The sequence below is a fragment of the Mesocryomonas lacus genome, assembly GCF_055730135.2.
Genome location: NZ_JBUZWE020000006.1, coordinates 113,800 through 171,470, shown reverse-complemented (window position 1 = coordinate 171,470; position 57,671 = coordinate 113,800). Strand labels below are relative to the sequence as shown.

Below are 57,671 nucleotides of genomic sequence, written 5' to 3'. Positions count from 1 at the left end.
TCGGCCGAGAGATAGCCGAGCTGCTCCTTGCGCGAGACCCAGCGGCCGGGGGCGATGTCCGGGTTGATCTCCCTGACGACGCCGTCGAACGGCGCGCGCACCGTCAGATCCGCGGTCCGCTCGGCGATGCCGACGGCCTTCGCCGAAAGGCTGGCGAGGCGACTGTCGTTCAGCGCCTTCTCCGACAGGTCCTCGGTGCTCGCGCCGATTCGCGCCAGTCGCCGCTCGGCGAGCGCGGTGCCGATCTCGGTCAGCCGGCGCTCTTGGTCCAGGGCGGGCGCGGCGAGCGTGAACAGGACGTCGCCCTGGCGGACCGCCTGACCCTCCCGCACCGCGACATGCTCGACCCGGCCGGGCTCGGCGGGATAGAGCCGGACGAAGCGGGCGGGTTCCAGGAGGGCGGGGGCGGTGACGCTTGCCGACAGCGGCAGCATGAACAGGAGCAGCGCGGCGGCGGCAAGGCCTGCGGAAAGGCGGGCCCGTGGGCTCGTCACGATATCGGCGCGCATCGCCCACCACTCCTTCAGTTCGGCATAGACGGGACGGGCGAGGAAGAACCAGATCTCGACCGCGAACATCGCGACGCCGAGGAGCTTGATGGTGAAGTGATAGACCAGCAGCGCGATGCCGACATAGAGGATCACGCGGTAGACGGTCGTCGCCACGGCATAGGCGAGGAGGATGGCGTCGAGCCTCGGCGGGAAGCTTTCGGCAGCGCCCCGGTCGACGCCGAGCACGAACTTCCGAAATCGCCAGCGCATGTGCTGGAACGCTCGCGGCTGCAGGTTCTCGACGCCGAGGAGGTCGGCGAACATGTAGTAGCCGTCGAAGCGCATGAACGGATTGACGTTGACGAGGAGGCTGAGGATCCAGCCCGTCGCCGCCAGCACGAACAGGGCGCTGCGCACCGCGCCGTCCGGCACGAACACCCAGAGGAAGAGCGCGATCGCCGCGACCGCCATCTCGACGGCGACGCCCGCGGCATCGATGCAGAAGCGCTGGGCCCGCGAGCGCAGCCGCCATGCCTCGGTGACGTCGGTATAGAGAAGCGGCATCATCAGCATCATCGCGACGCCGATGGTCGGAACGCGGCAGCCGAAACGATGCGCGGCATACGCATGTCCGAGCTCGTGCAGCGCCTTGATCAGCACCACGGCGAGGAGCGAGGTGGCTGCGCCCTCGAGCGTGAAGACGTGCGGAATGGAGCCGACGAAGGCATCCCATTGGCGCGAAACGAGGTAGAGGCCGGCCAGCCCGACGAAGGCGACGGCGGCGAGAAACCAGCGCGTGCAGAACACCGCGACAGAGGGCCAGGTCGCCCGCAGGAAGCGTTCCGGCCGGACCAGCGGAATCTTGAAGAAGAGGTAGTTGTGGACCACGCTCATCGCCAACGAATGGCGCTGGGTGGCGGCGGCATGCAGCGTCTTCCAGCCGGAGACCGGCTGCGCCAGGAGGTGCCGCGCATCGAGGAGACGCAGGACGGCCGCGACCTCGTCGGCCTCGATGCTGCGCCCGAAGCGCGTCTCGACCGCGGCGCGAAGTCCTTGCAGCGTGCGGCTGGCGTTCCACAGCGACAGCAGCTGGAAGATCTCGAAGGTGACGCGGAAGAACTTGCCGCGCAGCGGATCCTGGACGATCCAGACCGGCGCGCCGGAATAGCCGGCGCCGCCCCGCTGGATCGACAGGTCCTCGCGCAGCGCCGGCAGCGGCACGTCCGCCGGTGCATTTGGCGTCGCATATGGCGACGCATTCGGCGGCGCAAGGGCTGCCGCCGTCACAGCCCGATCCACTGCCGGATCGCGGCGATCGGCCGGCGGAACAGATAGTAGGCGAGCGGCACCGTCTGGCCGGCGACCTGGGCGGTCCCGTGCACGCCGAGGCGCATGGCGGGGCTGTCGCCCTCGACCGCGGCATAGCTGCGGTAGGCCAGCGTATTGTCCTCGATCCGACGGGCCTCGAACGAGACCGAGCGCAGCTGGGCCGCGACCGGGCGGAGGGGATCGGAATCGAGGAAGGCGCGCACCCTGGCGCCGACGCCGAGCGCGATGGCATCGGCGACCGGCACGTCGATCCTCAACTCCAGCCGGTTCGGGTCGGCGATCTCCATGATGCGCTCGCCGGTCGAGACCGGCCGCCCGATCCAGTCGCGCTTTTCAGTGTAGACGGCGATCCCTGCGGCGGGCGCGCGCACCGTGCTGCGCTCGAAGAGGTCGCGGGCGTAGTCGCGCTTGGCGGTGGCGAGCTCCAGCTCGGTGCGGGCGACGGCAAGGTCGGCCCGCATCTTGGCGTCGCCGATCGCGGCTTGGCTGATCCGCTTGAAGCCGGCAAGCGCCACGCCGACGTCGCGCTCGGCCACCGCCAGCTCGTTGCGCAGCACCGTGTCGGCCATGGTGAGGAGGATGTCGCCTTCCGCGACCGCCTGGTTCGGTTCGACGCGGATTTCGCGGATCACGCCGTCGAGCGGGGCGGCGACGATGCGCGGCCCGATCGCGGCGACCTCCGCGGGCGCAAGCACTGTCAGCGAGACCGGGAAAATCGCGAGGATCGCAAGGCCGAAAGCGGCGGCGGCGAGCGTCGGCCGTACCGCGATGCGCCGCTTCAGGCGGCGCGGCCCGGCGAGCGACGACCAGGCATGCGCATAGGTCTCGGCGAGGCGCGCCGTCACTAGATCGTCGGCCTCGTTCCAGGGGATCTCGCGGGCGAGCAGCATGCCGGCGAAGACGTGGCCGTCGCGCAAGCGGAACGGCAGCCAACGCAGATAGCGGAAGGGATAGCTGCTGGCTTCAACCGGATCGGCATCGCCATAGGCCGGCAAGGTGAACTCGCGGGGCTGGTCGAGCCCGACATCGGCGGCGAGCGCGTCGACGACGCTCTCGATCCAAAGGATGCGCAGGGCGTTGCGGTCGACCTGGCCGATCGAGGACACCGAGGCGATGCGAAAACCCGGCCCCCTCGCGGCGAGAACGAAGATCTGACGCGCGCGGGAGAGGCGCAGCGTCTCGTTGGCTGCGAGGAAGGCGAGTTCGGCGACCGTCGGGGCGCGCCGCGCCTCCGCCTCGATCTGCAGCAGCATCTCCAGCGGCTGGCGTCTTTCCGGCGCCGGGGCAGCAGTGGGCTGCCGCGCTGGAACGGCCGCGGTGATCCGGACCGGCTCAACCATGCGGCACGACGAAGCCCGCAGGGCCGCTCATGCCGGGCAGCACGCCCTCGGTGCCGCCGGTGAAGCGGCCGATGACCTTGACGGTCTGGCTGACGGGATCGACGACCGCGGCGATGCGCGCGACCTCCGCCTCGACCGGCGCCCCGGTCTCGTCGATCGCGAGCGTGAACCGCGTGCCTGGCGCCAGCCAGCGCAGCCAGGCCGCCGGCAGCAGCATGTCGATCTCGAGTTCCTCGACGCCGACGATCTGCATCATCGGCTCGGTGCGCACGGGAATCTCGTGCGCATGGGCGCGCAGCTGGCCGATGCGGCCGGCATAAGGCGCGCGGACCTCGCACTGCCCGAACTTGGCACGGTAGGCCTCGACGTCGGCCGCGGCCTGGGCAGCCTTCACCTCGGACAGCTGCACCTCGACGCGGCCGGCCGCCCGCGACTTGGCGAGGCGGAGGTTGTTCTCGAAGGTGATCTGTTCGCCCCGAAGCTTCGCCTCGGCCGACTTCAGCTCGGCGGCAAGACCCGCGCAGTCGAACCCGGCAAGGAGATCGCCCTTAGCGAAGGCCTCGCCCTCGCGCAGCGGCAGCACGGCGATCGGTGCGCCGAGATCGCTCGAGATCCACGCCTCGTTCACCGCCCGGACGATGCCGCGAAGGCTGGCATCATCGGCCCATGCGGGCGCGGCAGCGGACAGCGCGAGCGTCGCGGCTCCGGCAAGACAGATCAGCCGCTTCGGCAGGCGCATGGGAAATTCCAGTCTCGACAGTTCAGGCCTTTCTCCGAGGATCGGGCCGGTCTCGAATATCAGCGGGCAGGTGACGCTGAGGCATCGGGGGCTGCCGCGGCGACAAGCACCGCCAAGGCCGGGCCATCCGGATCCTCCGCTGCCGCGGAGACGGCACCGCGCAGCGCGGGCGCTTCGGATCCGGGTCCGAGCAGCGGCGGGGAAGCGGGCGGCGCCGCAGCTTCCGGCGGGCGCGACGGGACGCGAGGTCGGCGTGCGACGGCGCGCGGAGCAGGGCCCTCGGGCGGCGGTCCCGCGGCGGTGTCCGATACGGCCTCGGCCGCCGCCGATGGCGCGGCCTTGGCGGCGGTGAGCGCCGAAGCAGCAGGCACGATGGAAGCGGTGACCGTCGGATCCGGCACATCCGGCAGCGGCGATGGTGATCCGGCCTCGCGCTTTTGCGCCGGCGCGCTTCTGTCCGGAACCGAGCCGGTGATCGTCACGCTGCGTCCGGCGGCGGCGCGGACCTTCGGATCACCGAGCTTCTCGCCGCGCTCGAACCACATCGCCTGCAGCGCGGCAGAAATTTGCGCCACGCTCTGCGACGTGCTCATGCCGGGCGGGAAGGGATCGATGCCGAGCGAGGCATAGACGTTGGCATAGGCGTTCTGGAGATCGGCATAGACCATGTCCATCTCGGCGTCCGCCACCAGCGTGTTCATCTCCTCGCGGATCAGGATTTGATCCGAGGTCCGCTGCGCCTCGGTCTCGGAGCGGACCTGGCGGACGATCTTGTGCTGGACGGCGGCAAGGCCGCGGGCGGTGTCGTAGGATTTCTGCAGATGATCGTGGCGGATCAGGCTGACCTGGATCTGTGTCATGATCGCCATCGCCACCGAGAGCGATCGCTGCTGCAGGAGGTCCTCCTGCGCCGCGATCTTCTGCTTGGTGGACGGCATGGCCAGCAGCTTCATCAGGTTCCAGCTGACCTTGGCACCGTAGGAGACCCAGTCATTGGTCTGGATATAGCGGTTCGAATCGTAGTTCGGACCGGCATAGAGGTTAAAGCTCGGCAGCAGTTCGAGGATCGCGGCGTCGGCCTCGCGGTCGTTGACCCTGAGCTCGTAGGCGATCTCGCGCATTTCCGGGCGGTTGGTCGCAGCGATCGCGTAGAGCTTGGCGGTATCGCGCGGCAGACCGAGCGCCACCGGCCGCTGCGCGGGAACGTCGAGGCGAAACTCCGAGCCCGGCCGGATGTTGGCGAGGGCGGCGAGCTGGCTCTTGGCGACCTTCAGCTCGCCCTCGAGCTTCTCGATCTGCCGCTGCACCTGGATCAGCTCGCGCTCATAGGTGAGGGCGACGAGCGGCGAGGTTTCGTCGCCGCTGGCCAGCTTGCGGGTGTCGCGCAGCGCGCCCTGGACGCGTCCTTCGAGCGCGCGGAGGCGGTCGACCAGGCGCTCGTAGCTGGCGGCACGCCAGTAGGCGGTGCGCACGTCCTCGATGATCCGGTTGACCACCTTGCGTTTCTTTTCCTCCTGGATCAGCACGTCGTCCGCCGCTTGCTGGGCGCGGACGTAGGACAGGCCGAAGTCGAGGATGTTCCAGGTGAAGCCGAGATCGGCGCTGGCGATGCTGGGATCGCGCAGCGCGGCGGTGGAGGCGTCGGGCGTGTTGCGGCCGGCATAGCCTGAGCCGGCGACGAGGCCCGGCAGCATGCTGTAGCCCGACAGCCGCAGCTCGCGCATCTTCAGCGCCGAGGCCATGATCTCGACCTTCGCGTCCAGATTGTACTTCAGCGCGCGGGCCATGGCGTCATAGAGGCCGAGGCGGCCCGAGACGGGTTCCTGTAGCGCCGTAACATCGGCCAGCCGTGCCGTGGCGAAGGCATAGTGCTGGGCACTGCCGAACGGCTTTGGCTGGGTCGTGCAGCCGGCCAGCAGGCTGGCCAGCGAGATCAGGACGAGATGGCGCTGCACGAAATACCCCGTTGGTGTGCGGAAGCTCCTGACGAATGCTTGCCGTCGGAAACGCATCGTCCAGACCGCCGTATCCGGTCCATCCTATGCTTGGAGTGAAAGTATTCATCGATTTAACGATCGAAACTTAACTCAGGCTGACGGTAAGTTAGCCGATTACTAAAACCCCCTTTTCGCCTTGCGCTACTTATGGTTTCTGCTCGCATGGGATGCGTTCTGCGGTCGGCTCGATAGGCGGCGGAAGGGTGAGCATCGAACCGAAAGGCGGTCCTTGCGACCGACAGCGGAGAGTGTCCGATGGCAATCCGTCAATCCAAGCCAGCCCGTGCCACGCCGGAGCAGGCCAAGCCGACCCGTGCGACGCCGGAACAAGCCGCGGCCACGCCTTCCACGGGGGCTCGCTACGCCGCGATGTTCATGGAACTGGAGGCGCGGATCGCGTTCGACGGCGCCGGCGCGGAAACGGTGGAGAAGTCCCAGCAAGGCGCGCACGAGGGTGGCGCCCCGGCATCCGCCGACGCTGCGTCCGGCCACCACGACATAGCGGCGCTGTCGGCGGCGCTGGCGCTCGCCCATCCCGCCCCCGCCGTCGAAAGCGTGCACCGCGAAGCCTTGGCGGAGCGCACGCCGCAGGCGGCGGACACGGCGCCCGCCCGCGGCCCGGTAGAGATCGTCTTCGTCGATCCGACGGTCGAGGGCACCGACCAGCTCGTCGCGGGCATCAGCGGGAATTTCGAGGTGGTCGTGCTCGATGCCGGCCAGGACGGCGTCGCGCAGATCGCCGCGGCGCTCTCCGGACGCCGGGACGTTTCGGCTCTCCACATCATCTCGCACGGCAATGCCGGCACGCTCTCCCTCGGCACGGCGACGCTGGATTCGCTGTCGATGGCGGGCGAGCACGCGCAGGCGCTGAAGGAGATCGGCAAGAGCCTCTCCGCCGATGCCGACATCCTCGTCTACGGCTGCAATTTCGGCGAAGGCACGCGCGGCGCTGTCGCCACGGACCTGCTGGGCCGGCTGACCGGCGCCGATATCGCCGCCTCGACCGATTTGACGGGCGCTGCCGACCGACAGGGCAATTGGGTGCTGGAGCGCCAGACCGGACAGATCGAGAGCCGCGTGGCCATCGACGCGGCGACCCAGGCCGCCTTCGAGGCGACGCTCAACGCGTCCGCCAGCACCGGCAAGGGCGCTTTCGTCGTGGTGGTGGGCCGCACCTTCTACAGCGTCGACGCCACCACCGGAAAGGCAACCGCGATCTCGACGGCGCCGGGCACGATCGGCAGCATCGACGTGAGCAACACACTGAACTCGCTCGGCTCCGACCAGGCGAACGGCCTGATCTATTTCACCGATAGCGCTTCGCAGAACGCCAATCGGGGTCTTTTCGCCTACGACTACGTCAACAACAGCTACATCCTCATCGACGGTGATCTCACCGACAACGGTTCCGGCAGAAGCCTTGTTGTGGGCAGCAGCGGTCTGGGCAGCGGGGCAGCTGCCTTCGCCAACAACGCGCTCTTTCTCGGCGTCGAGAACGTCTCCGGCAATGACGACCAGATCTACCGCCTGACCTTCAGCGACAACGGCCGCACGCTCGCCGCGATCTCGACTTTCGGGGCGATCGTCGGCGGCGGCAACAACTGGGGCGATTTCGCGCTCGATCCCGCCAGGAACGCGCTTCTCAGCATCAGTGGGGGCGACGCCACGATTACCCGCTACGACCTTGCCTCGGGGGAAATCCTTAGTACCGTCACCGGCAGCAGCACGACCTTCCAGGGCGGCGGCGACGCGGAAGGCAACGCCTATCTCGTCGGGGCGTCCTTCCAGCAGATCGACCCGGTGACGGGGGCGCTGATCGGCTCGGCGATTACCATCACCACCAATGGCACCAATCCGCTCGGGGCGCCGTCCGACGCCACGACCTTCACGCCGCAGACCGGCATGATCGGCGACCGGGTGTTCGACGACAACAACCTCGACGGCGTGTTCGGCGCGGGGGATACCGGACTGTCCGGCGTCACGGTCCAACTGATCGACGACGTCAACGGCAATGGCACGGCGGATGCCGGGGAGCGGGTGCTGGCCACCGACACCACCGACGCCGCCGGACGCTACCTGTTCACCAGCGTCCTGCCGGGCGCCTACGTCGTCCGCATTTCCGATGCCGGCGGTGTCCTCGGCACCGCTCCGGCGACGACGGGCACCACGAAAGCCGTCACGATATCACGCGTCGGCGGCAGCGATCTCAGCGCCGACTTCGGCTACAACGCACGCCCGCCGCTGATCGATCTCGACGGCGGCACCCCGACCGCGATCGCGCTCACTGGGTCATCGAGCTCCCGCGACGTCGTTTCCGGCGGGACCTTTTCCGGCGCCTCGCCGAACATTGCGCTGTTCGGCAGTGCCGACAATGCCTTCTCCTGGAACTTCACGGTCGCCGCGCCCCTCGATGTCGCGGGCACGCGGGCCGTGCTCAATCTTTCGACCATCGAGCGCTCGTTCAAGATCGCGGTCAACGGCAGCGCGATCCATTCTGCCACCGACTTCCAGCTGGTTGCCGACTCGCGCTCCACCGGCGAGGTCCTGTTGCGCTTCGCCGACGGCGCGGAGGTCGCCAGCCCGCAACTCGCCAACACGAACCGGCTGCCGCGCGTCCAGGTGATCCTGACGCCGCAGGGCATCGAGTTCTGGGGCACCCGGACGACCAGTTCAACCGTGCTCGAGCGCTTGGTGCCGGACAGCGGCACCGTGACGTTGCCGGTCTTTGTGCAGGGCGGCAATACGATCGACTTCACCAATACCGGCGGAAATTACGCGAGCAGCGTGTCGGGGACGCTGACGGTCACCGCGCCTGACTTCGACTATGCGACGTCCTATTCCGAAAACGGCGCCAGCGTTTCGGTGGGTGGTCCCCAACTCAGCGTGTTCGATCCCGACAGCACCACGCTGGCCGCGGCGGTGGTGACGCTGACGAATGCGCAGGCCGGCGATCTCCTGGTCATCGACGGCGCGCTGCCGTCCGGCATCCGCGTCGCGACCGATACCAACGTCGCCGGCCGCATTGCCGTGACGCTCAGCGGCACGGCGAGCCGCGCCAGCTACGAGGCGGCGATCCGTCAGGTGCACTACCTCTCGACCTCGGACGCCCCGCCGACCGTCGCGCGAACCGTCACCGTCAATGTCAGCGACGGGGGCCTCCTCTCGAACACGGCGACGACGACGATCGCCGTGATGGCCGTGAACGATGCACCAGTAAATGGCCTCCCGGCTGGTTTCACCACCAGCGAAAACACCCGCCTGACGCTGAGTGGCCTGTCAATCTCGGATGCCGACGCGGCCTCGGGCGCCTTGACGGTGACCCTCGGCGTCGGGTCGGGGACACTGACGGCGGCGAGCGGCGGCGGCGTGACGGTCTCGGGTTCGGGTTCGGCGACGCTGACGCTGTCCGGCACGCTCTCCGGGCTCAATGCTTATCTGGCGGGCGCATCGGCGCCGGTCTTCGTGCCGGTGGCGAACGCGTCGGGCCCGGTCACGCTGACGATGACGACGCGCGACAACGGCAATACCGGCGTCGGCGGATCGCTCTCCGACACCGACACGACGACGATCACCGTCGCCGAGGTGAACGACGCCCCGGTGAACACGCTGCCGGCGGGCTATTCCGGCACCGAGGACAACAGCCTGACGCTGACCGGCCTGTCGATCTCCGACAGCGATGCCGGCTCGGGCGCGATGACGGTGACGCTCGCGGTCGCCTCGGGCAGCCTTGGCGCTGTCTCGGGCGGCGGTGTGGTGGTCTCGGGATCGGGGACGGGAACCCTCACGCTGTCGGGGACGCTTTCGAACCTCAACGCTTACCTCGCCAGTGCCGCGGCCCCGGTCTACGTGCCGGCGACCGACGTCAACGGCCCGGTCACGCTGACGATGACGACGAACGACGGCGGCAATACCGGTCCGGGCGGGGCGATGAGGGACGTTGACAGCGTTGCGATCACGCTGGCGGCGGTGAACGACGCGCCGGTGATCGACCTCGACACGACCGCTGCGGGCACCGGCACGGCGGTGGCCTATGCCGAGAACGGCGCCGGCGTCGCGGTGGTCAGCGCCAACCTGTCGGTCTCGGACGTCGACAACGCCAACTTGACCTCGGCCACGATCGTCATCGCCAACGCACAGGCGGGCGATCTCTTGGCGATCAGCGGAACGCTGCCGTCCGGCATCAGCGCCAGCTATGACGGCGCAACCGCGACGCTGACCTTGTCGGGGTCGGCGACGAAGGCGGACTATGCGGCGGCGCTCGCCCAGGTGCGGTACCTCTCCACCTCGGAGAACCCGTCGACGGTGCCGCGCAGCATCAACATCGCCGTCAGCGACGGCGCCCTCGGCTCGAACGTCGCGGTGGCGACGGTCAGCGTCACCACGGTGAACGACGCGCCGGTGGCCGGCGCCGACAGTTTCAGCACCGACGACAAGACCGCGGTGACCCTCGACGTCCTCGCCAACGACCGGGATGTCGACGGCGGCAGCTTGCGGGTGACCGAGGTCGACGGCACCCCGATCTCCGCGGGCGGTCCGGCCGTGTCGGTCACCGGGGGGCGCGTTGCGCTCAACGCCAACGGCACGCTGACCTTCACGCCGACGACGCCCTATAGCGGCAATCCGAGCTTCCGCTACACCGTGTCGGACGGGCAAGGCGGCACGGCGACGGGCACAGTCTCCGGCACGGTGTCGTCCGTCGAGACCGCGCCGGTTGCCGCCGACGACCGCATTGCCGCGACCGAGGACACGCCGGTGACCTTTGACGTGCGCCTCAACGACAGCGACCGCGACAACGATCCGCTCGCCGTCACGGCGATCGACGGGCAGAGCATCGTCGCTGGCGGATCGGCGGCGGTGTCCGGCGGCAGCATACGGCTGAACGCCGACGGGACGCTGACCTTCACGCCGACGGCCGACGTCAACGGCCCCGTGCGTTTCGGCTACACCATCTCGGACGGCCGCAGCGGCACGGCGAGTGCGACTGCGCTGATCGAGGTGGCGGCGGTGCAGGATGCGCCGCGTCTTGGCGCCGACAGCTTCTCGGCCAGCGAGGACGGAGCGGCCACGATCGCGGTCCTTGCCAACGACAGCGATCCCGACGGGGACGCGCTGACGATCACGGCGATCGACGGCACCGCCATCGCGGTGGGCGGGACAGTGGCAACGGCCGGCGGGACCGTCACCCTCAATGCCGACGGAACGCTTCGCTTCGTGCCGGCGGCCGACTTCAACGGACCGGTCTCGTTCTCCTACGCCGTGTCCGACGGGCAAGGAAACGTCTCGACGGCGAATGTGTCCGGCACGATCATCGCCGTCAACGACGCGCCTATGGCGCGCGCCGACAGCTTCGTCACGGCCGAGGACACCGCGGTCGTGATCGACGTCCTCGGCAATGACAGCGACGTCGATCGCGACGAGATCAGCGTGATCGAGATCAACGGCACCCGCATTGTGGCCGGCAACACGCTGGCGGTCGCGGGCGGCCGCGTGACGCTGAACGCCGACGGGACACTGACCTTCACGCCGGACGCTGACGTCAACGGGCCCGTCGGCTTCAGCTACACGATCTCCGACGGCAAGGGCGGCAGTGCGACGGCGAGCGTTTCTGGTTCGGTGACCGCGGTGAACGATGCGCCGGTGGTGCAGGCCGACAGCTTCACCACCGCGGAAGACACCGCGATTATCCTCACCCCTTTACAGAACGACGCCGATCCCGAGGGCGACGCCCTGGCCATCACCGCGATCGACGGCCAGTCGATCGGTATCGGCGGCACCGTCGCCGTCAGCAACGGCCACGGCACCGTCACGCTGAACGCCGACGGCAGCCTCACCTTCCGCCCGGCCGCGGATTACAACGGGCCGATCCGCTTCGACTATACGGTCTCCGACGGCAGCTTGAGCACCAGTGCGACGGTCAGCGGCACGGTGACGGCGGTCAACGACGCGCCGACCGCCGGCGATGCCAGCCTCTCGACCGCCGAGGACACCACCGTCAGCGGCCAACTGCCGGCGGCCATCGACGCCGATGGCGACACACCGATCTATGCTCTCGGCACGACCGCGCCCGCCTCGGGCACGGTGACGATTTCGCCCGGCGGCGCCTATACCTACACGCCGAAAGCCAACTTCAACGGCACCGACCGTTTCAGCTACAGCGTCAGCGACGCGCAGGGCGGCAGCCGCGAATACACCGTCGCCGTCACCGTCACCGCTGTGAACGACACGCCGACCAGCACGGCGATGCCCAACCGCCTGCGGCTGGACGGTGAAGCCGAGAGCTTCGACGTCTCACAGTATTTCACCGATGCCGATGGCGACCGGCTGACCTTTTCGCAGACCGGCTTGCCGGCCGGCCTTACGATCAGCGCCGGCGGACAGGTGAGCGGCACCATCGACCGCAGCGCCAGCCGCGGTGGTCCGAACGGCGATGGCGTCTACACCGTGACGATCACCGCGACAGACCCGAGCGGCGCCACGGTGACAGGCACCTACACGGCCGTGGTCACCAACCCGGCGCCGGTCGCCGTCGACGACGCGGCGGTGACGAGCGAAGACGTCCCCGTCTCGTTCAACGTCCTCGATGGGACCGCCAGCGGCGGCAGTGCCGACCGCGACCCGGATGGCGACCCGATCCGCCTGGTGTCGGCAAGTGCGGCGCACGGGACCGTGGCCTTCACGCCCGATGGCGCGATCACCTACACGCCGAACGCCAACTATACCGGCCGGGACACCATCACCTACGTCATCGCCGACGCCGATGGCGGCACGGCGACCGCGATGGTCGCCGTCACCGTCGTCTCGGTCAACGACCAGCCGATCGGCACCGGCATTCCCGATCGGACCCGCACCGACGGGCAGCCGGAAAATCTGGACGCGTCCGCCTTCTTCTCCGATCCCGACGGCGACACCTTGACCTACACGGCGAGCGGCTTGCCGGCAGGCCTCGCCATCGACCAGCAGACCGGCCTCATCTTCGGCACCATCGATGCCGGCGCGTCCGGTGCGACCGGCGTTCAGGTCTATGCCATCACCATCACCGCCCGGGATGGCCTGACCAATAGCGACGGCAGCCCATCGCAAGTGTCGGTCACCTTCAACTACACCGTCGTCAACATCCCGCCGGACGCGCGCGACGATAGCGCGACGACCGCCGAGGAGACCGCGGTCGACATCGACGTCCGCGACAACGACCGCGACGCTGACAACGACACGCTGACGATCGTCCGGGTCAACGGTGCCGCGCTGACCCTCGGCGGGCCGGCGGTGGCCACGCCGAACGGCACCGTGACGCTGGTGACGGACGCCAACGGTCGCGCCGTGCTGCGCTTCGTGCCGAAGCTCGACTTCACCGGCACGGAATCCTTCGACTACACCCTTGCCGACCCGAACGGCGGCGAGGATTCCGCGGCCGTGACGGTGAGGGTGACCGGCATTAACGATGCACCGCGGGTCACCGGTCCGGCGCCGGCGCTGACGGCCGTGGATGGCGAGAGGATCGACCGCAACCTCGCGCCGCTGTTTACCGACGTCGACGGCGACGTGCTGACGTTCACCGCGTCAAACCTTCCGGCGGGGCTTTCGCTGGATTCTGCGGGACGCCTCACCGGGACGGTCGATCGGGCGGCCAGCCAGGCGAATGGCGGGCTCTACCAGGTGGTGATCACCGCCACGGACCCCTCCGGGGCCTCCCAGACGCAATTCTTCCAGTGGACGGTCGCGAACCCGCCGCCGAGAGCCGTCAACAATGTGGCGACGACGGTCGAGGACAGCGCGGTCGACATCGCCGTCCTCGCCAACGATAGCGATCCCGACGGCGACCCGCTGACCGTGATTGCGGCCTCTGCCGCGCATGGCACCGTGACCTTCCAGAACGGGGTGATCAGCTACAGGCCGAACCCCGATTTCAACGGCACCGACACGATTTTCTACACCGTCTCGGACGATAATGGCGGGACCGCATCGGCCAGCGTGACGGTGACCGTCACGGCGGTCAATGACGCCCCGAGCGCCCGGCCGTTACTCGATCGAACCGACAGCACCAACGAGACGATCGCTTTCGAAGCCGGCAGCTTTTTCAGCGACGTTGACGGTGACGCGCTGACCTTCGCGGCGACCGGCCTGCCGCCGGGCCTTGCGTTTGACTCGGCTACCGGCAGGATCTCCGGAGTGCTCGATGTCACGGCGACGGTCGGCAACACTTACCGGACCAGCATCACGGCCGACGACGGGCGGGGTGGAACCGTGACCCGAAGCTTCGACTGGACGGTCGCTGCCACGACGCCCGAGGCGGTCGACGACAACAACACGGCCGGTGAAAACCAGCGGGTCTCGGGCAACGTCCTCACCAACGATCTCGCCAACGGCGGGGCGACGCTGAGCGTCACGGCCGTCGAGGGCGTTGGCAACCAGGTCGGTGCTGAAATCAGGGGATCGCACGGCGGCCGCTTCATCATCCGAGGCGATGGCAGCTACAGTTTCGATTCCGGCACCGACTTCGACGACCTGAAGGCGGGTGAGAGCCGGACGACGGTGGTGAGCTACGAGATCACCGATACCAACGGCACTAAAGATACCGCAACGCTGACCGTCACCGTTGGCGGCGCCAACGACACGCCGACGGCTTCCACGATCCCCGACCATCGCGGCCTCGACGGACAGTCGCTGACCGACAAGCCGGTGGACGTCTCCGTCTTCTTCCGCGATCCCGATGGCGACAGCCTGACCTTCGCCGCGACGGGCCTCCCGGATGGCCTCACGCTCGATGCCGCCGGCCGGATCACCGGCACGATCAGCGCCGATGCCAGCCTCGGGGGCCCGGCCCGTGACGGCGTCTACAGCATCACGATCACCGCCACCGACCCGGACGGACAGACGACGAGCGCCGTCCTGCGCTATAGCGTGACGAACCCGGCACCCGTGGCCGTCGACGACGCCGCCACGACCGCCGAGGACACGGCCGTCGTCATCAACGTTCTCGACGGCACAGCCGGCGGGAACGCCCGCGACAGCGACCCGGACGGCGACACGCTGACCCTCGTCTCCGCCTCCGCCGCCAACGGCACCGTGGTGATCGGGACGGGCGGCAGCCTGACCTACAGGCCGAACGCCGATTTCAACGGCGCCGACACCATCACCTACCGCATCTCCGACGGACAGGGCGGCTTTGCCACCGGCTTCGTCGCCGTCACGGTGACAGCGGTCAACGATGCTCCCGTGGAGACCCGGTTGCCCGCGCTCGTGCGCAATGATGGCGCGCCGGTCTCCTTCGACCTCTCCGGCTCGTTCCGCGACGTCGATGGCGACATGCTGACTTATGACGTCACGGGCCTGCCGCCGGGCCTCACCTTCAATCCCGCGACCGGTATCATTTCCGGCACCATCGCCGCCAATGCGTCCGGCGCGACCGGGTCGAAGGACTATCTGCTCGCGGTCACCGCGACCGACGGGCGAGGGGGCAGCGCATCCTTCTCCAGCATCCTGACCGTCACCAACATCGCCCCGGTGGCCGCGTTCGACACCCGGACGACCGCCGAGGATACCCCGCTCGACATCGACGTCCTCGCCAATGACAGCGATCCCGACGGCGATCCGATCGGCATCGTCAGCGTCAACGGCACGGCGATCACCCGGGGCGGCGGCCCGGTCGCGACCGCCCACGGCCAGGTCGAACTCGTCGACACGGCCGTTGGCGGGGTCCTGCGCACCGTCCTGCGCTATACGCCGAACGCCGACTTCAACGGCACCGACTCCTTCTCTTACGGCATCGCCGACGACAATGGCGGCACGGCCTCGGCCAGCATTACCGTCACCGTCGAGGCCGGCAACGACGCGCCGACCGCTGCCACCATCCCGGCGCGCAGCGGTGTCGACGGCGGCCTCGTCCGGTTTGAGCTCGCCAACGCCTTCAGCGATCCGGACGGCGACACGCTGACCTATTCGGCGACGGGCCTGCCAGACGGGCTGACGATCGATGCGGCAACCGGCGTCGTCTCCGGCCATCTGAAGGCGGACGCGAGCCAGGTCGGGCGCGGTGTCTACCGCGTGACGGTGACGGCGAGCGACGGCCAGCTCGGCGTCGATAGGACCTTCACCTACACGATCGCGAACCCCGCGCCGACCGCCGGAAACGACCGGGTGACGACGACGGAGGATACGCCCGTCAGCTTCGATCCGATCACCGGCGCGAACACTGTCGACGGCGTCGCGGATGTTGACCCCGATGGGGATCCGCTGACGATCACGGCGATCAACGGCGTGGCGATCGCGGACGGCGGCAGCGTGGTGCTGGCGCAAGGCACGATCACGCGGAGCGGCGCGAGCCAGTTGACATTCACGCCCAATCCCAACGCCAACGGCACCCAGTCCTTCGTCTACCAGATCTCCGACGGCCAGGGCGGGACCGCCGATGCGGTGGTGACGATCGCGATCGCAGCCGTTGGTGATGCCGCCTCGGTCGACCTCAACGGCCCGGCGGCCGGCGTCGACTATGCCGCCTCGTTCAACGAGGGCGACGCTCCGGTGCGCCCCGCGGATGCGGCCGCCGCCATCATCGACGCCGAGGACGACATCGTCGCGCTTCAGCTGATGGTGACCGGTGCCGGACGTGACGGCGCCGCCGAGATCATCCGCCTCGGCGGTTCCGTCGCGTTCGTCAGCGGCACCGCGGCCAGCGGCACCATCGTCGTCGGCGGCACCAACTTTGCCTTCCGCTACGACGGCGCGGGCGGGCTCGCCATCGCCAGCGCGGCGGGCGCCGGCACCGCCATGCCCGCGGCCGACCTGCAGGCGCTGATCGGCAGCCTGCGCTACGAGAACACCAGCGACAACCCGACAGCCGGCGTGCGCAGCTTCGCCTTCACCGCCACCGACAGCGCCGGCCTCGCCTCGCCGACGGCGACGACCAGCATCACCGTCGCGGGCGCCAACGACGCGCCCATCGCCCGCCCCGACACCGCCACGACCGACGCCAATACGCGGCTCGGCTTCGGCGGATCGCCGAGCCTCCTCGTCAACGACAGCGATCCCGAGGGCGACGTCCTGACAGTCAGTGCCGTCGGCGGGGCGTCCGCTGGGGTGGGTGCCGGGGTAACCGGCTCCAGCGGCGGCCAGTTCGTCATCCGCGCCGACGGCCGCTACAGCTTCGATCCCGGCGCCGACTTCAAGGATCTCCGAGCCGGCGAGACGCGGACGACGTCGGTGGTCTACACCGTCTCGGACGGCGCCGGCGGCATGGCCGAGGCGGTTCTCAGCGTCACCGTGACCGGCCTGAACGACGCGCCGGTCGGCGCCGACCTGTCCATCTCTCTCCAGGAGGACGGCTCCGCCTCCGGCACACTGCCGCTCGCCAGCGACGTCGACGGCGACGCGCTGCGCTATGCCGTGGCGGCCGCGCCGGCGCATGGCACCGTGTCGATATCGCTGAACGGCGACTATACCTACGTGCCGTCCGCCGACTTCAACGGCGCCGACAGCTTCACCTACACGGTCAGTGATGGGATTACGGCCGTCGTCTACACCGTCAGCGTCACGGTCGCGGCCGTCAACGACGGGCCGACCGGCCCTGCGACCGTGCCCGATCTCGCGCTGCAGGACGCGGCGCGAACGACGGTATCGCTCGCCGGCTACTTCAGTGACGCCGATGGCGACGCGCTCGTCTATACCGCGTCGAACCTCCCGGCCGGGCTGACGCTCGACCGCATGACGGGCGTCCTCTCCGGGACGGTCGATGCGGGCGCCAGCCAGCTTGGCGGCGGCCGCTATGCGGTCGTCATCCAGGCCACCGACGCTGCCGGGGCCTTCGCCACGGCGCGCTTCACGATCGTCGTCACCAATCCCCCGCCGATCGCCATCGATGACCGGGTGGCCACGAGCCAGGACAGCACCGTCTCGGGTTCGGTCCTCGCCGACAACGGCAGTGGCGCAGACCGCGATCCCGACGGCGATGCCTTGATGGTGTCGTCGGTCGCCGGCAGTGCCGCCGGTATGGGCGTTGCTGTCGCCGGGTCGGCCGGCGGCTCCTTCACGCTCAACGCGGACGGCACCTACCGCTTCGCGCCTGACACCGACTTCATCGGCCTCGGTGCGGGAGAGACCCGAGCCACCAGCATCCGCTACGCCATCAGCGACGGGCAAGGCGGCACGGCTGAGGCGGTGTTGACGGTGACGGTGACCGGCACCGACGACCCGCCGGTCGGCGCCGCAACGCGCTTCACGGCGACCGAGGACACGGCCTATGACGGGATGCTGCCCGTGGCGAGCGATCCCGACGGCGACCCCGTCGTTTACGGGATCGGCACCCCACCGGCGCATGGCGACCTGCAGGTCCGCGCCGATGGCACTTTCCGCTATACGCCGGCGGCCGACTATCACGGCCCAGACAGCTTCACCTACACCGTCACGTCCGGAGGGGTGACGGTGCCCTATACCGTCACGGTCGACGTCACCTCGGTGAACGACGTGCCGGTGGCGGCCGCCGATGACTTTACGGTTGCCGAGAACGGCACCACCACCTTCGCGGTGCTCGACAATGACAGGGATGCCGACGGCGATCGGCTGGCGGTGACCGAGATCGACGGCGTCGCCATTGCCGCCGGCCAGTCGCGTGCGGTGACAGGCGGTAGCGTCACGCTTGAACCGGACGGTAAGCTGACCTTCACCGCAACGCCCGGCTATAGCGGGCCCGCGCGCTTCAGCTACACGGTTTCGGACGGCCCCAGCCGCGCGATCGGCACCGTCTCGGGCGCCGTCACGGCAGTGAACGACGCCCCGGTGAACACGCTGCCGGCGACGTTCAATGCCGTCGAGGACACCCCGCTGCGGCTAACGGGCCTGTCCGTCGCGGATGCCGACGCCGGCAGCAACCCGATCAGCGTCACGCTCGACGTCAGCCTAGGTACGCTCATCGCGACGGGCGCTGGCGGCGTCCGGGTCGGCGGATCGGGAACGGCGCACCTGACGCTGACCGGCACGCTTGCGTCGATCAACGGCTTCCTCGCCGGGGCGAACGCGCCGGTCTATGCTCCGGCCGAGGACGCGACGGGAACGGTGCGGCTGACGATGACGACGGACGACGGCGGCAATGCCGGCGCCGGCGGTGCGCAATCGGCAAGTTCTGTCGCCGACATCCTGATCGAGGCCCGCAACGACCTGCCGACGGCGAGCGATGTCAGCCTGACGACCAAGGTCGGGCAACCGGTGTCTGGCGCGATCCTTGGCCGGGACGTCGACGGCGATGGGCTGACCTACAGGCTGGTCGCCCAGCCGCCCGGCGGAACCGTCCGTCTCGACCCCGACGGGCGCTTCAGCTTTACCCCGGCGCCGAACTTTTCCGGACAGGCTCGCTTCGAGGTCGCCCTAGACGACGGCCAAGGGGGCACCGCGACCGTGCGGTTCGTCGTCGATGTCACCCGGCCGAACGAGGCGCCGGTGGGCAGCGACGTCTCGGCGGCGACCCGCGAGGACGAGCCGCTGACCGGCCGGCTGCCGGTGGCCGTGGACGCCGAAGGCGCGCCGCTGACCTATGCGCTCGCGGGCGACGCGGCAAACGGCCGTGCGGTGGTGCGCGCCGATGGCAGCTACACCTATACGCCGAACGCCGACTTCAACGGCTCCGACAGCTTCACCTATTCGGTCAGCGACGGGACTACGGCCGTCGTCTACACCGTCACCGTGTCGGTCGCGGCGGTAAACGATGCGCCGGTCGTGACCTCGCCGACCCGCCTGTCGGCGATCGAGGACCGGCCGCTGAGCGGTGCCATCCTGGCACGCGACGTTGACGGCGATCCGGTGACGTTCACCCTTGCCGCGGCGCCGGCGCACGGCAGCGTCGTCGTCAACGCCGACGGGACCTTCACCTACACGCCGGCGGCCGACTTCAACGGCGGCGACAGCTTTGCCGTCGCGGTCTCCGACGGGCGGGGCGGGACGCGGATCGAGACGTTCAGCGTCTCGGTCGCCGACGTGCCGGACCTGCCGGTGACCGGCGCCGACAGCTTCACCGTGCCGGAGGACGGTACCGTGACGCTTGACGTGACCGGCAACGACCGCGACCCCGACGGTACCGGGCTGACGGTCACCGAGATCGACGGCCGGCCGATTGCGGTCGGCGCGCCGGTCCGGATCGCGTCGGGCGCGGTTGCCCTGAACCCGGACGGAACGCTGAGCTTCACACCGTCGCCGAACTACAACGGTCCCGCGGGCTTCAGTTATAGCGTCCGCAACGCAGCCGGCCTTACCAGCACCGGCAGCGTCGGCGGGGCAGTGGCCGCCGTCAACGATGCGCCAGTGCTGCCGCCGCTGCGCATCGATTCAGTAACGGGCGGCCCGACCACGGGAACGCTCGGCGGGTTTGATCCCGATGGCGATCCGCTTGTCTACACCGTCACGCAGGCGCCGCGGAACGGTACGCTGACGCTGACGACGGACGGCCGCTACAGCTACGTGCCGACGCCTGGCTATACCGGTTCTGACAGTTTCAGCTTTTCGGTCAGCGATGGCACGGCGACGGTGACGGGCAGCGCGACCATCGGCGTTCGCCCCGGCCGCACCGAACCGGTGACGGTCGATATCGACGTTCCCGCGCCCGGACCGGATGCGAACGCCTCATCGAGGACGATCGGTCGGCCGGTTCGCTCGGTCGATGCCGACGGCGAGGTGCTGGTGGCGGTCGGCAGCCTAGGCAGCATCGATGCGGGGCCTGTCGGCCAGCGCTCGCTCGACAACGCGATCGACGCGATGCAGGACCTCAACGGCCTTGCCGGGATGCCGGCGGACGAGCTGATCGCCCGCACGGTGCGGGCCCAGACCGACTGGCGCGAGACCGGAGGCCGCCTCGAGGGCTTCAGCGCGGCGCCTTTCCTCGGCGGGTCCGATATCGGGCAGCTGCTGTCGCAACGGGACGGCACCTCCTTCATCGTCGACACCACGATCAACGAGGGCGTCCTCTACGTGATGGTGGCCGCAAGCGAGACGCGCGAGGGCGCGCGGATCGGACATGAAACGCGGGTGACGCTGGCGGACGGGCGCGCGCTGCCGGCCTGGCTGTCGTCGCAGAACGGGGGCGTCATCTTCGGCTACCCACCGGCAGGCCTCGAGACGATCGCATTGAAAGTCCAGTCGGTGGACGTGAACGGGGCCGTGTCGCAGAGCGTCATCACCATCGACGTGCGCAGCGGGGCGGTGACCGAGAACCTCCGGGGCGACGAAGCGGCGGCGGCGGGCGCCGCCCTGTTCTCGCAGCAGCTGAGGGCCGAGCTTGCCGATATCGGCGAGGGCATTGTCGACCTCTACAACGCGCTCCGCTTCTAGAGCATCCCGCGATTGGTTGGACTTACCCAATCAAAGAAAAATGCTTTCAGTACAAAGAAGACAGAGCGCCGTGTGTCCCTTAGGGACGCACGGCGCTCTGTCGGACCGCATTCGACGGATTGTCGCGCCCCAAAGTGCGGCAGTCCAAGATGGAAAGCGCCTTGCCGGCGGCCTCAGTCCTCTCCGCGCAGATAGACCTCGACCGGGCCCTTCAGCTTCAGCGTCATCGGATTGCCGCGGCGGTCCTTGGCATTGCCGGCGGGAACGCGGATCCAGCCTTCGCTGACGCAGTATTCCTCGACATTGGTCTTCTCGACGCCCTTGAACCGGACGCCGATACCCATCGCCAGCAGTTCGGGATTGTGGAACGGGCTCGACGGATCGGCCGCAAGGCGGTCGGGCAAGGCGATGTCGGCCATCGGTGCCGCGTGCTCGGCCGTCTCGGTGGCTGGCGTCTCGGAGGTCTCGGCCTTGGGTGTGTCGGTCATGTCCAGCGTCTCATCTTTTCATGCGTTGCGCCGGAGATACAAGCTTGGCGGGGTTTCGCCAACACTTGTTGCAATACGCCTCGGCGCTCCATGCCCTGGCGCGCTCCCGGCAGCCGCTCACGCAGTCGTGCTTGACGGGAGAGTGTCCGCCTGCCTGAAGACCCTGCAGCGCCGAGCCGGAGGCACGGAAAGCCGGATCTTTCGACGCTTCCAATGCTTGTGCTGCAACGCGCAAGCGCTCAGGATTGGGAAAATTTGGACATGGAGCCGCCCATGAAACGGATCGTCGGATTGCTCTGCGCCTTGGCACTGGCGATGAGCGTGGGTGGGGTCCAGACAGCCGAAGCGCGGCTGAAGCTCGTCAAACCACGCGATTCAGGCTTTGCGCATGTCGACGGCATCTCGATGTTCTACCAGATCTACGGCAAGGGGCCGCCGATCCTGCTGATCCCCGGAGGCCTTGCCAGCGGAGACGTCTGGCGGCAGCAGATCGCGACGCTCTCGGCGCATCACCTCGTTATCGTCGCCGACAGCCGCGGGCAGGGCCGCTCGACGCGCGACAAGAAGCCGATCACCTATCACCTGATGGCGCGCGACTACCTAAAGCTCCTCGATCTCCTGAAGCTGCCGAAAGTATCGCTGGTCGGCTGGAGCGATGGCGGCATCATCGGCCTCGAAATCGCCATCCACCACCCCGACCGGCTGTCGGGAATGTTCATCCAGGCCGCCAACGTGACGCCCGACGGCGCCCTCGCCAACCGCAAGGCGATCGCGGAGGGCAAGGCTCTGCCGGCGCTCGGCCACTACGACAACATCGACGACGAAATCTTCGCGCTCTGGGCCAACGAGCCGAACTTCACGCTGGCGCAGCTGGCCTCGATCACCGTTCCGACGATGATCGTCATCGGCGACCACGACGAGGCGATCAGCCGCGAGCATACCGAGATGATCGCCAACGCCATTCCCGGTGCGCACTTCTTGCTGCTCCCGAATGTCGGCCACTCCGCCCCGCTGGAGGACCCGGTCGGCTACGCCGAGGCGGTGCTCGCCTTCGTCGACGCACCCGGCAGCGCCGCAAGCCGGCAGGCCGACGAGGCCGGCACGGTCCTGCAAGATTTCAAGGACCCGTCACCGGGCAAGGCTGGTCTGGCGGTTCGCGGCGGAGGGTGAGCGGAGGCGCGTTCCTTCAAACTGAGGCGTCAGCCCTCGCTTGCCTGACGCTCGGCCAGCGCCATCTTGCCTTCGTCGTCGGCGCTGCGCTGCAAGGTCGGCACCACGGCGGCGAAATGCTCGTCGAAGGAGTAGCCGGCGCCGCGGACGGTGCGGACGGGGTCGCGCTGGCGGCCGCGGTTGATCGCCTTGCGCAGGCGGCCGATGTGGACGTCGACGGTGCGCTCGTCGACATAGATGTCGCGGCCCCAGACGCCGTCGAGCAGCTGCTCGCGCGAAAACACCCGGCCGGGCGAGATCATGAAGAACTGCAGGAGCTTGAACTCGGTCGGTCCGAGCTTCAGCTCGCGGCCGTTGCGGTAGGCGCGGTGGTTGGCGCGGTCGAGCTTGATGTCGCCAGCGGTCAGATGGTCGGACAGCTTCTGTGGGTTGGAGCGCCAGAGGAGGCTGCGCACCCGGGCCATCAGCTCGGCCATCGAGAACGGCTTTACGAGATAGTCGTCGGCGCCCGTCGTCAGTCCCTGGATCCGCTGCTTCTCCTCGCCGCGGGCGGTGAGCATCAGGATCGGCAGGCGTTCCGTCGCCGGCCGGCCGCGTACCCGACGGCAGATCTCGACGCCGGAAATGCCAGGCAGCATCCAATCGAGGATGATGAGGTCGGGCGTCTGCTCCTTGAGCCGAAGATCGGCTTCGTCTCCATTGTCGATGACTTCGACGGTGTAGCCCTCGGCTTCGAGATTGTAGCGGAGGAGGACGCCCAGGGCCTCCTCGTCCTCGACGACGACGATGCGCGCGTTCATCTGCCTGTTCCTACATGTTTCCGGTCGACGGGCCGGAATCCTTCACGCCAACGGTCATCGACGGGGTGGTGTCACTCTTCGGCCGCTCGGATTCCATCTGCTCACCGGTCTTGATGTAGTAGATGGTCTCGGCAATGTTGGTGGCGTGGTCGCCGATGCGCTCAATGTTCTTGGCGCTGAAGAGGAGATGCGTGCAGGCGGTGATGTTGCGCGGATCTTCCATCATGTAGGTCAGCAACTCGCGGAAGATCGACGTGTACATGGCGTCGATTTCTTCATCCGCCTCGCGGATCGCCTGGGCGCGGACGTGGTCGCGGCTGGCATAGGCGTCGAGCACTTCCTTCAGCTGCTCGATGGCGAGCTCGGAGAGATGCTCGATGCCACGCACCAGCTTGATCGGCTGCTGGTGCTCGTGCACGGCGATGACGCGCTTGGCGATGTTCTTGCCGAGGTCGCCGATGCGCTCGAGGTCGCTGGAGATGCGGATCGCGCCGACGATCTCGCGCAGGTCCTGCGCCATCGGCTGGCGCTTGGCGATGGTCATGATGGCACGCTCGTCGAGCTCGCGCTGGGCGGCGTCGAGCATCAGGTCATCCGCAACGACCGACTGGGCAAGGCCCCAGTCGCTGTTGATGAGCGCGGCGACCGAGCGCTCGACCATGCGTTCCGCCTGGCCGCCCATCTCGGAAATGCGCCGGACGATGAACTTCAGTTCCTCGTCGTAGGACGTGACGATGTGCTCGTCCATGGTTCGTCTCCCTGTTCTCGTTGGGCGCAGCTGCCGTCGCGGGACTCTCGGGTCGCGGCCGGCGATGCGGATCATTGGATACGCCGGCCGCGCCCGTCTTGGGGCGCGGCCGGCTGGTTCAGCCGAAGCGGCCGGTGATGTAGTCCTGCGTGCGCTTGTCGTCCGGGTTCTGGAACATCTTCTCGGTCGGGCCGACCTCGGCGATGTTGCCGAGATGGAACATGGCGGTGACCTGGCTGACGCGGGCCGCCTGCTGCATCGAATGGGTGACGATGACGATCGTGTAGTTCTGCTTCAGCTCGTCGATCAGCTCCTCCACCTTGGCGGTGGCGATCGGGTCGAGGGCCGAGCAGGGCTCGTCCATCAGGATGACCTCGGGCGACACAGCGATCGCGCGGGCGATGCAAAGGCGCTGCTGCTGGCCGCCGGAGAGGCCGGTGCCGGCCTCGTCGAGCCGGTCCTTGACCTCTTCGTAAAGGCCGGCGCGGCGCAGGCTGGTGACGACGATCTCTTCCAGATCGGTCTTCGACTTGGCGAGGCCGTGGATGCGCGGGCCGTAGGAGACGTTCTCGAAGATCGACTTCGGGAACGGGTTCGGCTTCTGGAACACCATGCCGACGCGGGCCCGGAGCTCGACGACGTCGATGGCGGGGTTGTAGACGTTCTCGCCGTCGAGGGTGATGAGACCGCCGACCTTGCAGTGATCGATGGTGTCGTTCATCCGGTTGAGGCAGCGCAGGAAGGTCGACTTGCCGCAGCCCGACGGGCCGATCAGCGCGGTGACCTGGCGATCCTGGACGTCGAGGCTGACGCCATGCAGCGCCTGCTTGCCACCGTAATGGACGGTGACGTTCTCGCCCTTCATCTTGATCGGACGGTTTGAATGCACGGCGGGACCTTTATTGAGTGTCGCTTGAATATTTTCCATCATTTCTGTCCACCGTTCTACCAGCGACGCTCGAAGCGCCGCCGAAGGATGACGGCTGCAAGGTTCATTGCAGCCAGGAAAAGAAGCAGGATCATGATGGCGCCGGACGTGCGTTCCACGAAAGCACGTTCCGCCTCGTTCGCCCACATGTAGATTTGCACGGGCAAGGCGGTCGAGGCGGCCAGCGGCGAGGAAGGCACGTCTGCGACGAAGGCCACCATTCCGATGAGCAGCAGCGGCGCCGTCTCGCCGAGGGCGTGTGCTAGGCCGATGATCGTGCCGGTCAGGATGCCGGGAGCGGCCAGCGGCAGGACGTGCTGGAACACCATCTGCATCTTGGAGGCGCCAAGGCCGAGGGCCGCGGCGCGGATCGAGGGCGGCACCGCCTTGAGGGCTGCCCGCGTGGCGATGATGATCGTCGGCAAGGTCATCAGGCTGAGCACGAGGCCGCCGACCAGCGCGGCCGAGCGGGGCATGCCGAAATAGTTGATGAAGACCGCAAGGCCGAGCAGACCGTAGACGATCGAGGGCACCGCCGCGAGGTTGTTGATGTTGACCTCGATAAGGTCGGTCAGGCGGTTCTTCGGGGCAAATTCCTCGAGATAGATCGAGGCGGCGACGCCGATCGGCAGCGCCAGAGCGAGAACGATCAGCATCATGTAGGCCGAGCCGATCAGCGCGACGCCGACGCCCGAGGTTTCAGCGCGGCTCGAGCCGCCGAAGGTGAACAGGCCCCAGTTGAAGCGCTGCTCCAGCTGGCCGGCTTCCTCGAGCTGCTTGATCCAGCCGAGCTGGCGGTCGTTGATCGGCCGCCGGCTTTCCTCGACGGTGTTGTCGAACTGGCCCTTCACCGAGCTGTCGACCTTCGAGTCCGCGAACACCCAGAGGTCGCGGGTCTGGCCGATGATCGTGAGGTCGTTCATCACCTCGTTGCGCAGCTGGATGCGCACGCCTTGCGACACGAGGGCGGAGGCTTCCTTGACGGCGGCCTTGTCGTTCGGGTCGATCTTCAGCGCCGCGACGATGGCGTTCTGCGCCAGCCGCGGATAGTTGGCCATCATCAGGGCCTTGTCGTCCTTACCGCCGGTGTTCTTCGGGTCGACGATCGACTGTTCGAAGGTGATGGGCAGCCGGATCTCGGTCTGGAAGAACGCGGTATAGCCCTTGGAGACGACGCTCCAGAGCAGCAGCACCAGGAAGGCAAGACCGATCAGGATGGCGATGATGCCATAAGTCTTGAAGCGGCGCTCGGCGGCGTAGCGCTTCTTAATCCCGATGTCGCGACGGGGGGCGGCATGGCTTGGCGCGCGGGCGCCGTCGACGGTCGCGTCGGTCATTCGTACTGCTCCCGGTACTTACGGACGATGTAGAGGGCAAAGATGTTGAGGCAGAGCGTCACCGCGAAGAGGGTGAGGCCGAGCGCGAAGGCCACCAGCGTCTGCGGCGAGTTGAAGACGAGATCGCCGGTCAACTGGTTGACGATCTTAACGGTGACCGTGGTCATCGCCTCGAAAGGGTTGATGGTGAGGTTGGCGGCGACGCCCGCGGCCAGCACGACGATCATCGTCTCGCCGATGGCGCGGGAGGCGGTGAGCAGCAGCGCCGAGACGATGCCGGGCAGCGCCGCCGGCAGGATGACGCGTTTTACCGTCTCCGAGCGGGTGGCGCCGAGGCCGAGCGAGCCGTCCCGCAGGGATCCGGGGACGGCCGTGATGATGTCGTCGGACAGCGAGGACACGAAGGGGATCAGCATGATGCCCATCACCAGGCCCGCGGTGAGAATGCTCTGCGCCTGGATGAAGCTCGTATAGTCGCCGGTGACGAGACCGTGCAGCTGGCTCGACATGTCGCGTAGGAACGGTCCGACCGTGACGAGGGCGAAGAAGCCGTAGACGATGGTTGGGATGCCCGCGAGCACTTCGAGCAGCGGCTTGACCACCGAGCGAACGCTGGAGCTCGCATATTCCGCCATGTAGATCGCGGCGAACAGACCGATCGGCACGGCGAAGAGCATGGCGACGAAGGCGATGTAGAGCGTGCCGGCAAAGAGCGGGATCAGGCCGAACTGGCCTTCCTGGCCGCTGCCGCCGGCAAAGCGCGGGTCCCAGGTGGTGCCGAAGAAGAAGCTCTGCGGGCTGACGCGGGAGAAGAAGTCGGCCGCCTCGGAGAACATCGAGACGATGATGCCGACCGTGGTGAGGATGGCGATCGAGGAGCAGAGGATCAGGATCGAGCGGACGACGGTCTCGACCTGGTTGCGGGCGCGCAGGCGGACCGCGATCTTCGACAGGCCGTAGGCGGCACCCGCCAGCGCCATCGCCAGGACGAGGATGGTCGTCGCCAGCCGGGAATAGTCCTCGAGTTTGTTCTTCTCGACCGCTAGGGCGACCATGTAGTCCTCGGTCGAGGACGCGACGGCGATGCCGCGGCGCTGCAGCAGCGGGCGCAGCTCGGACACCGGCAGGCTCGAGGCAGCGGCTTGCTCGTCGGAGGGCAGCAGGCGCAGTCCGTTGCCGATGGCGCCGATCATCTCGTAGGCGAGATTCACGTTCGCGGGCGCGGCGCCGTCGGCGGCAGCGGTCGGCATGTGCGCGGAAAGATTACGGTTGATCGCGACGGGGGCGGCGATCAGGCAGATCAGGAGCGCGATGAGCGCCGCCACGACCGCCCAGCAGAACACGAACGAGCCGTGGTAGGCCGGCCGCGAGTGCATCTTCTGGCCGGGCTCGATCTGGAGCCCGCGGCTCTTCTTCTGCGCCAGAAAAGCGCCGATCGCCCCGATCAGGAAGACGATTACGACAATCGCAAAAATTGACACCGAATATCCCTATCTTCGCAAGGTTCAGGCGGGGCGATCGCCCTGAAGCGGCGGCAGCAAAAGGTGCGGGCACCCGGCGAGGCCGGGTACCCGCGGTCACTGCTTACATGGTCTTCCCGGCATCGAAGTCGGTGCGGTACGACTCGCGCTCGGCATCCGGCGCCGGCACGAGGCCGTACTGGGCCAATGGGCCGTCGGCACCGATCATCTGCTCGGAGAGGAAGAAGTCGGCATATTCCTTCAGGCCTGGGACGACGCCGATGTGCGCCTTCTTGACGTAGAAGAAGAGCGGGCGCGACACGGGGTACTTGCCGGTCGAGATGGTCTCGACGGTCGGCACGATGTCGTTGACGGTCGCGACCTTCAGCTTGTCCTGGTTCTGCTCGTAGAAGGCTAGGCCGAAGACGCCGACGCCCTGCTTGTTGGCGGCGATGCGGGCGAGGGTCTCGCTGTAGTCACCGTCGATGTCGATGGCAGCGCCGTCCTTGCGGACCGAGTGGCACTGTTCGCCAACGGCTTTCTCGTCCATGCCGGCAGCCTTGTAGGCCTCGGCGGCACCGGTCGACTTGCAGCCGGCGGCGAGCAGCTTCTCTTCGAAGACTTCGCGCGTGCCATGCTTCTCGCCGGGAATGTAGGCTTCGATCTTCCAGGCCGGAAGCGAGGCATCGACGTCGGCCCAGGTCTTGGCGGCGTTATCGACGACCTTGCCGTCGACGACGGTCTTGGCGGTCAGCGCCTTGAAGACCATGTCCGGGGTCAGCTTGAAGTCCGGGCCGGCCGCATCGGTCGCGAAGACGATGCCGTCATAGCCGAACTTGACTTCCTGGATGTCGGTCACGCCGTTCTTGACGCAGGTCTCCTTCTCGGAGTCCTTGATCGGACGCGAGGAGTTGGCGATGTCGATGGTGTCCGGGCCGACGCCCGAGCAGAACTGCTTCAGGCCAGCGCCCGAACCGCCGGACTCGACGACCGGGGTGCCGAAGTCGGGGAAGGTCTCGCCGAAGTTCTCGGCGACGATCTGGGCGTAGGGGAGAACGGTCGAGGAGCCGGCGATCTGGATCGGATCGGCGTTCTGGGCCATCGCAGGCAGCGCGAAGGCGAAGGAGGCGCTGAGCGCGAGGCTGGCGATCGTGCGAGAGGTCACGGGTGTGCTCCTTGAGGAGTTTCAACGACGAACCGGATGCGCAGCCGTTCTGGCGCTGCGGCTGCGGTTCGGCTTTCCTCTACAGGCGGGCGATGAAGCTAATGTGACAGTCGAATAATGCTGAAATGACTGTCCAAGGCTTTGACAAAATTGGCTTATTCCCGTCCGAGTCCGCTTTTGTGTCAGTTCGAAGTCGAGACCATGTAGCGGACTCAGGCCGCGATTTCGAAGGGGCGTGCTGACTCTTCGGCTTCCCCTGCGGAATCGTGCCCGCGCTGGCCCGGTCGCTCGGGGGCACGATCTTGCGTCACCGGCGCGGCGGCAAGAACGTGAGACGGAGTGGCGGTGGTCAGTTGACCTGCCGCTTCTCCAGTTTCCGCGCGAGCGTGCGGCGGTGCATTCCGAGGCGGCGCGCGGTCTCGGAGATGTTGAAGTCGGTCTCTGCCAGCACCTCGTGGATCCGCTCCCATTCCAGCGTCTTGATCGATGTCGGCCGGCCGGTCAGCGGCACGGCGGTATCGCCGGCGCCACGGCCGAAAGCGGCCTCGATGTCGTCGGTGTTCGAGGGCTTGGCGAGGTAGTGGCAGGCGCCGAGCTTGATCGCCTCGACGGCGGTCGCGATGCTGGCAAAACCGGTGAGCACGACGATCAGCATGTCGGGTTCGTGCTCGTGCAGCGCCTCCACGCAGGCAAGGCCCGAGGCGCCGGCGAGCTTCAGGTCGACCACCGCATAGCCGGGGGTCGCTTCCTCCAGCACCGAACGCAAGGCCGCAAGGTCCGGCGCGACGCGAACCGTGTAGCCGCGCCGCTCGAAGGAGCGCTTTAGCGTCTTGGCAAAGGCTTCGTCGTCGTCGACGACGACCAGCAGCTTTTCCGTCGTATCACCGTCCATCGATCGCCAAGGCCTCCAAGGGTAGCGCCAGGGAGACGATGGCGCCGCCCTCCGGCCGGTTGCGCGCATCGACGCTGCCGCCGAGCTTGCGCACGACATTGACCAGCAGGAACAGGCCGAGCCCGCCGCCGAGCCGGCCCTTGCTCGACTGGTAGGGTTTTCCGACCGTCGCCAGCATCTCGGCCGGAAAGCCGGGCCCATCGTCCTCGACGGCCAGAAGCAGTGTGTCGTCCTGCAGCGAGGCGGTCAGGCGCAGCCAACCCTCGCCGGCCTCGAAAGCGTTGTCGAGGATGTTGAACAGACCCTGGCGCAGCGTCGATTCCGCGACGATGGCGATGTCGTCGTCGATGCCGTTCTCGTAGGCCAGGCGGGCGAGCGGCTTGGTCGCCCGCCAGTCGTCGACGAGACCGTCGAGGAAGTCGAGAAGCGTCGTCGCCCCGGCCGACTCGCCGCGCGTCTCGCCGGCCGAGAGCAGGATGCTGGTGACGATCGTCTTGCAGCGCTGCACCTCGGCCTGCATGGCCGCGATTTCCTCGGAAAGCTCGGGGTCGTTGCCGAGCGCCGGCATGCGGCGCCAGTCGCCGAGGATGATGGAGAGCGTTGCCAGCGGCGTGCCGAGTTCATGCGCGGCCCCGGAGGCTAGAAGTCCCATCCGGACGATGTGGTCTTCCTCGGCGGCGCGCTGGCGCATGCCGGCAAGCCGGGCCTCGCGCTCGCTAAGATTGCGGTTGATCCGGGTGACGAAGACCGCGAGCAAGGCCGCATTGATCGCAAAACAGATCAGCATGCCGGTGATCTGCAGGCTCTCGACGCCGAGGCCCGGATGCGCGCCGAACTCCAGCGGCACGTAGAACAGAGTCAGGCCGGCAAAGCAGAGGATCGACAGGGCGACCAGCACCACCGTCGACCAGGCCTCGAGCAGCACCGCGCCGAGCGTGACCTGGAGGAGGTAGAGGAAGACGAAGGGATTGGATGCACCACCGCTGAGCGCCAGCTGCGCCGTCAGCGCCGCGAGGTCGAAGAGCAGCGCGCCGAAGAGTTCGCCATTGCTGACGCTGCTCTGTCGCCGCAGCCGGAGGTGGCTCGCGAAGTTCAGCGCGACCAGCAGCCCGATGACGAGGCCCATTGGACCGAGCGGCAGGGGGATCTCGAGCGCGATGGCGACGACCATCATGCTGAACACCTGGCCAGCGACCGCGAGCCAGCGCAGCTGGATCAGCAGCAGGAAATTCTTGCGGCCGGTGAGGTCGTCGTTCGGCAGCGGATCCTCACCGGTCCATTGCGGCCGGAAGACGTCGCCGAAGAGGGTCTGCTCGGTCGCCGCCGCCGTCTCTGGGGTGAGGCGGATCATGGGGCAGGGGACCCGGGTGCCGACAGGCCGTCTTCGCCTATTTGCGATGCCGCAGGGCGGCGCCGCGCGCGCCATGCCCAGACGCCGACGGCCGCGAGCATCGCGGCGAGGGTGAACCAGGTGGTGGCATAGACGAGATGATGGTTGGTGAAGGCGATGACCGTGAGCCCGCCGACCGGCCAGCCGCCGATGTTGGGCGCCGCGTCGGCATCGATGAAGTAGGGCGCCGTGTCCGTCAGCCCGCGCGCCGAGGTAATAGCGGCGACGTCGCGCGAGTACCAGCGCCCGCCGACCGGGTCGTTCGCGCGCAGAAAGCCGCCGCCCGGCTCGGAGAGGCGCAGAAGGCCGGTCACCGTTGTCGGCCCCTCGATCTGGCCGGCAATGCGGGTGGCGGGATCGCGGCGGTCCGGCGGCACGAAGCCGCGGTTGACGAGGATCGTCTCGCCGTTTGCGCGCTGCAACGGCGTCAGCACCCAGAAGCCGGGGCCGAGCGCGGTAACGGCCTGGACCAGTGTCTCGCGGTCGTTGCGGAAGGTGCCGTCGAGGCGGAGGCGCCGGTACTCCTCGTCGGCAATGGCCGGCCAGACGGCCGCGGTGGGCGGCGGCGCGGGTTCGGCGTGGACGCGGGCATCGACCCTGGCGATCAGGTCGAGCTTCCAGCCGAGGCGCTGGACCTGCCAGGCGCCGAGGGCGATCAGCGTGATGAAGACGAAGAGGCCGGCGAGCGCAACCGCGATACGGCCCGCCCGGGCAGGGCGGGTATCGCGGACTTCGGGCCGGCCTCCCGTCGTCACGGCATGTTCTTCATTTCATGCTGCGACATCGGCATCATGTTGTTGTTGAGGTGGAACATCACCCAGAGTGATCCGGCGAGGGTGATGACGACGATCACCACGGTGAAGATCAGCGCCAGCATGTTCCAGCCCTGCTCGGACTTGGTGTTCATGTGCAGGAAGTAGACCATGTGCACGACGATCTGGATCGCCGCCAGCACCATGATCGCAATGCCCGCCACCCGCGAGCTGGTGATGATGTCGGCCATCACCAGCCAGAACGGGATCGCCGTGAGGACCACCGACAGCGCGAAGCCGATGAGGTAGCTCTGGCGGGTGCCGTGCTTGCCCTCGTGCCCATGGTCGGTGGCGTTCGGGGCAGCGTGAACCAGGTTGTTCTCGCTCATGGCAGGACACCCATCAGGTAGACAAAGGAGAAGACGCCGATCCAGATCACGTCAAGGAAGTGCCAGAACATCGACAGGCACATCAGACGGCGACGGTTGGCCTCGATCAGGCCGTGGCGGGCGACCTGGGTCATCAGCACCACCAGCCAGATGATGCCGAAAGTGACGTGCAGTCCGTGCGTCCCGACGAGGGTGAAGAAGGACGACAGGAACGCGCTGCGCTGCGGGCCGGCGCCGATGTGGATGAGGTGGGCGAACTCGTAGAGTTCGAGCGCGAGGAAGACGAGGCCGAGGACGCCGGTCAGCGCCAGCCAGCCGAGCGTCGCTCGCTGCCGGCCCTTCTCCATCGCCAGCATCGCCATACCGTAGGTGATCGAGGAGAACAGCAGCATGGCGGTGTTGACCGCCACCAGCGGCAGGTCGAACAGGTCCGCCCCCGAGGGGCCGGCGGCATAGCTGCGGCCGTAGACGCCATAGCAGGCAAACAGGACCGCGAAGATGAGACAGTCGCTCATCAGGTAGATCCAGAAGCCCAGCATCGTGCCGTTCTCCGGATGGGGTTCCTCACCCTCGACGTAGAAGCGGTTGATGTCTTCGCCGGGCTCGACCGTCATGGCGCCCGGGGTCATTGCAGTCGTCGAAACCATGGTCTCAGACCCCCTGTGCCAGCAGGCGGCTGCGCTGGTCTTCCTCGCGCACCACGTCGCCTTCGGGGATGTGGAAGTCGCGCTTGTAGTTGAAGCTGTGGACGATCGCGACGGCGATGATGCCGATGAAGGACAGCGCCGCCAGCCACCAGATGTACCAGATCATGCCGAAGCCGAGGGCGGTGGAGAGTCCGGCAATGATCACGCCGGCGCCGGTGCCGCTCGGCATGTGGATCGAACGGAAACCCTTCAGCGGGCGGACATAACCGCGCTGCTTCATGTCCCACCACGCGTCATGGTCGTGCACCACGGGTGTGAAGGCGAAGTTGTAGGACGGCGGCGGGGAGGCGGTCGACCATTCCAGCGTCCGTCCACCCCAGGGGTCGCCGGTGAGGTCGGCGAGCGCCGCGCGGTTGCGATAGCTGACGACCAGCTGGATCAGGAAGGAGCCGATGCCGAGCGCGATCAGCACCGCACCGAAGGCCGCGATGATGAACCAGATCTGCAGCGACGGGTCCTCGAAGTGGCTGAGGCGGCGCGTCACGCCCATCAGGCCGAGCACGTACAGCGGCATGAAGGCGAAGTAGAAGCCGGTCAGCCAGAACCAGAAGCTCATCTTGCCCCAGAAGGCGTCGAGCTTGTAGCCGAAGGCCTTCGGGTACCAGTAATTGATGCCCGCCATCAGGCCGAACACCACGCCGCCGATGATGACGTTGTGGAAGTGGGCGATGAGGAAGAGCGAGTTGTGGAGGACGAAGTCGGCCGGCGGCACGGCGAGCAGCACGCCGGTCATGCCGCCGATGACGAAGGTCACCATGAAGCCGAGCGTCCACAGCATCGGCACCTCGAAGCGGATGCGCCCGCGGTACATCGTGAACAGCCAGTTGAAGATCTTCGCGCCCGTCGGGATCGAGATGATCATCGTGGTGATGCCGAAGAACGAGTTGACGCTGGCGCCCGAGCCCATGGTGAAGAAGTGGTGCAGCCAGACGAGGTAGGAGAGGATGGTGATGACGACGGTCGCGTAGACCATCGAGGCATAGCCGAACAGGCGCTTGCCGCAGAAGGTCGCGACGATCTCGGAGAAGATGCCGAAGGCCGGCAGGATGAGGATGTAGACCTCCGGATGGCCCCAGATCCAGATGAGGTTGACGTACATCATCGGGTTGCCGCCGAGGTCGTTCGAAAAGAAATTCGTGCCGACGTAGCGATCAAGCGACAGGAGGGCGAGCACTGCCGTCAGCACCGGGAAGGCGGCGACGATCAGGACGTTGGTGCAGAGCGAGGTCCAGGTGAAGATCGGCATCCGCATCATGGTCATGCCGGGCGCGCGCATCTTCACGATGGTGACGAGGAGGTTGATGCCGGACAGCAGCGTGCCGACGCCGGCGATCTGCAGGCCCCAGATGTAATAGTCGACGCCGACGCCCGGACTGAAGGTCGCCCCCGACAGCGGCGGATAGGCCAGCCAGCCGGTGCGCGCGAACTCGCCGACGAACAGCGAGAGCATGATCGTCACGGCGCCGCCGACGGTCATCCAGAAGCTGAAATTGTTGAGGAAGGGGAAGGCGACGTCGCGCGCGCCGATCTGCAGCGGCACGACGAAGTTCATGATGCCGGTGACGAGCGGCATGGCGAAGAAGAAGATCATGATCACGCCGTGCGCCGTGAACACCTGATCATAGTGGTGCGGCGGCAGGAAGCCCTGGGCGTCGCCAAAGGCCATGGCCTGCTGGGCGCGCATCATGATGGCGTCCGAGAAGCCGCGCAGCAGCATCACGATCGACAGGATGATGTACATGATGCCGATCTTCTTATGATCGACGGACGTGAACCATTCGGTCCAGAGGTAACCCCAGAGGCGGAAATAGGTCAGCGCCGCGACGATCGCGATGCCGCCCAGCGCCACCGCGGCGAACGTACCGACGAGGATTGGCTCGTGATAGGGGATCGCCTCGAGCGTCAGCCGCCCGAAGATCAGTTGCTGAAGATTCATATCGTTGAACATCGGATGCTGCTCGTTCTGGTCTGTGGGTCCGGCGCGAAGTGCCTGACGGCCTTACTGATCCAACTGGGTCGGGGCAGGGTTCTGGCCCCCTTCCGTCTGCGGCATGTCCATTCCTGGCATCGACTGGTCCGGACCGGTCGGGGCCTCGGCACCCGGCTCGCCGGCCGGCGGAGTGGCGTTCGGCCGGTTCTGCATGCCTTCGGGCTGCTCGCTCGATTTCGACGAGCGGTTCGTTGCCGGGAAGGTGGCGCCGATCGCCTCCTCGCCTTGCGAGAAGCTGTGGCCGAAACTGTCGAAGTCGTGGGTGCCTTGCATCAGCCGCTCGCGCACCGCGGTGCTGTCCTCGCCGCCGCCGCCCTGGGCGTCGATCTTCATCATCTCGTCCATGCACATCTTGCCGGGGGCGGCGCACATGTTGAGGATCGCCTGGTAGAGATCCTGCTCGACGGTGGCGAAGTAGCGCGGCGGAACCTTCTCGCTCGGCTTTTCGAGGACGAGGTAGGCATTCCGGTTGAGCGCGGTGCCTTGCGTCTTCACCTTCTCGACCCAGGTGTCGAAGTCCCCTTGCGCCAGGCCGTGGAACTTGAAGTTCATGCCCGAGAAGCCGGCGCCGGAGTAGTTGGCCGAGATGCCGGTGTAGACGCCGGGCTTGTTGATCACCGCATGCATCTTCGTCTCCATGCCGGCCATGGCATAGATCTGGCCCGCCAGAGCCGGGATGTAGAAGGAGTTCATGATCGCTGAAGAGGTGATCTTGAAGTTGATGGGCACGTCGATCGGCGCCGCCAGTTCGTTGACCGTGGCGATGCCGAGCTCGGGATAGATGAACATCCACTTCCACGGCAGCGCGACGACCTCGACGGTGATCGGCTTGATGTCGCCGACGGGGCGGTTGGCATCGATCCGGTTAAGCGGCCGATAGGGATCGAGGAGATGGGTGCTAATCCAGGTCACGGCGCCGAGCGCGATGATGATCATCAGCGGTGCGGTCCAGATCAGGACTTCGAGGCGGGTCGAATGGTGCCAGTCGGGATCGTAGACCGCATCCTTGTTCGAGGCGCGATAACGCCAGGCGAAAAGGCCCGTCGCGACGAGCACCGGCACGATGATCAGCAGCATCAGGATCGTCGAAACGATGATCAGGTCCTTCTGCTGCATTGCCACGTCGCCCGAGGGGCTCATGACCACCATGTTGCAGCCGCCCAGGAGGGCGATGAGGGGAAGCATCGCCAGGATGCGAAGGTATCTTGCGGACAAAGGGGTCATCTCAGCCTTGATGCGATGGGGCATCATCTATGGTAGAGGGTGAAGGGAGGGGATTGGACGTTTTGTCCATGGCGCCAGACGCCAATCTCGTTTGACGAGCGCCGGCTCCGCACCCTATCGGTACGCCAACAGGCTTCATGTTCACAGGATATGCGGCACACCGCAAGGCGGCAGGAGAATGATATGTCCACGGCGCCCCTGGCCCCTCCCAAGGAACTCGTGAGCGACGCGCAAGCCGTCTCGCCGGAGTCCTCGCACGTTTCGCCGGGCGAGATCGCCCTCGGGGTGGTCATCGGCCGCGCCTCGGAATCCTTCGACTTCTTCGTCTACGGCATCGCCTCGGTGCTGGTGTTTCCGGCGCTGCTGTTTCCTTTCGTCGACCAGTTGACCGGCACCCTCTACGCTTTCGCGATCTTCGGCCTTGCCTTTATCGCGCGGCCGATCGGTTCGGTGGTGTTCATGGCGATCGACCGGCGGCACGGCCGCGGCGTCAAGCTGACCATCGCGCTCTTCCTGCTCGGCGGCTCCACCGCCTCGATCGCCTTCCTGCCGGGCTATGAGACGCTCGGCAACGTTTCGATCGCGGCGCTCATCCTGTTCCGCCTCGGTCAGGGCTTCGCGCTCGGCGGCGCTTGGGATGGCCTTGCCTCGCTGCTGGCGCTCAACGCCCCGGAGAAGCACCGCGGCTGGTATGCCATGATGCCGCAGCTCGGCGCGCCGATCGGCTTCATCGTGGCGAGCGGCCTGTTCGCCTTCTTCCTCCTGAATCTATCGACCGAGGACTTCCTCGGCTGGGGCTGGCGCTACCCCTTCTTCGTCGCCTTCACCATCAACGTCGTCGCTCTCTTCGCGCGGCTTCGCCTGATCGCGACCGAGGAGTTCGCCCAAGCCTACACGACCCGCGACCTCGCACCGGTCAGCGTTTCTGAGCTCCTGACGGTGCAGGGAAGGGCGGTGCTGATCGGCGCCTTCGTGCCGCTGGCAAGCTTCGCACTCTTCCACCTCGTGACGATCTTTCCGATCTCCTACATCGACATCTTCTCCGACCGCTCGCCCGGCGAGTTCCTCCTGATACAGCTTTACGGTGCGGTGCTCTGCCTCATCGGCATCGTCCTGTCCGGGGTCATCGCCGACCGGATCGGCCGTCGCTTCCTCCTCGCGATCTGCGCGGTCGGCATCGCCATCTTCAGCCTGGTGACGCCTTTCCTTCTCGGCGGCAGCGCTTCCGGCCAGACGGCGTTCATCCTCATCGGCTTTTCCCTGCTCGGTCTGTCGCATGGCCAGGCCGCGGGTGCCGTCGCCTCGAGCTTCGCCAACGAGAACCGCTACACCGGGTCGGCGCTGACCTCGGATCTCGCCTGGCTGATCGGTGCCGGCTTTGCGCCGCTGGTAGCGCTTGGCTTCTCCAGCCGCTTCGGCCTCGGAGCGGTCGGCGTCTATCTGATGTCCGGCGCGATCTGCACGCTCGTCGCGCTCTACATCAACAAGCGGATGCGGCTGCGCGACATCTGAGCGCCCCGCCGGCGGGCGCCCGTTTGGCTCCTTGAGGTAAATGCAACGCCTCCCTTATTATTTATGCGACCGGTCCGGAAATCGTTTTCGATTTTCGGGCCGATGCTATAGGCGCAAGCCATGCATCGTCGCCGTCGTGGCCGCGTCTTGATGCCGAAAGCCTGATCCATGTCCGATGCTACCCTTCGCCAGAACCAGTCAGTTCCGGCTGTTTTGCCGCATGCCGGCATGGGCTTTCGCGAGTTCGTCGCGCTGATTGCGGCGATGATGGCGGTCAACGCGCTGGCGATCGATTCCATGCTGCCAGCACTGCCGGAAATTGGCGCTGCCCTTAACGTCGTCTCCGAGAACCAGCGCCAGCTCATCGTCACCTCCTATCTCCTCGGATTTGGCGCCGCACAGCTGTTTTACGGCCCGCTGTCCGACCGTTTCGGGCGCAAGCCGGTGCTGATCTTCGGCCTCATCCTCTACGCCGCCGCAAGCGGGCTCGCGGTGCTCGCGACCTCGCTCGACCAGATGGTGGTCGCGCGGGTCGTGCAGGGCATCGGCTCGGCGGCGACCCGGGTGCTGGCGATCTCTATCGTGCGCGACTGCTATTCCGGCCGGCACATGGCGCGCGTCATGTCCTTCGCCTTCATCGTCTTCATCGCCGTGCCGGTGATCGCGCCGAGCGTCGGGCAAGGGATCGTGCTGGTGGCGCCGTGGGAGTGGATCTTCCTGCTGCTCGGCCTGTTCGCGCTCGGCGTCGCCGTCTGGACCGCCCGCCGCCTGCCGGAGACGCTGCCGAAAAGCTTGCGCCTGCCGATCTCGGTCGGCTCGATCCTCGGCGCTTTCCGGACGGTGGCGACGAACCGGATGTCGCTCGGCTACACGCTCGCGGCGGCGGCGATCCTCGGCTCGCTGTTCGGCTTCATCAATTCGGCGCAGCAGATCTTTGTCGGCATCTTCCAGACCGGCACGGCCTTTCCGCTGATCTTCGCCGGCATCGCTTTCTTCATCGCGGTCTCCTCGCTGGTCAACTCGCGCATTGTCGAGCGGCTCGGCATGCGGCTCGTTTCGCACGTCGCGCTGATCGGCTTCACGGCAGCCGCGACGCTGCACGCGGTGATCGCCTCGACCGGGCACGAGTCGCTGACGGTGTTCATCGTGCTGCAGTCGGCGATGATGTTCTGCTTCGGGCTGATCGTCTCCAACTTCAGTTCGATGGCGATGGAGCCGGTCGGCGCGATCGCCGGGACCGCCGCCTCGTTCCAGGGCTTCGTCACCACCGTCGTCGGCGCGCTGATTGGGTTCTACATCGGCCAGCATTTCGATGGCACGGTGGTGCCGTTGACGGTCGGCTATGCCGTGCTCGGCTTCGTCGCGATCCTCATCGTCTTCACCACCGAAAGGGGCCGCCTGTTCACCCCGACGCAGCCGCGGCCGCGCTGACGGGCAAGCCGTCATCGGCCCGGCGCCCGGTGACCGTTCTTATGGTATAGCCCCGTCCGGATGGTGCTCTTGGCGCAGGTTGCCGCTATCAAAGCAACGCTTTGCCGTAGGTCGCGACAAGCTGTAAGGCCGGCGCTGAAGTGGCCCTGCCAGACCAGTTCGGCGGAGGTGAACGGCGTTCATGCAGACGGGCAGTCGCGCGACGAGGAGACGGCATGACGAGTTTCGACCGACGCGCCTTGCGCGATGCCTTCGGTGCCTTCAGCACCGGCGTCACCGTGGTGACCGCGCGCAATGGCGAGGGACGGCCGATCGGCTTCACCGCCAATTCCTTCGCCTCGGTTTCGCTCGATCCGCCGCTTCTGCTCGTGTGCATTGCCAAAACGTCGCGCAATCTCGAGGCCATGATGAAGACCGAGCGGTTCGCCGTGAACATCCTGTCGGAGGCGCAGGAGGGGGTGTCGAACACCTTTGCCCGGCCGGTCGATGATCGCTTTGCCGCGGTCGAATGGCATGATGGACCCGCGGGTTCGCCGGTCTTTCCTGCCGCCGCCGCCTGGTTCGACTGCACCATGGAGCAGACGGTGGAGGCGGGCGACCACGTGATCCTGATCGGCCGGGTTGTCGCCTTCGAGGGCAGCGACCGTAACGGTCTCGGCTATGCCCGCGGGCGCTATTTTTCGCCGGCGCCGGCGGCGGGAAACGAGCCGGCGTCGGTAGACATCGAGGCGGCGGTCGACGCGGCATTGAAGGACGCATCACCGGCGAGGTGATGACGGGGCGAAAACGGCTTGAATGTCGCGCGCCGATGTCGTGCCGACGCGCGCGCTGTGGCAAGAGAGCCACCACTGGAACCGGCGGCGCAGACGATCGACGGCCGCGCAGATCGGGAGCAACCCCATGAAGAATATCGTCCTCATCACCACCGGCGGCACCATCGCCTCGCGCGCCACGACCGAGGGCGGCGACGTCGTCGCCGGCGTGTCGGGCGACCGGCTGCGCGCATCGCTCCACGATCCGCTGGACGGCATCGGGCTTACCGTCGACGACTTTTGCAGCGTCGGCAGCTTCGCCATCGACCTGCCGCTCGCTTTCTCCCTCGCCCAGCGGATCCGCACCCATCTCGCGGGCGACGACTGCGATGGCGTGGTGGTGGCGCACGGCACCGACACGATGGAGGAGAGCGCCTATCTCGCCGACCTCTTGGTGGAAGGCGACAAGCCGGTGGTCTTCACCGGCGCCCAGCGCAATGCCGGCATGCCGGATACCGACGGTCCGAGGAACCTTGCCAGCGCCATCCGCGTCGCTGCCTCCGATGCCACGCGGGGCCTCGGGGTGGTGATCTCGTTCGAGGAAGAGTTCCATGCCGCGCGGGACGTCACCAAGACGCACACCTCGCGGGTCGACACCTTCCGCTCGGGCGAGCATGGCAAGCTCGGCGAGACCGACGACGGCACCGTGATCGTCCACCGCCGTCCGGCGCAGCGGCTCCATTACGCGCCCGAGCGGATCGAGACCGAGGTCGAGCTGGTCAAGATGGTGATGGGGGCAAGCGACCGCTACGTCCGCTTCGCCGCCGGCGACGGCGCGAAGGCGATCGTGCTGGAGGGGTTCGGCATCGGCAATACCACGCCATCGGTCACCGCGGCGGTCGCCGACATCATCGCCGCCGGCCTGCCGGTGATCATCACCTCGCGCTGCCCGCAAGGCCGGGTGCGCCCGGTCTACGGTGCCGGCGGCGGCAAGGATCTGGCGCGCGCCGGCGCGATCTTCGCCGGCGACCTCAGCGGCCCGAAGGCCCGGATCGCCGTGGCGGTGCTGCTGGGCGCAGGGTTCGAAGGAAAGGCGCTGGCGGCCGAGATCGAGCGGCTGGGAATGTAGGCGCCTGGCCGGACCGGCGCTGGAGGCCGGCGTTCGCCGTCGCCTCTCCGCTCAGCCCTTCGCTGCCCGCGCGGCCGCGTAGCGGTTCACGGGCACGGACAGGCCGAGCTGGTCGCGGAGCGTCGGGCCCTCGTACTCCTCGCGGAACATGCCGCGGCGGCGCAGTTCCGGCAGCACCAGTTCGGTGAAGTCGGTGAGGCTCGCGGGCAGGGTCGGGAACATCAGGATGAAGCCGTCTGCGGCCTTGGTCTCGAACCATTCCTGCATGAAGTCGGCGATCTCTGTCGGCGTGCCGGTGATGCCGTTGCCGGTGTGCTTCTCGGCATAGTGCCGGATCAGTTCGCCGACCGTGTGGCCCTTCGTCACGAAGTCGACGAGCTCGTCGAACAGCGCGCGCGAGCCGCGCGGCTTCTCCGGCAGGCGGTCCATCGGGAAGGGCTGGTCGAGCGGCACGCCGTGGAGGTCCGCCTCTAGGAATTCGGCAAGCATCGCCCGGCCGACGTCGGGGTGCAGTTTGTCGAGCATGAAGTCGACCTTCGCCTGCGCCTCTTCGCGCGTGGCGCCGACATTGATGACGACGCCCGGCATGATCTTGAGGTCGTCGGGGTCGCGGCCATAGGCAGCCATGCGGCCCTTGACGTTGGCGTAGAAGGCTCTGCTTCGGTCGATGTTGGAGGCGAGGCTGAAGACGATCTCGGCCGTGCGCGCGGCGAGCTCCATGCCGGCCTCCGAGCCGCCGGCCTGGGCGATCACCGGCCGGCCTTGCGGCGAGGCGGCGATGTTCAGCGGTCCGCGCACCTGGAAATGCGGGCCCTTGTGGTTCAGCGTGTGGTGCTTGTCCTTGTCGTAGTAGACGCCGGACTCGCGGTCGAGCAGCAGCGCGTCCTTCTCGAAGCTGTCCCAGAGGCCGAACACCACGTCGACGAACTCGACCGCCCGCTCGTAGCGCTGAGCATGCGGGTCGAGACCCTCGCGGTTGAAGTTATAGCCGGTCTCGTTGTGGTCGGACGTGACGACGTTCCAGCAGACGCGGCCTTGGCTCAGATGGTCGATCGAGGCGAACAGCCGGGCGACGTTGTAGGGCTCGTAATAGCTGGTCGAGACGGTGCCGACGAGGCCGAGCCTCTCGGTGCTGACGGCGAGCGCCGAGAGCAGCGTCATCGGCTCGAAGCGGTTCATCTTGGTCGGCTGGCGGGCGAGGGCGTCGGGATCGCCGACCGCTGCCGCCGCCGAGTCGGCGAGGAACATGAAGTCGAACTTCGCCGCCTCCGAGAGCTTCGCGACGTTGAGGAGATGCGAGAACGCGTTGGCGCCGTGGACGTCACTGTCCGGATGCAGCCAGCCGGCGGGATGGAAGCCGAAAGTGTAGACGAAGGTGCCGAGTTTCAGCTGATCGGTTCTGGCCAATTTCATTCCTTGCGCAGGCTGTCGGTGCCGCCGGTCGTTCGGGAGGAAGCAAGCGAAACCGGTGTGTCGGTCGCAGTATCGACCGAAGCCGCGCCGTCGCAAGCCTTGCACGGCAAAATATCGTGTAGAGGACGAGCGGCTGGCGCAGCAGCCGGAAAGGCGGAACCGCGTGGCAGGTAAAGCAATGGCTTTTCGAAGCGGTTGCCGCCACCGGTCGGTTGCTCAAACGCAGGGGCGCAGCAGGTTTTTGTCGCGGGGGCCCGGCATCGGCATGTATCGCCGGCTTGACACTATCTCGTCCAAACCGCGGAACGGTTAGGGCCGGTCTCGACTTGGTTCGTCATCGAGTTGACCGAAGGAGACCGCCGTGTCCCGCATCCGCCTTTCCCTTTTTGCCAGCGCCGTTATGGCGCTCCCGCTGCCGGCGCTTGCCCAGTCCGGTGCGGGCTCGGCGACGCCGACCGTGCCGCAGAGCCAGCTCGCGCCGGTGCCGGCTTTTTCGCCCTACGCCTTTCTCGCCACCGCGGCCGCGCTCAACGAGTTCGAGATCGCCGCCGCCAAGATCGCCGTGGTGCGCGCCAGCGATGCTGAGGTCCGCTCGTTCGCCGAGTCGATGGTCGCCGACCACAGCGCCGCGCAGACGGCGATGATCGCGGCGGCCAAGGCTGACAAGGTGGAGATCGCCAAGCCCAGCATGGACGGCGAGCAGGATGGAATGCTGGAGAAGCTGCGGCCGGCGGAGGGTCCCGCGTTCGATCGCCTCTACGTCGAGACTCAGGTCGTCGCGCACCAGCGGGCGGTGGCGCTGTTCGAAGGCTACCAGGACGGCGACACAAAACTACACGGTTTTACGCAGCAGACGCTGCCGGTGCTGAAGCAGCATCTGGAGAAGATCATCGCGCTGGCGAACCGGCTCAAGGTGCCGGTGCAAGGCTAGTCCTGGGGCCCGGCCGCTAGCGGACAAGCCAATCGACTGCGCACTAACGAAAAGGCCGCCCGATTGCCCGGACGGCCTCATATTGCTGCAGCGTGCGCCGATAGCCAGAACTTAGAAGACGGCGATATATTTCAGCAGCGAGATGATACCGATGACGATGACGACCAGCTGAATGATCTGCCGAATGCGGCCTTCGATGGGGAGGCGCTGCACCAGCCAGAGGATCAGGACGATCACCAGGAAGGTGATCAGGATGCTCACGAGGATATTCATGGTCGTCTCCGTACTAACAATAACCGGTACCAATGCAGATGCATTGGTTTCCTAACAGTCTCGTCGGCTTGCCGTTCCCGAAATATGGCAATTTCGTGAAACACGCTGCGCGGGTGCCGGTCATGGGGAGTGTTGTGTCTGTCGTCTTCCACTCGCCATAACGGCAAAGGACGACCGATCTCACGCCGATGGGGGCAAGGAGGCGGCGACGGCATCGCGAAACGCCCGCACCTCCTCCTTGAAGCCGAGCAGTTGCTCGAACGACAGGCCGGAAGCGGCCAGAAGCGTTTCGCCGAGGCAGCTGCAGCGCTGGCGAAGCGCGCGTCCGGCTTCGGTCAGGCTGACCACCACCTGGCGTTCGTTGCGCGGATTGCGCTGGCGCACGATCAGACCCGCTGCCTCCATTCGCTTGGCCAGAGGCGTGATCGTGCTGGGCTCCAGCGCCAGCCGGTCGGCGATCTCGCCGATCGCCTGGCCGTCACGATCCCACAGCGCGGCCAGCACGAGGTATTGCGGGTAGGTGATGCCGAGCTGATCGAGCAGGGGTTTGTAGGCGCGGTTCACCGCCATGGCGGCGCCGTAGAGGGCGAAGCAGAGGTGATCGTCGAGCTGCAGGTCTGGTGGAAGCTTGGCCATGTCGTCTTTCCCGGAATGCCGAAAAATTCTAGCACGTTCAAAAAATTATCGCGATAACTATTATTTACGCAAGGTATGGCTGGACAGGACCGCCAAATCGTTGTAGAAATCATTTATCGCATCAAATGTTTCCGCGATAAATGTGATGGCGCCGACGGGAACGCTTCAGCGCGCCGCAGCCCCAACGAGGAGATGACCATGTCCGTGAACGTGATCTACAAGACCACCGCGACGTCCACCGGCGGCCGCGACGGCTCCGCCAAGTCCGACGACGGTTCGGTCGACGTCAAGCTGGTCGTGCCGAAGGAGATGGGCGGCCCGGGCGGCGAGGGTGCCAACCCCGAGAAGCTGTTTGCCGCCGGCTATTCCGCTTGCTTCCTCGGCGCCATGAAGGCCGTTTCCGGCAAGGTCGGCGTCAAGGTTCCGAACGACGCAACCGTCACCGCCGAAGTCGGCTTCGGCCCGCGCTCGGAAGGCGGCTTCGGCATCACCGCGGCGCTGACGGCGACCTTGCCGGGCGTCGAGCGCGAGGCCGGCGAGCGCCTGATGCAGGCGGCCCACGAGGTCTGCCCCTATTCGAACGCCACGCGCGGCAATGTCGACGTCGGCCTGACGCTCGCCTGATCGCTGCCGTTCCGGCCTCCGGAACCTGTTCGGCCATGCTGGTCCCCGCGGGGTCGGCATGGCCGTTTTCGTATGCGTGCCTTTCGCAGACGCGTCAAAACGAACTGCGCGCTAGAGGGCGCCGGCCGGTGAGGCAGTCCGCGCTGTCCATTGACCCGCTGCTGCGGCGGTTTCCGGTCCGGCCGTCAGGTAGGTGAAGTCGAACCCGTGCCGGGTGTCTGAGCCGAGCACGTACTGCCGGTGAACCCGCAGGAAATTGCCGCGCATCTTCCGGTAGCGCTCGGGCGAGACCATCTTCCGGATCCGCATGAAGACGATGCGCGCCGGCCGCGCGCCGGGATGGCCCGCCGCCCGCACGACATCACTGCGGTAGAAGCTGACGGGGTCGACGAGGCACTGGACGTCGATCCACTGAAGGTTCTCCTGCCGGGCGATGGTGCCCACCCGCGCCCGCATCTGGGTGGCGCCGCCGACGAGCGCGCATTGCAGCACCGCGCCGCCCATGGTCACGAAGACGACGCGCTTGCCGTCGAAGAGGGCCGGCTCCTCTTCCAGCAGTGAGCCGATCACCTGCACGGCGATGTTGGCGCCCATGCTGTGGGCGGTGATGACGTACTCGTCCGCTTCGCCGTCGAAGGCGGCCCGCGCCATCCGCACGAGACCTTGCAGCCAGTCCTGCGAAACGCGGTCCAGCGGGCCGGCCATCATCAGCGCGAACTTCCAGTTGGCCAGGAGCAGCGGCACGTGCACGCGCCGCAGCAGCGGCCGCCAGACCTGGAACAGGGCGATGATCGCCACGAGCGCAACGACTGCTCCAGCGAGGTAGCCGAAGCGCGTAGCGAGGAGAATGGCGGCAAAGCTAACGCCAGCCACGGCCGCGATCAGCACGAACGGAAACAGGAAGAACAGTCCGAAACGCCAGGCACAGAGGAAGTAGCGGTGCGTACCGCCGCGCATAGTGACGGTTGCCGCGCTCGCAAGGCCCGACGCAAGGCGGCGCCACACCGGCCGTCGCGAGAGAAGGCTTACCATGGCGTGGTGATCGAAGAGATGGATGCGGCTGGTAACGGTTCCCGCCTCTGTCGCGCAGTCGACACCGAAGACCGCGCCGGCGTTCTGCCGTTCGAGCGGGTGCACCGTTAGGTCCAGTCCCCAGGGTTTTGCGCTCAGCGCGGCAGCGCGGCGGTAGCGCTCGTGGTGCTGCGCGGCGGTGAGCGGCTCGAAGCCGGGGAAGTGCAGCACCACCCGCGACCGGATCTGTCCGGCGGCGTCCGCCGCGACCCGGCCGTCGTCAACCGCAACGCTGGTCGCCGAAGAGGCAGCGGGGCGCTCGGCAGCGGATACGGGATGCGGAACGACGGGGGGACGCGGGAACAAAAGGCAGGGCCTTAATAGGATCAACGGCGCTGCCGGCGGTACGCGCTGGCAGGCGGGGAAGGCAGGTGAGGAGGCCGGCAGCTGCGCGGTCACCGCCGGCGGCGAAAGGATCGTGCCTTTGACGGCGCCTTGTGGGCTTTCTCAAGACTGAGCCCGGAACATCGACCCCGAGGTCTGCCCGACAGGCCCCCGATCAAGGCTGCGCGGTGAGTTCGGCGGCGCCGGTCTTCGCGGCGGCGACAACGGCCTGGACGGGGTTGTCGGCCGTGACCGGGGCCCCGACGGTCGGCTCCAGGAGGCGGCCATAGGGGGCGCCGTCGGCGGTATAGCTGTCGCGAACGACATCGGCTGAAAGGGCAGGGCCGGGATCGGGGAAGCGGTGCAGCCAGATGTCGACATCGCCTTTGGGCTGGGACGCCAAGGTCAACACGATCTGGCTGGCATCGGCGCGGACGGCCGAGATTTCTAGCGGTGTCGACGTCTTGCCGGCGGGATAGGCGGTGAAGCGCGAGACCGGATTGCCGGTGAGCCGCAGCTTGCCGCTGCCCGGCGGCATGTCGACGGCGAGGGTGATCGCCGCCCCCGCCATCGTGGCCGAGCGGATGACCGGGCCGGCCGACAGGGAATTGCGGGTCCGCAGCGCCGTGAACGCGCGGCTGAGGCCGAAGCCATAGGCCGGATTGCCGGTGGCGGCATGGTGGACGGTGTCGTTCGCCATCATGTCGATGTCCCAGCCCTCGTAATAGGCGCCGCCGAGCTCTGCCGCCAGCCGCCGCTCGGCCGCCTGCTGCGCCTCGACGGCGCTGGCGCCGTGCCGGTCGTTGGCCCGGCGGACGGTCGTCGCGGTCATCACCAGCTCGGTGTTGCGCCCCCAGACCGGGTTGAACCGGTCTTGCAGGTCGCGGATGATCGTGCGCTTCATCCTGATGAAGGCTTCCGGATCGGTGGCGGCGCCGAGGTCCGAACCGCCGATGTACTGGTCCATCGCCTCGAAGCCGCCGGCGAGCTCGACCTGGGCGATCAGGCCGGGATAGTTGGTGCCGGTCGCCGGCAGCCAGGAGGCGACCACCGAGTTGTCGACGGCATGCGCGACCACGCCGACGGCGACCTGGTTGGCGAGCCCTTCCATGTAGAGGAAGGGGTTGAGGCCGAGTGCGTTCTTCGGGATTTCCGCCCATTTGCCATGGCGAAGATAGGCCGATGTCGCCGGCGCCAGAACCGGCGGCGTGCCGGCCGCGGTCATGAACTGGTTCGCTTGGCTCTGGCCCCAGTGGACGATGAGGCGTCCCATCATCACCGGGCTGCGGCCGAGCTGCACGTGCGCGTCGTCGCGGTTGCAGCGGAGATCGACGAGATACCGCTTCTGGTCGGCCGGAACGCCCTCGCACAAAACGAAGGCGCCCGAGGACGCGACCTGGATCGGCGCAGCCGTCCATCCCGTCAGCACCGGGTTTCCCTCGCCCATTGCATCGCGCAGCCGACATTCGACGAGGCGGGCGTCGGCGGTCAGCGTGACCGGAATGGCGATCGTTCCCTCGCCCTTGCCGGCGGCACCGCCTGTCTTGGTGCTGCGCTGGTAGACGCGGTACGGCGTCAGCTGCGTCATGGTCAGCACGGGTTCTGCCGGCCGGCGCGTGGCACCGTCGCGGGTCCACGGGATCGTCGTCATGGAGATGACTCCGGTGGCCGGCGCTGCCGGCGCGGGGGCGATCGGGAATGCGAGCGCAAGGGCGGCGGAGAGGCAGGCGATCAGAGACCGGGGACGGGTTGGCATCGACATCGTTCCCTTGGTGAACCGGGGGCGGCATCGCATTGTGCCGTGATAGTCAGGCCCGCGAACTTGCGTCGTTCTGGGTTAACAATCACCTAAAATGCTGCATCGCATAAGGATGGAGGCCGGCCTGTTGCCGAGCGGGCACGGAGGGTGCAGTGAAGCGGCTGCTCCGCCATCGGGTCGACGTCTTCGTACCGCACCCCTCCCGGCGCCCGTTTTCAGCCGATCCCGCAACCAACGCAGTCTTGTCCATGGCCCGTCACCCCTCCCGCCGCGACGTTCTGCAAGGTACCGCCGCTTTGGCGGGCCTTTCGCTGCTGGCCGTGCCGGGGCGCGCTGCGCCAGCGCCCTCCGACCGCATCGCTGCGCTGCTGGACGAGATGACGCTCAAGGAAAAGGCCGGCCAGCTCTCCTGCTTCTCCGACCAGATCCGCCCGAGCGGCGTCGCCTTCAACCCGGACCTGCCGGTGGGCGGCGCCGCCGAGCAGCTCGCCCGGATCCGCCGCGGCGAGATCGGCATGCTGTTCAACGGCGTCGGCGTTGCGGGCGCCCGGGTCGCGCAACGGGCGGCCGCCGAGGAGTCCCGGCTGAAGATCCCGCTGATCTTTGCCGCCGACGTCATCCACGGCCTCCGGACGATCTACCCGCTGCCGCTGGCCGAGGCCTGCGCCTTCGATCCAGCGCTCGCCGAGCGGACGGCGCGCGCCGCGGCAGAAGAAGCGACGGCGCTCGGCATCCACTGGACTTTCGCGCCGATGGTCGACGTCGCGCGGGACCAGCGCTGGGGTCGGGTGGCGGAAGGCTCGGGCGAGGACGTTTACCTCGGTGCCCGGCTCGCGGTCGCACGGGTCCGGGGTTTTCAGGGATCGCGCCTTTCCAGCCCGGACAGCCTTGCCGCCTGCGCCAAGCACTTTGCCGCCTATGGCGCGGTATCCGGCGGCATGGAGTACAACTTCACGGAAATCTCGCCGGGCACGTTGCACGAGGTGCATCTGCCGCCGTTCGAGGCCGCGGTCGATGCGGGGGTGGCGACCATCATGTCCGCGTTGAACGACGTCGACGGCATCCCGTCCTCCGGCAATGCCCGGCTGTTGACCGGTCTTCTGCGCGGCGAATGGGGCTTTGGCGGCCTGGTGGTCGGCGACTACGGGGCCGACGAGGACCTGATGGGGCACGGCTATGCCGCCGACGGGCGCGATGCCGCCGCCAAGGCGTTCCTCGCCGGCATGGACATGTCGATGCAGTCGGACCTCTTCAACCGCTGGCTTCCGGACCTGGTCGAGACCGGGGTCGTGCCGATGGCGCGTCTCGACGAGGCGGTGCGCCGGGTGCTCGCGCTGAAGGAGGCGGTCGGCCTGTTCGACGATCCCTACCGCTCGATCGACGACGAGGCCGAGCGCAGCCGCGTCGGCACGCCGGCCCACCGCCGTCTCAGCCGCGAGGCCGCGGGACGCTCCGTCGTCCTGTTGAAGAACGAAGGGGACCTCCTGCCGCTCGGCCCCCAGCCGGGGCGCATCGCGCTGATCGGGCCTTTCGCCGAGGACCGAGACAATGTCGTCGGTACCTGGGCTTTCATGGCGGACCGCAACCTCAACGTCTCGATCGCCGACGGCCTCCGCGCCCGTGGGCTGGAGATCGACGTCGTCCGCGGCTCCGGCGTCGAGGAGCCGGTCGATGGCGGCATCGCCGAGGCCGTCGCGGCGGCCCGCTCCGCCGATCTGGTGCTGCTGGCGATCGGCGAGAGCCAGTGGATGTCGGGCGAGGCGCAGTCGCGGACCGACATCGCCATCCCGGCGGCGCAGATGGCGCTGGTGGAGGCGGTCGCCGCCGTCAATCCACGGCTCGTCGTCCTCCTGCGCCATGGAAGGGCGCTCGTCCTTTCGGGCGCGGTGCAGGCGGCGCCGGCGATCTTGGCGACGTGGTTCCTCGGCTCGGAGAGCGGCCACGCCATCGCCGACGTGCTGTTCGGCACCGTCAACCCTTCCGGCAAGCTGTCCGTCAGCTTCCCCCGGGAGATCGGCCAGCAGCCTTTCTTCTACGACCACAAGACGACGGGCCGCCCCGCCAACCCGGCCGGCCCGCAGGAGTACCGGGCGCGCTACCGGGAGACGCGCAACGAGCCACTCTATCCTTTTGGGCACGGTCTCACCTACAGCCGCTTCGTGATCGGCGACATCGTCGTGCCCGACCGGATGGGCGACAGCCTCGCGGTGACGGCCGTGGTGACCAACCGAGGGTCGCGGGCAGGGGCGGAGGTCGTACAGCTCTACATCCGCGACCGCGTCGCCAGCCGCACACGACCGGTGCGGCAGCTGAAGGGCTTTCAGCGGGTGGCCCTCGAGCCCGGACAGTCCGCCCCGGTCCGCTTCGTCCTCACGCGCGACGATCTGCGCTTCTGGGGCGGGGACGGCTGGGTCGTCGAACCCGGAGACTTCGATCTCTGGGTCGCCACCAGTTCCGCCAATGGCGAACTCAGAAGTTTTACCCTCGACTGACGAGGGGACGTCCGATGAGTTTGGCGCGAAGCGCTTCGGTGCTGGACGCCTGTGTCCATGCCAACCTTGTCGGCTCCTTATTTCGCCAACGCGTCCGCCAGGCGCTCGAACAGGCGCGCGATCGCCTCAGCGCCGGGATCGGCCGTGCCGATGAGGTTCTGCGAAGGAACGTAGGCAGAGCGTCCGGCCTTCGCCTTGCCGAGCGCTGCCGTACCGTCGGCACCTGTCCGTGCTGCGGCGGCGGCGTCGGCAAGCGTTCCGCCCGACGTCAGCACGGCGAGGGCCGGCGCCAGCGCGTCGATCATCGTGCGATCGCCGACGCTTGCGCCGCCATAGTCCTGCATCCGCTGCAGTCCTGCCGCGAAAGCGCTGGGCCAATCGGGCTTTGCGGCAAACGCGCTGCCGGCTGCGGTGAAGAAAGTCGCGAGCAGCACGCCGCTGCTGCCGCCGGCCGCCCGCGCCAGGAGGTCGCCGATCGCGCCGAGGAGGGAGGTGCCGTCCGCCAGCGGCAGCGCGTCGATCTGCTGCGCCACGGAGGCCGCCGCTGCGGCAAAAGTCGTGCCGGTGTCTCCGTCGCCGACCTTGGCGTCGAGCGCGTCGATCTCGCCGGCGATCTCCTGGAAAAGGGAGGCCGACAGCGTGATCGCCCGGCGTGCCAGCGAATCGTCCGATGCGGCGACCGCCTGCGGGCTGCCGATCGACGGGGCCGCGATGACGCTCGGCCGCGTGAAAGGCCGCGCCGCCAGCCATCCGGCGCTGCTGGAGGACGCGAGCAGGCCTTCCCGCCTGGCATCGTCGAGGATAAGGGCGGAAAGCGAGAAGCCGTGCATGTCGAGCGCCGTCATCAGCGGGCCGGGTCCGACGACGTAGTCGGTCACGCCGGCCAGCGGCGAGCGGGACACGGCTTGCATCACCACCGCCATTTCAAGCGGCGGCACCGTGCCGAGCGCGTTGACCATCAGCGCGATGCGCGCGTCCTTCGGCAGGGTTGCGAGGATCCGGTCGGCGACGTCGGCCACCAGCACGTCGGCGGTGGCGAAATCGATCGTCTGGCTGCCGGGCTCGCCGTGGATGCCGAGGCCGAGCTCGGCTTTGCCCGCGGCGATGCGCTCGGCCGGTTCGGCGCCGGGCATGCTGCAGCTCGTGAGCGAGAGCCCGAGCGAGCGGACGTGGTCGGCCGCATCCCGTGCCCGCGCCGCGACCTCGGCGAGTGGCAGGCCGCTGGCCGCCGCCGCACCCGCGAGCTTGTGCACGAAGAGCGTGCCGGCGATGCCGCGCGGCTGCGGCGCGTCGGGCAGGGCGATGTCGTCGCCGACGATCACCATCTCGACGGCGAGGCCCATGGCCCGCGCCTTTTCGGCCGCGAGACCGAAGTTCAGCCGGTCGCCGGTGTAGTTCTTGACGATCAGCAGGCAGCCCGGCGCGCCGGTGACGGCGGTGATCGCCGACAGCACGGCATCGACGCTCGGCGAGGCGAAGAGTTCGCCGCAAACCGCGGCGGTCAGGAGCCCTTCGCCGACGAAGCCCGCATGCGCCGGCTCATGGCCCGAGCCGCCGCCCGAGACGAGGGCGACGCGGCTTTTGTCCCAGCCTTCGCGCAGTACGACCTTGATGTCGGGGAAGGCGTCGAGGCGGCAAAGGCCGCTAGCTGCCGACGACATCAGGAAGCCGTCGATCGCGTCGGTGACGATGGTCTGGCGGCTGTTCAGGAAGCTCTTCAAGGGCATTGAAACGGCCTTCGCAGGAGGGTCACCCGCCGGGGCCGCCGCGCCCGCCCGCCCGGCGGGCCGCACCGGCCTGGCATTCATCGACCGTGATCAAGCCCGAGCGGCCGGCATTGTGCAAGATGCCCGGTCAAGAGCCAGCGAAGCGCGCTACCCTCGGGGACGGCGGACGGTCTCCCGGCGGCGTTCGGCCTCCGCGCGGCGGATGTCGATGAACGCTTTGGCGTGGCGGGCGAGCGCGCTCTCGTCCGTCCAGGTGTTGCGCCAGACCGCGCAGGCGATCGCCATGCCGGGATCCACGACCGCGTTGGAGAAGGATTCGAAGGTGATGTCGCCGGCATAGCCGATATCGAGCAGCGCATCGAAGATCCCGTCGAAATCGACGACGCCGTCGCCGAGATGGCCGCGGTTGCTCTCGCCGATGTGGACGTAGCCGAGCCTGTCGCCCGCAAGGCGGATGGCGGCGGCCGGATTGGCCTCCTCGATGTTCATGTGGAAGGTGTCGAGATGCAGCCGCAGCGTCTCGGAGCCGGTGGCGGCGATGAAGGCGAGGCCTTGCGCGGCGGTGTTGAGGAGGTTCGTCTCGAACCGGTTGGCGACTTCCAGCACCAGGCCGACGCCGGCCGCGTCAGCGAGGTCCGCGGTTCTTGTAATGGCCTCGATGGCGTTCCGACGGCCGAGCGCGCTCGGCTGGGCGGCGTATTTCCGGTGTGCGGAATAGAGGATGCCGCCGAGCGTCGTGCCGCCGAGGTCGCGCGTTGCCGCTACGACGTCGGCGAGGAGGGCCTCGCCCCGCTGCACCGCGTCCGGATCCTCGCTCGAGACGTCGCACTGTTCCGGCAAGCCGAGGGAGACGGCAATGCCAAGGTCCAGCGAAGCGGCCCGCCGGGCGAGGCGGTCGAGGTCGAACCGGTCCGCCGGGAGATAGGCCAGCTCGATCAGCCGGAAGCCGCATTCGGCCGAAGCCTCCATCGCCTTCTCGACTTCTTCCTGGGTGGATCCGGCTGTCCAGCAGCACGAATGGATTCCGAGGCGACGCATGCACCCTCCGAAAAATCATTAAGATTGATAAATCGGACAGAGGCCGGCGGGGACTCAAAGTCAAGATGCCGGCAGCGGCAGCCAGCGGCATCGTTCGGCCAACGGCGCCTCTGCTGCTTCAGGCGGCGCCGTCTAAACTGCGATGGCGACGCCGCTCGTCAAAGCCGGGGGAACGAGCGCGGCGAAAGCTGCGAGCGAGGCGCGGATGGCGCTCTCCTCCAGGCCGTCGACGATGAAGACGAGCCGCGAGCTGCGGTCCTTGCTCGGCCAGGCCGCCATGTGCACGGGGGGATGGACGAGGTGCTGGACGCCGTGCACGGCCACCGGCCGGTCCTCGCCGACAAGGTTGAGGATCGCCTTCACCCGCAGCACCGACTTGCCGTGGCGGTTCAGCAGCATGGTCAGCCAGATGCCGAAGCTCGTCCAGTCGAGGGGATCGGCGACGGTCAGCGCGAAGGCGTTAATGCTGTCGCCGTGGCGGTTCGCATCATGGCTGCCGTGATGCGCATGGTGCGCGTGGTCCGCGGCGTCCTGCGCGTGATCCGCTCCGCCGTGCGCGTGATCCGCTTCGTCCTGTGTGGCTGCAGGGTGAGGGTGGGCGGCGAAATGGTCGACATGCCTCTTGCCGGCGGGGCGGGGAGCCTCTCTCAGCACCGGCGACGCCGCGTCCTCGACAATCAGGAAGGCGGCGGTCCAGTCGGATGCGTGCGCGTCGAGGAGCACGGCGGCCGGGTTCATCGCTGTGAGACGCGCCGCGAGGCGATGGCTGTCGTCGGGCGAGACGAGGTCTGTCTTGCTGATCACCAGCCGGTCGGCGCTGGCGATCTGGCGGGCGCATTCGGGGTAGCGGGCGAGCTGGCTCTCGGCGTTTACCGCGTCGACCAGCGTCACGACGTTGCCGAGGGTAAAGTGGTGGCTGAGGACGGGATCGGCGCGGACGGTGGAGAGGATCGGGAACGGGTCGGCGAGACCCGTGCTCTCGATCACCAGGCGGTCGAAGGCGGGCACCAGCCCTTGCTGGCGCTTGGAGAAGAGGTCGCGGATCGCCGCCGACAGTTCGCCGCGAATGGTGCAGCAGACGCAGCCGGACTGCAGCAGGACCGTGGTTTCGTCGATCCGCTCGATCAGATGGTGGTCGAGCCCGACCTCGCCGAACTCGTTGATCAGCACGGCAGCGCCGGCGAGCGAGGGGTCCTGCAGCAGCCGGCGCAGGAGCGTCGTCTTGCCGGCGCCGAGGAAGCCGGTGACGAGGTTGACCGGGATCATACGGCCGGCTTCAGGCGGACGAGAAAGTCGGGGTCGAGCGGGTCGAAGCTGCGACCGGAGAGGCGCTCGGCCGCCGGCCAGAGATGCGCCAGCGTCTCGATCACCTCGGTCTTGCCCGTAGCGGTCGAGAGCAGGTAGGCGCGGCCTTGCCAGTCCGTGAGGCTAAGCCGATAGGCGGCGAGCACCGCGTTGGCGACGCGGATGCGTCGCGCCCGCTCCAGCCGGCGGGTGCGCTGCGCGTCGTTGCGCGAGAACACGCCGGGGCGCGCGACCGCGTCGCTCCAGTGGTTCTCGACGCCGAGGACACCGCAGAGAGAACACATGAGAGAGCCTTTCGCCGGTGGCATCGGGAGGGCGGGCAGCGCAGGTCGGCCCGGGACGCCAATCCTCAGCGCGGGAAGCGCCGCGCGTAGTCGTCGGCCATCTCGTCCATGGTGACGAAGCGCACGCCCTCGTGGCCGCTGATGTACTCGAACAGACGTTCCAGCATCAGCAGCACCTGCGGGCGCCCTGACACGTCGGGATGGATGGTGATCGGGAACACCGCATAGTCCATCTCGCGGTAGACCCAGTCGAACTGGTCCTTCCAGATCTGCTCGATGTCGCGCGGGTTGACGAAGCCGTGGCTGTTCGGCGCCTTCTTGATGAACATCATCGGCGGCAGGTCGTCGAGATACCAGTTGGCGGGGATCTCGACGAGGTCGGTCTCGTGCCCGCGCTGCAGCGGCACCATCCAGTCCGACGGCTTGCCGGCATAGTCGATCTTGGTCCAGCTATCGCCGACGCGCACCCGGTAGGGCGTGAAGTCGTCGTGCATCAGCGAGTGGTCGTACTTGATGCCGCGCTCGAGCAGGAGCTCGTTGGTGACGGTCGAGAACTCCCACCAAGGCGCGACATAGCCGGTCGGCCGCTTGCCCGAGAGCTTGGTGACGAGCTCGATGCACTTGTCGAGCACCTCGATCTCCTGCTCGCGGGTCATCGCGATCGGGTTTTCGTGGGTGTAGCCGTGGATGCCGATCTCGTGGCCGGCATCGGCGACGGCCTGCATCTGTTTCGGGAAAGTCTCGATGGAGTGGCCAGGGATGAACCAGGTGGTCTTGATGCCAAAGCGCTCGAACAGCTTCAGGAGGCGCATCGAGCCGACCTCGCCGGCGAACAGACCGCGCGAGATGTCGTCTGGCGAATCCTCGCCGCCATAGGAACCGAGCCAGCCTGCGACCGCGTCGACGTCGACCCCGAAGCCGCAGAGAATCTCTTTTGCCATGACGGTCTCCTTCTGATGCCCTGCTATGCGCCTGTATTCGCAGGCAACGATAACCGAGCATCGTCTGGGCGCAAGGGCGACGGAGCCGCGATCACCAATTGCGCCCTCGCTTCACGCCGAGGCGAGCCAGGCGGACACCTTCTCCTGTGTGTGTGCGAAGGACTGGACCCCGGCATCCGAGCCGAGGCCGCCGGCGACGAGGGCGGCGACGCCCTGCGCGAAGCGGACGCCGTCCTCAGGGTTCATCTGGTGGTGCAGGGCGGTGATGAAGCCGGCATCGAAGGCGTCGCCGCAGCCCGTGGTGTCGACCACGTCGATCTTGTAGGCCGGTACCTTCAGCCGCGTGCCATCGGCGCTGGCGTAGTAGGCGCCGTCGCCCCCGAGCGTGAAGACGCAAGTTTGCGCGCCCTTCTCGAGGTAGAAGGCGGCGCAGTCCTCCGGGCCCGTCTGGCCGGACATGTCCTGCGCCTCCTCGATCGAGGGCATGAAGTAGTCGATGTAGGGCAGCAGCGGCAGGACGAGGCCGGCCGTCTCGGCGCTGGCGGCGATGAGGTCGAAGGTCACCGTGCAGCCGCGGCGCTTGGCTTCCTGCAGGAGCGTCACGCTCCGCGCGCCGTCGAGGGTGCGCAACAGACCGGTGCCGCCGAGATGGACGATCGGCGCGTCGAAGACCTGGTCATAGGCTGTTGTCGCGAGGTCGAAATGGTCGGAGGCGCCGCGCTGGTGGAGGGCCGGCCGGTCGCCGTTCGGGCGCACGTTGAGGATCGTCGCCGAGGTCGGCACGCCGTCGAGGCGCTGCATGGCCGAGGTGTCGATGCCGAGCCTTGCCATCGCGCCGAGGACGAAGTCCGCCTTCTCGTCATTGCCGACCGCGCCGACGGCGAGGCTGTTCAGCCCGAGCTTGGCGGTGTTGACGACGACGCCACCGGCGGTGCCGGCGACGGTCAGCCGGATCTCCTCGATGAACTCGACATTGCCGCGGTCGGGGATGCGGGTGACCGGGCGGCCGAGCACGTCGAGGATGTAAAGGCCGATGACGGAGACGTCGTAGCGCATGGGTGATCTCTCAAGCGGGAAAGCGTCGGCCGTCGGCGAACAGCATCAGCCGATCGCGAGGGACCGAGAGGTGGACGGTGCCGCCGAGCTCTGCCGGCGGGCGGCGCTCGGTGTTCACCTTGATCTTGGTTGCAGCGCCGGCGCTGTCGCCGGCGCCGATGCGGGCCTTGGTGAGGTAGCGGCCGGCAATGCCGATCGCCTGGTCGACGAGCGTCGCCGGCACGCTGCCGGGCGAGGCCGCGCCGTCCATGCGCACTAGTTCCGGGCGGATGCCGACGGTGATCTTGGCTGCCCGCGGCAGGTTGCCGGGCGCCGTCAGCGGCTGGCCGAG

At 67.6% G+C, this 57,671-nt stretch carries 38 protein-coding genes and 1 pseudogene (2 of these 39 only partly in view); 9 read left to right on the top strand and 30 right to left on the bottom strand.

Annotated features, from left to right (window positions below):
* The 4 genes in view from ACZLZY_RS11560 to ACZLZY_RS11545 are tightly spaced (at most 59 nt apart) and all read right to left on the bottom strand, a layout consistent with a single transcriptional unit that may run on beyond the window.
* Positions 1 to 1,778, bottom strand: partial view of a site-2 protease family protein gene (locus ACZLZY_RS11560; RefSeq protein ID WP_472934051.1) — the 5' portion only. It extends 391 nt beyond the left edge of the window; 1,778 of the gene's 2,169 nt are visible here — the first part of the coding sequence; its start codon is at positions 1,776 to 1,778; its stop codon lies beyond the left edge, outside the window.
* A complete protein-coding gene (locus ACZLZY_RS11555) occupies positions 1,775 to 3,160 on the bottom strand; it encodes an efflux RND transporter periplasmic adaptor subunit (RefSeq protein ID WP_472934050.1) in 1,386 nt (461 codons plus the stop codon). The genes ACZLZY_RS11560 and ACZLZY_RS11555 overlap by 4 nt, the downstream gene beginning before the upstream one ends.
* Positions 3,153 to 3,899: an efflux RND transporter periplasmic adaptor subunit gene (locus ACZLZY_RS11550; RefSeq protein WP_472934049.1), complete on the bottom strand. Its 747-nt coding sequence runs from the start codon at positions 3,897 to 3,899 to the stop codon at positions 3,153 to 3,155. The genes ACZLZY_RS11555 and ACZLZY_RS11550 overlap by 8 nt, the downstream gene beginning before the upstream one ends.
* A gap of 59 nt (positions 3,900 to 3,958) precedes the next feature.
* Entirely contained in the window at positions 3,959 to 5,854 is a 1,896-nt protein-coding gene (locus tag ACZLZY_RS11545; RefSeq protein ID WP_472934048.1) for a TolC family protein, read from the bottom strand.
* A 297-nt stretch (positions 5,855 to 6,151) separates the two neighbouring features.
* Here ACZLZY_RS11545 and ACZLZY_RS11540 point away from each other — a divergent pair, with 297 nt between their 5' ends.
* A complete protein-coding gene (locus ACZLZY_RS11540; protein WP_472934047.1) occupies positions 6,152 to 21,202 on the top strand; it encodes an Ig-like domain-containing protein in 15,051 nt (5,016 codons plus the stop codon).
* Positions 21,203 to 21,375: 173 nt separating this feature from the next.
* Here the strand turns inward: ACZLZY_RS11540 and ACZLZY_RS11535 are convergent, their stop codons facing one another.
* Positions 21,376 to 21,621: a DUF3297 family protein gene (locus ACZLZY_RS11535; protein ID WP_472934206.1), complete on the bottom strand. Its 246-nt coding sequence runs from the start codon at positions 21,619 to 21,621 to the stop codon at positions 21,376 to 21,378.
* Positions 21,622 to 21,963: 342 nt separating this feature from the next.
* Between ACZLZY_RS11535 and ACZLZY_RS11530 the strand changes: the two genes are divergently transcribed.
* Positions 21,964 to 22,860, top strand: a complete 897-nt coding sequence (locus ACZLZY_RS11530) for an alpha/beta fold hydrolase (protein WP_472934046.1) — start codon at positions 21,964 to 21,966, stop codon at positions 22,858 to 22,860.
* A gap of 29 nt (positions 22,861 to 22,889) precedes the next feature.
* Here the strand turns inward: ACZLZY_RS11530 and phoB are convergent, their stop codons facing one another.
* The 13 genes from phoB to cyoA all read right to left on the bottom strand — a co-directional run bounded on the left by phoB (position 22,890) and on the right by cyoA (position 36,603).
* Positions 22,890 to 23,660 carry a phosphate regulon transcriptional regulator PhoB gene (gene phoB / locus ACZLZY_RS11525; RefSeq protein WP_472934045.1) on the bottom strand — a complete coding sequence of 257 codons (771 nt, stop codon included), beginning with the start codon at positions 23,658 to 23,660 and terminating at the stop codon, positions 22,890 to 22,892.
* Between the two features lie 10 nt (positions 23,661 to 23,670).
* Positions 23,671 to 24,408, bottom strand: a complete 738-nt coding sequence (phoU, locus tag ACZLZY_RS11520; RefSeq protein WP_472934044.1) for a phosphate signaling complex protein PhoU — start codon at positions 24,406 to 24,408, stop codon at positions 23,671 to 23,673.
* Positions 24,409 to 24,526: 118 nt separating this feature from the next.
* Positions 24,527 to 25,336 carry a phosphate ABC transporter ATP-binding protein PstB gene (gene pstB, locus ACZLZY_RS11515; protein WP_472934043.1) on the bottom strand — a complete coding sequence of 270 codons (810 nt, stop codon included), beginning with the start codon at positions 25,334 to 25,336 and terminating at the stop codon, positions 24,527 to 24,529.
* Positions 25,337 to 25,353: 17 nt separating this feature from the next.
* Positions 25,354 to 26,673, bottom strand: coding sequence for a phosphate ABC transporter permease PstA (gene pstA, locus ACZLZY_RS11510; protein ID WP_472934042.1), 1,320 nt, complete (start codon positions 26,671 to 26,673; stop codon positions 25,354 to 25,356).
* A complete protein-coding gene (pstC, locus tag ACZLZY_RS11505) occupies positions 26,670 to 28,154 on the bottom strand; it encodes a phosphate ABC transporter permease subunit PstC (protein WP_472934041.1) in 1,485 nt (494 codons plus the stop codon). The genes pstA and pstC overlap by 4 nt, the downstream gene beginning before the upstream one ends.
* A 103-nt stretch (positions 28,155 to 28,257) precedes the next feature.
* Positions 28,258 to 29,235 carry a substrate-binding domain-containing protein gene (locus ACZLZY_RS11500; protein ID WP_472934205.1) on the bottom strand — a complete coding sequence of 326 codons (978 nt, stop codon included), beginning with the start codon at positions 29,233 to 29,235 and terminating at the stop codon, positions 28,258 to 28,260.
* Positions 29,236 to 29,647: 412 nt separating this feature from the next.
* Entirely contained in the window at positions 29,648 to 30,190 is a 543-nt protein-coding gene (locus tag ACZLZY_RS11495) for a response regulator transcription factor (RefSeq protein WP_472934040.1), read from the bottom strand.
* Positions 30,180 to 31,541 (bottom strand): ATP-binding protein, encoded by a 1,362-nt coding sequence (locus ACZLZY_RS11490; RefSeq protein ID WP_472934039.1) that lies wholly within the window; start codon positions 31,539 to 31,541, stop codon positions 30,180 to 30,182. Before ACZLZY_RS11490 ends, ACZLZY_RS11495 begins: the two co-directional genes overlap by 11 nt.
* A complete protein-coding gene (locus tag ACZLZY_RS11485) occupies positions 31,538 to 32,335 on the bottom strand; it encodes an SURF1 family protein (RefSeq protein WP_472934038.1) in 798 nt (265 codons plus the stop codon). The genes ACZLZY_RS11490 and ACZLZY_RS11485 overlap by 4 nt, the downstream gene beginning before the upstream one ends.
* Positions 32,332 to 32,721, bottom strand: coding sequence for a cytochrome o ubiquinol oxidase subunit IV (cyoD, locus tag ACZLZY_RS11480; protein ID WP_472934037.1), 390 nt, complete (start codon positions 32,719 to 32,721; stop codon positions 32,332 to 32,334). Before cyoD ends, ACZLZY_RS11485 begins: the two co-directional genes overlap by 4 nt.
* Complete coding sequence (gene cyoC, locus ACZLZY_RS11475; protein WP_472934204.1) at positions 32,718 to 33,335, bottom strand: cytochrome o ubiquinol oxidase subunit III; 618 nt, start codon at positions 33,333 to 33,335, stop codon at positions 32,718 to 32,720. Before cyoC ends, cyoD begins: the two co-directional genes overlap by 4 nt.
* A 37-nt stretch (positions 33,336 to 33,372) precedes the next feature.
* Positions 33,373 to 35,376: a cytochrome o ubiquinol oxidase subunit I gene (gene cyoB, locus ACZLZY_RS11470; protein WP_472934036.1), complete on the bottom strand. Its 2,004-nt coding sequence runs from the start codon at positions 35,374 to 35,376 to the stop codon at positions 33,373 to 33,375.
* Positions 35,377 to 35,427: 51 nt separating this feature from the next.
* Positions 35,428 to 36,603 (bottom strand): ubiquinol oxidase subunit II, encoded by a 1,176-nt coding sequence (gene cyoA, locus ACZLZY_RS11465; protein ID WP_496253579.1) that lies wholly within the window; start codon positions 36,601 to 36,603, stop codon positions 35,428 to 35,430.
* A gap of 222 nt (positions 36,604 to 36,825) precedes the next feature.
* Between cyoA and ACZLZY_RS11460 the strand changes: the two genes are divergently transcribed.
* The 4 genes and pseudogenes from ACZLZY_RS11460 (at position 36,826) to ACZLZY_RS11445 (ending at position 41,466) form a co-directional block, all read left to right on the top strand.
* Positions 36,826 to 38,154, top strand: a complete 1,329-nt coding sequence (locus ACZLZY_RS11460) for an MFS transporter (protein WP_472934034.1) — start codon at positions 36,826 to 36,828, stop codon at positions 38,152 to 38,154.
* Between the two features lie 168 nt (positions 38,155 to 38,322).
* The gene (locus tag ACZLZY_RS11455; RefSeq protein WP_472934033.1) at positions 38,323 to 39,585 is read left to right on the top strand and encodes a multidrug effflux MFS transporter; all 1,263 of its coding nucleotides are present in this window, start codon (positions 38,323 to 38,325) and stop codon (positions 39,583 to 39,585) included.
* A 215-nt stretch (positions 39,586 to 39,800) separates the two neighbouring features.
* Positions 39,801 to 40,283 (top strand): annotated as a pseudogene (locus ACZLZY_RS11450) (flavin reductase family protein); the annotation flags it as partial.
* 202 nt (positions 40,284 to 40,485) lie between these two features.
* Positions 40,486 to 41,466, top strand: a complete 981-nt coding sequence (locus tag ACZLZY_RS11445; RefSeq protein WP_472934032.1) for an asparaginase — start codon at positions 40,486 to 40,488, stop codon at positions 41,464 to 41,466.
* Positions 41,467 to 41,517: 51 nt separating this feature from the next.
* Here the strand turns inward: ACZLZY_RS11445 and ACZLZY_RS11440 are convergent, their stop codons facing one another.
* Entirely contained in the window at positions 41,518 to 42,873 is a 1,356-nt protein-coding gene (locus ACZLZY_RS11440; RefSeq protein ID WP_472934031.1) for an LLM class flavin-dependent oxidoreductase, read from the bottom strand.
* Positions 42,874 to 43,240: 367 nt separating this feature from the next.
* Here ACZLZY_RS11440 and ACZLZY_RS11435 point away from each other — a divergent pair, with 367 nt between their 5' ends.
* The gene (locus ACZLZY_RS11435) at positions 43,241 to 43,810 is read left to right on the top strand and encodes a DUF4142 domain-containing protein (RefSeq protein ID WP_472934030.1); all 570 of its coding nucleotides are present in this window, start codon (positions 43,241 to 43,243) and stop codon (positions 43,808 to 43,810) included.
* A gap of 111 nt (positions 43,811 to 43,921) precedes the next feature.
* Here ACZLZY_RS11435 and ACZLZY_RS11430 read toward each other — a convergent pair whose 3' ends face one another.
* Positions 43,922 to 44,083 carry a Thivi_2564 family membrane protein gene (locus ACZLZY_RS11430; RefSeq protein WP_472934029.1) on the bottom strand — a complete coding sequence of 54 codons (162 nt, stop codon included), beginning with the start codon at positions 44,081 to 44,083 and terminating at the stop codon, positions 43,922 to 43,924.
* 180 nt (positions 44,084 to 44,263) lie between these two features.
* Positions 44,264 to 44,719: a MarR family winged helix-turn-helix transcriptional regulator gene (locus tag ACZLZY_RS11425; RefSeq protein ID WP_472934028.1), complete on the bottom strand. Its 456-nt coding sequence runs from the start codon at positions 44,717 to 44,719 to the stop codon at positions 44,264 to 44,266.
* Between the two features lie 198 nt (positions 44,720 to 44,917).
* Here ACZLZY_RS11425 and ACZLZY_RS11420 point away from each other — a divergent pair, with 198 nt between their 5' ends.
* Entirely contained in the window at positions 44,918 to 45,343 is a 426-nt protein-coding gene (locus ACZLZY_RS11420; RefSeq protein WP_472934027.1) for an organic hydroperoxide resistance protein, read from the top strand.
* Between the two features lie 111 nt (positions 45,344 to 45,454).
* On the opposite strand, the gene ACZLZY_RS11415 is transcribed toward ACZLZY_RS11420, so the two are convergent.
* Together ACZLZY_RS11415 and ACZLZY_RS11410 are read right to left on the bottom strand one after the other, a co-directional pair.
* Positions 45,455 to 46,720 (bottom strand): hypothetical protein, encoded by a 1,266-nt coding sequence (locus ACZLZY_RS11415; RefSeq protein ID WP_472934026.1) that lies wholly within the window; start codon positions 46,718 to 46,720, stop codon positions 45,455 to 45,457.
* Between the two features lie 193 nt (positions 46,721 to 46,913).
* Positions 46,914 to 48,389: a hypothetical protein gene (locus ACZLZY_RS11410; RefSeq protein WP_472934025.1), complete on the bottom strand. Its 1,476-nt coding sequence runs from the start codon at positions 48,387 to 48,389 to the stop codon at positions 46,914 to 46,916.
* 356 nt (positions 48,390 to 48,745) lie between these two features.
* On the opposite strand from ACZLZY_RS11410, the gene ACZLZY_RS11405 reads away from it, so the two are divergent.
* A complete protein-coding gene (locus ACZLZY_RS11405) occupies positions 48,746 to 50,989 on the top strand; it encodes a glycoside hydrolase family 3 N-terminal domain-containing protein (protein WP_472934024.1) in 2,244 nt (747 codons plus the stop codon).
* Between the two features lie 77 nt (positions 50,990 to 51,066).
* Here ACZLZY_RS11405 and ACZLZY_RS11400 read toward each other — a convergent pair whose 3' ends face one another.
* The 7 genes from ACZLZY_RS11400 to ACZLZY_RS11370 form a co-directional block, all read right to left on the bottom strand.
* Positions 51,067 to 52,716: a dihydroxyacetone kinase subunit DhaK gene (locus tag ACZLZY_RS11400; protein ID WP_472934023.1), complete on the bottom strand. Its 1,650-nt coding sequence runs from the start codon at positions 52,714 to 52,716 to the stop codon at positions 51,067 to 51,069.
* Between the two features lie 147 nt (positions 52,717 to 52,863).
* The gene (locus tag ACZLZY_RS11395; protein ID WP_472934022.1) at positions 52,864 to 53,754 is read right to left on the bottom strand and encodes a sugar phosphate isomerase/epimerase family protein; all 891 of its coding nucleotides are present in this window, start codon (positions 53,752 to 53,754) and stop codon (positions 52,864 to 52,866) included.
* A 132-nt stretch (positions 53,755 to 53,886) separates the two neighbouring features.
* On the bottom strand, positions 53,887 to 55,020 hold the full coding sequence (locus ACZLZY_RS11390) for a CobW family GTP-binding protein (protein WP_472934021.1): 1,134 nt from the start codon (positions 55,018 to 55,020) through the stop codon (positions 53,887 to 53,889).
* On the bottom strand, positions 55,017 to 55,343 hold the full coding sequence (locus ACZLZY_RS11385) for a hypothetical protein (protein WP_472934020.1): 327 nt from the start codon (positions 55,341 to 55,343) through the stop codon (positions 55,017 to 55,019). Before ACZLZY_RS11385 ends, ACZLZY_RS11390 begins: the two co-directional genes overlap by 4 nt.
* 65 nt (positions 55,344 to 55,408) lie before the next feature.
* Entirely contained in the window at positions 55,409 to 56,284 is an 876-nt protein-coding gene (locus ACZLZY_RS11380; protein ID WP_472934019.1) for a polysaccharide deacetylase family protein, read from the bottom strand.
* 111 nt (positions 56,285 to 56,395) lie between these two features.
* Positions 56,396 to 57,340, bottom strand: a complete 945-nt coding sequence (locus ACZLZY_RS11375) for a carbohydrate kinase family protein (RefSeq protein WP_472934018.1) — start codon at positions 57,338 to 57,340, stop codon at positions 56,396 to 56,398.
* A gap of 10 nt (positions 57,341 to 57,350) precedes the next feature.
* Positions 57,351 to 57,671 carry the final stretch of an ABC transporter ATP-binding protein gene (locus ACZLZY_RS11370; RefSeq protein WP_472934017.1) on the bottom strand. It continues 768 nt past the right edge of the window, so the window shows 321 of its 1,089 coding nt (coding positions 769-1,089); its start codon lies off the right edge, out of view — the gene reads right to left on this strand; the stop codon is at positions 57,351 to 57,353.

Coding starts and splice junctions, on each gene's coding strand:
- ACZLZY_RS11555 (WP_472934050.1), bottom strand. CDS start 3,160: ATGGTTGAGCCGGTCCGGATCACCGCGGCCGTTCCAGCGCGGCAGCCC.
- ACZLZY_RS11550 (WP_472934049.1), bottom strand. CDS start 3,899: ATGCGCCTGCCGAAGCGGCTGATCTGTCTTGCCGGAGCCGCGACGCTC.
- ACZLZY_RS11540 (WP_472934047.1), top strand. CDS start 6,152: ATGGCAATCCGTCAATCCAAGCCAGCCCGTGCCACGCCGGAGCAGGCC.
- ACZLZY_RS11535 (WP_472934206.1), bottom strand. CDS start 21,621: ATGGCCGACATCGCCTTGCCCGACCGCCTTGCGGCCGATCCGTCGAGC.
- ACZLZY_RS11530 (WP_472934046.1), top strand. CDS start 21,964: ATGAAACGGATCGTCGGATTGCTCTGCGCCTTGGCACTGGCGATGAGC.
- phoB (WP_472934045.1), bottom strand. CDS start 23,660: ATGAACGCGCGCATCGTCGTCGTCGAGGACGAGGAGGCCCTGGGCGTC.
- phoU (WP_472934044.1), bottom strand. CDS start 24,408: ATGGACGAGCACATCGTCACGTCCTACGACGAGGAACTGAAGTTCATC.
- pstB (WP_472934043.1), bottom strand. CDS start 25,336: ATGGAAAATATTCAAGCGACACTCAATAAAGGTCCCGCCGTGCATTCA.
- pstA (WP_472934042.1), bottom strand. CDS start 26,673: ATGACCGACGCGACCGTCGACGGCGCCCGCGCGCCAAGCCATGCCGCC.
- ACZLZY_RS11500 (WP_472934205.1), bottom strand. CDS start 29,235: ATGGCCCAGAACGCCGATCCGATCCAGATCGCCGGCTCCTCGACCGTT.
- ACZLZY_RS11495 (WP_472934040.1), bottom strand. CDS start 30,190: ATGGACGGTGATACGACGGAAAAGCTGCTGGTCGTCGTCGACGACGAC.
- ACZLZY_RS11490 (WP_472934039.1), bottom strand. CDS start 31,541: ATGATCCGCCTCACCCCAGAGACGGCGGCGGCGACCGAGCAGACCCTC.
- cyoD (WP_472934037.1), bottom strand. CDS start 32,721: ATGAGCGAGAACAACCTGGTTCACGCTGCCCCGAACGCCACCGACCAT.
- cyoC (WP_472934204.1), bottom strand. CDS start 33,335: ATGACGGTCGAGCCCGGCGAAGACATCAACCGCTTCTACGTCGAGGGT.
- cyoB (WP_472934036.1), bottom strand. CDS start 35,376: ATGTTCAACGATATGAATCTTCAGCAACTGATCTTCGGGCGGCTGACG.
- cyoA (WP_496253579.1), bottom strand. CDS start 36,603: ATGCTTCCCCTCATCGCCCTCCTGGGCGGCTGCAACATGGTGGTCATG.
- ACZLZY_RS11460 (WP_472934034.1), top strand. CDS start 36,826: ATGTCCACGGCGCCCCTGGCCCCTCCCAAGGAACTCGTGAGCGACGCG.
- ACZLZY_RS11455 (WP_472934033.1), top strand. CDS start 38,323: ATGTCCGATGCTACCCTTCGCCAGAACCAGTCAGTTCCGGCTGTTTTG.
- ACZLZY_RS11445 (WP_472934032.1), top strand. CDS start 40,486: ATGAAGAATATCGTCCTCATCACCACCGGCGGCACCATCGCCTCGCGC.
- ACZLZY_RS11430 (WP_472934029.1), bottom strand. CDS start 44,083: ATGAATATCCTCGTGAGCATCCTGATCACCTTCCTGGTGATCGTCCTG.
- ACZLZY_RS11425 (WP_472934028.1), bottom strand. CDS start 44,719: ATGGCCAAGCTTCCACCAGACCTGCAGCTCGACGATCACCTCTGCTTC.
- ACZLZY_RS11420 (WP_472934027.1), top strand. CDS start 44,918: ATGTCCGTGAACGTGATCTACAAGACCACCGCGACGTCCACCGGCGGC.
- ACZLZY_RS11410 (WP_472934025.1), bottom strand. CDS start 48,389: ATGACGACGATCCCGTGGACCCGCGACGGTGCCACGCGCCGGCCGGCA.
- ACZLZY_RS11405 (WP_472934024.1), top strand. CDS start 48,746: ATGGCCCGTCACCCCTCCCGCCGCGACGTTCTGCAAGGTACCGCCGCT.
- ACZLZY_RS11400 (WP_472934023.1), bottom strand. CDS start 52,716: ATGCCCTTGAAGAGCTTCCTGAACAGCCGCCAGACCATCGTCACCGAC.
- ACZLZY_RS11395 (WP_472934022.1), bottom strand. CDS start 53,754: ATGCGTCGCCTCGGAATCCATTCGTGCTGCTGGACAGCCGGATCCACC.
- ACZLZY_RS11390 (WP_472934021.1), bottom strand. CDS start 55,020: ATGATCCCGGTCAACCTCGTCACCGGCTTCCTCGGCGCCGGCAAGACG.
- ACZLZY_RS11385 (WP_472934020.1), bottom strand. CDS start 55,343: ATGTGTTCTCTCTGCGGTGTCCTCGGCGTCGAGAACCACTGGAGCGAC.
- ACZLZY_RS11380 (WP_472934019.1), bottom strand. CDS start 56,284: ATGGCAAAAGAGATTCTCTGCGGCTTCGGGGTCGACGTCGACGCGGTC.
- ACZLZY_RS11375 (WP_472934018.1), bottom strand. CDS start 57,340: ATGCGCTACGACGTCTCCGTCATCGGCCTTTACATCCTCGACGTGCTC.